The sequence below is a fragment of the Pseudomonas sp. B21-032 genome (genome assembly GCF_024748965.1).
GTDB lineage: Bacteria > Pseudomonadota > Gammaproteobacteria > Pseudomonadales > Pseudomonadaceae > Aquipseudomonas.
This window is the reverse complement of record NZ_CP087180.1, coordinates 3,242,276-3,299,946: the sequence shown is the minus strand read 5'-3', so window position 1 is coordinate 3,299,946 and position 57,671 is coordinate 3,242,276. Positions and strand designations below refer to the sequence as shown.

Sequence of the window (57,671 nt, the reverse complement as noted above, 5' to 3'; positions counted from 1 at the left end):
CCACGCTGCTCATAGGCCATATCCAAAGCCTTGATAACCAGGTCAGCGTCAGGCTTCGATGAAAACGCCCAGCCCACCACGCGACGGGCGAACAGATCGATCACAGCCGCCAAATAGTGCCAGCGACCTTGAGCCCAGACATACGTGATGTCACCGCACCAGACCTCATTCGGCGCCGACACGGTGAACTCTCGATCCAACACGTTCGGGATATCCGGCCGCTCCACCGTCGCCTTTTTATAGGCATGTGAGCCAGGTTGCTTGCTGATCAATTTCATTTCGTTCATCAGCTTGCGCACCTTGAATCGCCCAATCTCTATGCCGTCCGCGCGCATCATGAGCATGATGCTTCGGCTGCCCGCCGCGCTGCGGCTTTGAGTGAACAGCTCGTTCACTCGGCTGCGTAAAACCAATCGCTCAACGTCCGGAGATCGGCGCTTGCGGCAGTGCGCGTAATAGCAAGATCGGGTGACTTCAAATACCGAGCACAACAGATCAACAGGCTCTTCAGCGCGGAGTTGATCAATTAACGCGAACGCTCGTGTTCCTCGGCCATCAAGAGCGCGGTGGCCTTTTTTAAGATCGATTTTTCCCGTTCCAGCCGATTGATTCGAGCTTCCAGCTCTTGGATTTTTTGCTGTTCGGGCGTCAGCGCTTTACTGGTCGGAGTTACACCATTTCGCTCTTCCTGAAGCTGGTTAACCCATCGACGCAGGGCCGACTCCACCAGCCCAAGTGAACGGGCGGCATCGATATGGCTGTAGCCCTGGTCGAGCACCAGGCTGGCAGCTTCGCGCTTGAATTCTGGGGTAAAGGTACGACGTTGCTTGGTCATCAGACACCTCTCTATGGCGAGCATTTTCGCCTAAATGGGTGTCCGGAATCATTAGACCACTACACTATTGGTCGAAAGCAGACCCCCGCAGCCGTCAGCTCTTGACCCATAGCTGCCCTTCACGAAAGGCAAGAATCGGCCATAACGCAGTCGACAGCGAGCGGCGTACCGGGACGGAATGGTACACAAACGGACGCCATCACTATGGTTGTCACCTTGGGAACTGAAGCGTCGGGGCATCATGGGCAATGACTTCTCGATTGAGGACAACGCCGACAGACTGGCAACTGAGTAAATCACTGCTTGTCACTGCTTGATTTGATGTCAAAGCTTGAAGTTGCTGAGAGGTGCACCCCCAGCAACATCAAGCTTCTGATCTTATCGCTTTTTGGTTTGTGTGGCCTTGACAATCCGAGTGACCACGAAGGCTAGAGGGGTTATGAATGCTCCAAGAACCAGCTTCTTTCTCAGTTCGCTATTTTCAATCTTGGAAGCAATCGAAGGGCTGACCCTGTAGTAATAGGCTATGAATGCCTGGCCGAGCTTGTGCTTTTGAAGGATTTCATCCCTGAACAACCTCAGCACTAGAACCTTTGGATGGTCATAGCTGCCTGTGGCTGCTGTTGCAATGAAGCAACCTGATTTTGCAGGTGGTGCTGTGTTTACTTGAATGCCAGCCGCATTTGCTTTTGAGATTAGCGAGGTTCTCAGTTGCGACAGGTAAGATGTGGCTTCCGGCTCATCTTTTAAGTAGTCCATGTACTCTGATGAATGAGAGTAAAAGGAGTCTACAGCAGCTATGATGGACTTCAAGGAGGCTTCGTTCTCATTTAATGAAAGCGATTTCTCCAGAAGCTTGATTGCTGCGATGCGCTTGGGGATGAAGCCCTTCGCAGATAACCGTGCAAATCCTTTCTGAGCTAAACGGTGGAGCACTGCTGAGCCGCCTGCCGGCATTGGCACTTTGTGGTGATCAATGATTTTTTCTTTGTGACTAGCTTCCAGGCTTTTAATGATGTCTGCATAGCAGTTTTCTATAAGCGACTGAGTGTTTTCAATGCCAAAACTTGGCGTGTGATTCTTCAAGCCCCGATCTAGGCTGAAGAGGACTTCTTCAACTTTAATGGTGTCGTCATCAACCATCATTACTGCAGCAGATAGGCCTTTGATAAGCCAAGCCTCTGACTCAGTGGGATCGGCTTCGATTATTGAGGAGCTGTACTTATAAGAGTCTCTATAGCTACTTGCAAGAAATGAGGAGCTTGCCAAGTCTTTTAGAGTGTTGATATCCATTTCTCGATTCCATCATAAACGATAGGGTCGGATCTGCGAGCAGAGGCAGGGCATCCTGCATTGCAGAGATTTCATTATGATATCATCGCTGAAGGTCTTTCAAAGATAAAGGAATTTGGCACCGCCCTTCGAAATCTAAAGCCCGAGGTCGCTCGCAAACCCCAGTTCCCCAAGCCACTCCAGGTGCTGCTTGACGTGGTCAGTTCTGTAGGTCTCAAAAAGGCGTTTGACTGGGAAGTCGTGCAGTACGGGCCCCAAGCCTTGCTTGGCGTACCAGCGATGATCTGAGCTTGCTGTCACGATGAATTCAAGCTCATCGCCGCTGGTAATAAGCTGGAAGTGGTACCTGTTTCCTGAGGCTGAATAATCTCAGTTCGCTGAGCTGCGCTGTGGGCTGTTCGTAAGGGAATGGCAGGCTGAGTCGCCCCAGCTTCGGTAGACACTCGATGACTACTATTGGCCGCAAGCTGCCCCGACATGAAGGGCAGCTTTGGGTCGAAAACGGCCTTTCGCGAGAGTCAGCAAACAGCTGTGGCTTCAACCGCAGGTGCCTTCGAAACTTGCTTCGATTCTCCGACCGGCCTTGATTCCGCACACCGCCAAAGCCTTGCACGCCTTAGAGCGCTGCACGCTATTTACCCTGTTTGTTGCCAGATTGCGCAACCGGCACCGAGGATTGCCCCGCGATTCGCTTGACCAGCGCCGCATGACTGCTGGCTTGGTCGCTGCGGGAAATGACCTGGATGACCGCCATGCGCTCGCCGGAGCCTGCGATAAAGGTGCTGTTCAAGGTTTTGCCGCCGCCCAGGGTCGCCGTGCTGTCGATTTGTCGCACGCCAAGGCCGTTGCGGTTCAGGCGCGCTTCGCCGGTTTGTCGAAAGTCCGGCAGCCCGGCACTCTGGCGTTCGACGAAACCGCTGACGGCGCCGTCGAGGAAGGCGTCGTCGTTGTCACCTGGGCGCGACGCTTCGGGGAGCGGTTTTTCGACCACCATGACCACGCGCTTTTCCTGCGCATTGGCATACAGGGTGCCCACGGCGCCGGCGCCTTCGCTGCTCTGTTCGTCGGCGCTCAGGGGGCTGGCGATGAAGCCTGCCGGCAGGGTGAAGCTGAACTTGCCGCCGAGCACCGCGACCTTTACTTCAGGTTTCGGCTGGCTGCCGGCTTTGCTTGCGGCATGCAGATTCGGTAGCGCCAACAGGCCGACAACGGCCAGGGTCAGCGTCAGGGCGGTTTTGTGGAAAATCGTCATACAGCCTCTCGTGGGGCGCGGGGCAGGGCGGGGTGGCTATGCTCACATAAACCTGCGTGCTCGGTAAGCCCCGGGTTAGCCGTCGGCCAGACGGTCATGGCAGATCGCCTTGCGAGGGCTATCGTTGCTTGTCTAAACAGCAACTACCGACCGAGGGCGGTGCTATGAACACCAGTGATCTACTCGAACAGCTGCTTCGCGCCGGGCAGGGTTCGCAAGCGCAACAAGGAAGCAGCGGCAGGTCCGCGCAAGACGGCCTGGGCGGTCTGGGCGGCTTGCTGGGCGGGCTGCTTGGCGGCGGCAGTGCATCGGCGGGCGGTGCTGGCCTGGGTGGTCTACTGGGCGGGCTGTTGGGGGGCAACGCGGGTGGCTCTACCCAGGGGCGCTCCGCCGGAGGCACCAATTACGCCGCCCTGGCGTCGCTGGGCATGATGGCGTTCCAGGCCTATCAAAGCTGGCAGCGCAGCCAGGCGGCGGCCCCGCAACAGGCGCTGCGTACGGTCGATCAATTGTCCGGCGCCGAGGCCGAGGGCCACAGTCATGCAATCTTGCGCGCGCTGATTGCGGCAGCCAAGGCTGACGGTCGTATCGATGAGCAAGAACAAGCGTTGATTTACGCTGAAATCAAACGTCACACCAACGACCCGCAACTGCAGCAATGGCTGGATGAGGAAGTCAGCAAGCCACTGGATGCTGGCGAGGTGGCGCAGTCGGCCCAGGACCCAGGCATGGCAGCGGAAATGTACCTGGCCAGCGTAATGCTGGTGGATGACCAGCAGGACGCAGAGCGGGCCTACCTTGACGAACTGGCCGGCGCACTGCAAATCGATCCGGCCTTGCAGGTGCATCTGGAGCAGCAGGCCAAGGGAAACGCCTGACGCCGCTCAACTGATGAAGATGATCTTCGACACCAGCTCTGCGCTGTTCTTGGCCTGAAGCTTCTTCATCAGCCGGGCGCGGTGGACTTCCACGGTGCGGTGGGAGATACCCAGCTTGCGCGCCACCTCTTTGCAGGTCAGGCCGTTGACGATATGCAGCGAGATCTCGCGTTCGCGCGGGGTCAGCTGGATGGTCGGCGCCGGCTGGCGGTCCAGGCGCTCGAAATGCCAGACCATCAGTTTGAACGGGTCCTCGACCGTCAGCGAAAAGCCGTGGGCCCGGGCCCAGAACACCTCGCCATTACGATGCTGCATGAAGCGCTCGTCGGAGTAGAAGGCGCCGGGGCCGTTGCGCAGCCAGTGCTCGCTGCGTTCGCCGATGCTCTGGTAGTCGGCGTGGGAGGGGTACAGCAACAGGGTCAGGTTGCCTTGCAGATGCTCGCGCTCGTAGCCGAACAGGCGCTCAAAGGCCTGGTTGCAGTCGAGCATGCGCCGATGGCCGGTGATCATCTGCGGCGCGGGGGAAACCTGGAAGGCCAGGCGCTCAAGGTCCTGGAAGTGCGGGGCGTCTTCGGTCATCGGGCGTCCTGCCTCGGGTTTGTCGGAGCGCACCGGGTTGGCGGGCACTACTTACTGGCGTAAGTAGTTGCCCCAACTAGCGTGGGATTCGGGCGCTGAATCATTGTATGGAATACGCGCTTCAAGGACAGAAGAAAATCACCATGACACACGATTCCGTATCCATCGTCGCGGCTGCCCACAGCCCTTTTGGTCGCCTGGATGGCCTCAACCTCGAAGACCTGATCGTCAAGGTCACCCGCGAAGCCCTGGCAGACGCCGAGATCGACGCCGGTGAGATCGACGCGCTGTTTCTCGGGCACTTCAACTCAGGCCTGGTGGCCGATGGCTTTCCTGCCTCGCTGATGCTTCAGGCCGACCCGCAACTGCGCTTCAAACCCGCCACCCGCTGCGAGAACGCCTGCGCCTCGGGCTCGGCGGCGATCCAGGCCGGCATCAATGCCATCCGCAGCGGCGCCGCCGACCTGGTGCTGGTGGTCGGCGCCGAGAAAATGACCGGCAACAGCACCGTCGAAGTCACCCGCGCCCTGGCCGGTGCCGGCTACCAGAACGCCATGCAGGAGGCCGGCCTGAGCTTCGCCCAGCTGTTTGGCCAGGTGGCCCAGCAGTATGCCGAGCGCTACCACAGCCCGTTGGCCTCGATGGCCGCGATTGCGGTAAAGAACCACGCCAATGCCATGGCCAACCCGTTGGCGCAGATGCACCGGCTGATGGATTTCGAACACTGCAACAATGTTTCCTCGGGCAACCCGCTGATCGCACCGCCCCTGCGCCTGACCGACTGCTCGCTGATCAGTGACGGCGCGGCGGCGATCATCCTCGCCTCGCCGCAGCGTGCACGTTCGATGCGCCGCCAGGTGGCGATTCGTGCCATGGTCCAGGTCAACGACTTCCTGCCGCTGTCGCGCCGCGATGTGCTGGCCTTCGAGGGGCCGCAGCGGGCGATTCAGGGTGCCTTGCGCGAAGCCGGGGTGACCCTAGGCGACCTGAACTTTGCCGAGGTCCACGACTGCTTCACCATCGCCGAACTGCTGATCTACGAAGCCATGGGCCTGGTCCCCCGCGGTGAAGGCCATCGCGCCCTCGACGACGGTATCGTGCGCCAGGGCGGGCGCCTGCCGGTCAATCTGTCCGGCGGGCTCAAGGCCAAGGGCCATCCGGTCGGTGCCACCGGGGTTTCGATGCATGCCCTGGGCTTTGCCCAGCTGACCGGCGAACCCATCGGCCTGGGCGTGCCCGGTGCCGAGTTCGGCTTGCTGTTCAACATGGGCGGCATGGCTGTGGCCAACTACGCCAGTGTCCTGCAAGCGGTCAAGGCCTGAGGATGAACATCGCCCATTGGCTGCGCGATGCGGCCCAGCGCTGGCCGCAGCGCCCGGCGTTGTTCGAGGGGCAGCGCCAGGTTGCCGACTACCAGGCGTTCGCCGCCCAGGCCCGGGCTCGCGCCGTGCAACTGCGCGAGCAGTACGGCATTGCGCCGGGCGAGCGGGTGGCGCTGTTGATGAAGAACAGCTGCCGCTATCTCGAACTGCTGTACGCCATCTGGTGGAGCGGCGCGGTGGCGGTGCCGATCAACAGTAAGCTGCACGCCCTGGAAGCCGCCTGGATTGCCGGCAATGCCGGCGCCCGGCTGGTCTACACAGATGACGGCCAGGTGTTCGCCAGCGGCGCCTTGCCGAGCGGCTGCCAAGAACTGGCGGCGCACACGCCGAGCCCGCAAGGACCCTTGGCGGATGAGCAACTGCCCGAGCCGTACCCGCGCCAGGACAGCGACCTGGCCTGGCTGTTCTACACCTCCGGCACCACCGGGCGCTCCAAGGGCGTGATGCTGTCCCATGGCAATTTGATCGCCATGTCCCTGTGCTATCCACTGGACGTCGATGCGGTGGCCGCTGGTGACGCGGTGGTGTACGCCGCGCCGATGTCCCATGGCGCCGGCCTGTACAACTTCATTCATGTGCGCTGTGGCGCCCGCCATGTGGTGCCGGCCTCGCGCGGCTTCCAGGCGGCGGAGCTGTTTGAACTTGCGCAGCAACTGGGCCAGGTCAGCCTGTTTGCCGCGCCGACCATGGTCAAGCGCATGGTCGACCAGGCGCGCCTGCAGGGGTATGCCGGCGAAGGCATCAAGACCATCGTCTACGGTGGCGGGCCAATGTACCTGGCCGATCTTGCCCAGGCCCTGGACACCTTCGGCCCGCGCCTGGTGCAGATCTACGGCCAGGGCGAATGCCCGATGACCATCAGCGCGCTGTCGCGCCAGGCCATCGCCGATCGCGGACACGCCGACTGGGCGCAGATCGCCGCCTCGGTGGGGCGTGCCCACGCCTGCGTCGAGGTGCGCGTGGTGGATGCCCAAGGCCAGCCGGTGGCCGCGGGCGAGCCGGGGCAGATCGTGGTGCGCGGGCCAGTAGTGATGCTGGGCTACTGGGACAACCCGCAAGCCACCCAAGAGGCCCTGGTAAACGGCTGGCTGCTGACCGGCGACATTGGCTTTTTCAACCAGCAGGGCTACCTGACCCTCACCGATCGTTGCAAGGATGTGATCATCTCCGGCGGCAGCAACATCTACCCACGCGAAGTCGAGGAAGTGCTGATGCAGCACCCCGAAGTGTTCGAGGTCTGCGTGGTCGGCGAGGCCGATGCCGAATGGGGCGAATCGGTGGTAGCCTTCGTGGCCTTGCGTTCACCCGATAGCCTCGATGCGCAGGCCCTCAACCAGTGGTTTCTGGCGCGCATGGCCTCGTTCAAAAAACCGAAAAAGTTCGTCTTTTGCCCCGAGCTGCCGAAGAACAGCTATGGCAAGATTCTCAAGACCCGCTTGCGCCAGTGGTTACAGGAGCCTTCGCAGCCTCTGATCAACCTCTGACGCGCGGTATTTCATGGATAGCACTACGACAGGAGTCCCCACTATGGGTGTGCCAGCTTCCAACCCCCAGCGCCAGCGGCGCCGGGCCTTTATCGGCGCCACCTCCGGCCACTTGATCGAGTGGTACGACTATGGCGTCTACGGCTTTCTCGCCGTGTACATCGGCAAGGCGTTTTTTGTTTCTGACGACCCCACCAGCAGCCTGCTGGCAAGTTTTGCCGCCTTTGCCCTGAGCTTCTTCATCCGGCCCCTGGGCGGGCTGTTCTTCGGCCCCCTGGCCGACAAGATCGGCCGGCGCAAAACCCTGATCACCGTGCTGGTGATGATGGCCGGCTCGACCTTCCTGCTCGGCCTGTTGCCAACCTACGCCAGCATCGGCATCGCCGCGCCGATAATCCTCGTGTTGATCCGCTGCGTGCAGGGCTTCTCGGCCGGTGGCGAGATCGGCACTATCACCAGCTTCATTTCCGAATACGCCGGCCCCGGCCGCCGCGGCTTTGCCACCTGCTGGCTGATGGTCACCGCGGTGCTCGGCCTGCTGCTGGGCGGCGCCGTGGCCAATGGCATGACCTGGGCCCTGGGCGCCGAGCTGATGCAGGAGTGGGGCTGGCGTATTCCGTTCCTGGTGGCCGGCCCACTGGGCTTCATCTCGATGTACATCCGCCTCAAGCTTGAAGACAGCCCGGAGTTCCTCGCCCTGGTCGAGGCCGGGCAGACCTCCAAGGCGCCACTGCGCGAGGTCTGGCAGTGGAAGCGGGCGATCGCCCTGGTGTTCTTCATCATCACCCTGCACAGCTCGATCTTCTACCTGGTGCTGACCTTCGCCTCGACCTACATGTCCAACACCCTCAAGTTCGACAGCGGCACCACCTTGCTCTACGTCTTCGTCGCCAGCCTCTCGGCGGCGCTGGTGATGCCGCTGGGCGGCGCCTTCACCGACCGTTACGGGCGCAAGCCGTTCTTGCTGGTGATCGGCACCCTGGCAACCCTGGCCATGTACTGGTTCTTCAAGACCGCGCCGGGCGCCACGCCTGCGACCCTGTTCTGGCCGCTGATGGCCGTGGCGATTCTGTTCGGTTTGTACGCGTCCTCGACCTACGCCTTGATGAGCGAGTTGCTGCCCACCCGCATCCGCTCCACCGGCATCGCCGTGGCCTACAACATTCCGGTGGCGGTGTTCGGCGGCAGTGCGCCGCTGATTTCTACCTGGCTGATCAAGCTGACTGGCGACATCACTGCGCCCTGGTATTTCTATGTGGGCACCGGGGTGGCGTCGCTGCTGGCGTTGGTGGTGTTGCGCAAGGAAGATTTTGTCGCGGGTGGGCATGCGGTTGGCAAGGAGGAGGGGGTGCCTGTTTTAGTCTGAGCGGGTTATCGATCCGTTTACTGCTTAAAATCAGTTTCTCGCGAACCATGTGGGCAGCCACTAATTTGCAGGGTTCATGGCCAACTGCTATTAGTTGTTAAAGCCTGCTAGGAGCGAGTCATGGCCAGAGCACTCATGCTTCATCAGATTCCCCTATCGTTTTTCGTTAAAGGCGGGGGAATCGCCATAAGCATGGCATGTTGTGTTCTGGCGATCAGCCCAGCTTACGCTGCCGAGGGATCGCTGCAGACCCGTGTAGTCTGGCAGTCAACGTGCCCCAGTGATCCTCCCCCTCCCATCGTGAAAGACAGTGATCGGTCCGGAGTGATCGCACTGATTGCTGCAGCTATGGCCCCGAAGCTGATAGAGGGGGCAGTCGATATGGCTGCCGAGGCATTGAAGGCTGCTGGTCAAACAAAGACTACGGCATCGACAGCGAAATCCGCGGACTATTTTTATAAAGTCAGCCAAGAGGCTGACATACTCAGCCGAACAAACTGCCTAGTGGTTGTTCGTGGTGAATTTGAGCCGAAGTCGATAACCCAGCATGAATTTGCAGCCAAAGTCGAGGCTTTCCAGGGGTTAACGAAATTACATTTTTACTACGAAGCAAAACTTAATCGCCTCAGAGGACTGCAGTACTTTCAGCTGACGCCAAACTATCTGGAGGTAACCGAGTTTGACTATTGGCGATTATTTGGTACCAGGAAACGCGACTTCATCGTCGCCGTTACCTTGACCGTTCCTGGGGGCGCTGCGCCGTTTGGTTCCGCTGAGATGACGTTCAAGGACATTCGTCGGGGCGAGAAAATAAAGGCAGGCGATTGGCGCCTGAGCTCAGCGTCGACGCTTCCCATTGCATTCCCACCAGCGTCCGCAGATGCCACTAAGGCTAAGGAAAAACAGGAAGCCAGGGTGGCTCGCTATTTGTTGGCGCTCGATATTCTAAACCCCAAGGACCCAACACCTTCTCAGCCGGAAAGTGTCTACCTGGACAAACGTGTTGTCGCGGCGGTCGATACGTACTGTGCGGCCATGAGCGCCCAGAACCTCAAGCTGGGTAAAGACCATCAGTTGCATGATGATCGATGCAATTACTCATTGACGGCTGATCGTGAACGCCTGGACAACGCCATTGAGGCTGCCAACTCAAATAAACACCGCAAAAAGTGGGCTGGAACGGTGTGTGATTATAGACCCGCGCGCACAGCCGATAAAAAACCCGCTACGTGTGAAAGCATGGGCGAAGACGTTGATCTTGAAGACAAGGTCTTCACCTACTTTGTAACGCAGCTAACGTTAAGTGAGACCAGTGAGGGAAGCAAGTTCGCGTTGTATCTGGGCAATGCCCTATCCTCTTCAAAGGAAGAGGTAAGTACGGTGCTTAAAGGCTATTTACCTAAATCTGCAGACGCTAAAGATGCGGATAAAGCATCCCGGCGAGCGGCGCGCGAAGATGCTTTGCTTGCCGACCTCGAAGTGCAGAAGGCAGAGGAAGCCCTGGCTGATGCGTTGCTTCCCGAAACCCCTGTGGCGGTGGACGTTACGTCGGCTCGAATTGCGTTGCTGAAGGCCAAGATTGCTGCTAACGAAGCACATCGCAAAGCGGGAACCAGTGTTCCATTTCCGTTGATACCTGGCGTGTAGGTCTGCGCTAATGAACTGCGTTCGAGCGTGGGCCGTGATTGCCGTTGTCGCACTGGCGACGGTTGGCTATGGCAACACATCGGCAGGAGCGTTGAAACAGATCAGCGACGAATTAAAAGCCTGGATAGAAAAATACGCTGAGCCGACGATCTATAACGGTAAGCCGGTCAAAATTGAGTTTTCACCCTGGCAGGTTGCGCTGCTGCAGTTTGGTGCAGCCGATACCAGGTCTGCAGTCGTCTGTGGTGGGGTGTCGATTGATTCGGTTTGGGTATTAACAGCTGCACACTGCTTTTTCGATCCGACCACAAAAAGTAGAAAGCCGGATTCGAAGTTTTATGTGGGGTACAACGCTGACGACCTTACAAAAGCTGTTGCGAAGGTCAAGATAAAGAGAGTGGTGGTGAATGAGAAGTATGATCCCAGGGGGAAAGAATTTGATGTGGCATTAGTTCGCTTGGACACACCCATACCGGTGCGAGGATTTATGCGCTTGCCCAGTCAGGCAGAGGCGACGGCCCTGATCAAGCCGGGGACGCGCCTAACGACCACCGGCTGGGGCTTGACCGAGGCTGGCGTTAAATCAAATCTGCTGTTGGAAGTTGAGGTGCCGGTTGTAGGCTTTAGTGATTGCAGCAAGCATTACAACGCTACATTACCGGCAAATGCTATTTGTGCGGGAGAACAGGGTAAAGATGCGTGCTCGTGGGACAGTGGTGGGCCACTTTTCAAGCGGGCTGAAGATGGGCAGTCAGTCCAGATTGGAATTGTCAGCTACGGCAATGTGTGTGGACGCGAGTCGCCGGGGGTTTATACGCCTGTAGCTGCGCATCTCGCCTGGATTGCGAAAACACGTTCTGCAAAATGATTGACCACGCACTATGCGCTGTCTGCCTCGGGCGCACGCAACGCCTTGCTGTAGTAGCCGGATGAATCGAAACAGCACACCTGCTTCTTGCCGGATGCAAGCATATCGCAGGCATCGCTTATGCGTTTTGCCCGGGTCTTGAGTTGCTTGGCTGACGTGATCCAGTGGATCCAGTCGACGCGTGCGAGGGTTGTCGTACTGTTCCAGACTTCACGCGCCTCGCCAGCGCTGGCCAGGGCCTGCTGAAAGTCGGCCGGGATGTCGGGCTCGGGCTCCTTCTTCACCGGGGTCAGCTCCAGTGTAACGACATCCCCCACGGCCGCGCCTGCGGCTTCGAGCAAGGCGCTGTCTACCTGCAGCCAATGGCTCAGTTGGCCATCGGGCTCAAGCGTTGCCTGGAAAGGCTGCCCGTTGATGGTGCCGTCAACGCTGGTGCGGCCGCGCCGGGGAAGCTGTTCGCTTGCCTCTCTTGGCAGGACGACGAACGCCCACGAGGTATCGTCGCCAGGCTTTGCCGGGCGCAGAAGCTTTGCTTCGAAGCGGGATTTAGCAGCGATTGTTGTCATTGCAATGCCTTGCTGTCCACTCACTGTCGCGTTTGAACGCGACAGTGAGAATAGATTCAGTACAGAAGGTCTAGCTATTGGCCACGGGTCTGTCCAGCGGCTAGGCGGGTTGGGCTGCCAGGCGATTGCTGACGTTACGCCCCAGCACCAGCACCGTGACGAAACCGCAGCCCACCAGGGCCGTGGCCAGGCTCAGCAGCACCGAGCTGCCCAGCTGGTCGACGATCTGCCCGCCGAAGAACGAGCCCAATGCGATGATCACCTGGAACATGGCGACAAACAGGGGCATGCCGCGTTCGACATCCTTGGGTGCGACCACAAACATCCAGATGCTGGCACAGGCCGGGAAGGCGCCGAAGGCGAAGCCCCAGAGCGCGATCAGCAGCGCTGCGCCGGTCATGCCGGTGGCGAAGCAGGGGAACAGCGCGGTGCTGATGGCGATCATCAGGGCGACCAGCATCAGGGTGTGACGCACGCTGCGGTTGGCGGCGAAACCGGCAAAGATATTGCCCGCCACCCCGGCCACGCCATACAGCAGCAACAGTGAGCCAATGGTCGGCCCATCGAAGCCGGCACTCTGTTTGAAGAACGGTGCGACGTAGGTGTAGGCGGCAAAATGCGCCAGGCCAATCAGCAATACCGCAATCAAGCCAACCCGGGCTTGTGGATTGATAAACAGGGCCGGCAGGTCACTGATGCGAATGGCCTTGTCGGGATTGAGCCGCGGCAGCAGGAAGACCTGCGCCAGCAGCACCGGCACGCCCACCAGCGCAGTGACCAGGAAGGTCATGCGCCAGCCCATCAAGCCACTCAGCCAGGTGCCGACGGGCACGCCCAGCACGGTGGCCAGGGTCACACCGACCATGATGATCGAAGTCGCCTGGGCCACGCCCACGCCCTTGGGCGCCAGGCGGCCGCTGAGGGCAATGGCCGTCGCCCAGAAACCGCCGATACTCACGCCCAGCAGAACGCGGCCGAACAGCAGCAGACTGAAGTCGCTGGCGTAGGCCACCACAGCGTTGGCGATGATCATGATCAGCGTCAGGCCGATCAGCAGATAACGCCGGTCCAGCGCGCCAATGCCCACCGACAGCAAGGGTGCGGCGAGGGCGGCCATTATACCGGGCAGGGTAACCATCAGCCCGGCCTGGCCGGCACTGATGCCCAGGTCGCTGGCGACATCGTTGAGCACGCCCACCGGCAGAAACTCACTGGTTACCAGGGCGAAGGCACCCACGGCGACCGAGAGAATCGCCAGCCACTGCTGCTTGACGCTCTGTTGATTATGTTCGGGAAGGCCGTGACGGCCTTGGCTTGCGCTTGGCATGGTGCGGGGTTCCAAGGGGGGATATCGCCTGGGGCAGGCGAGGGGACCGGGGAAAATCTGCAGGCGATTATAGGGGGTGGTTGTGGCAAGCAGACAGGTGGGGTACTCGATAGTAATCATTAGTGTGATTGATGAGGGCGTTGTTCAGGCAAGGCTTGGCCTTGTACTCACTCGGGTTGCGAGTGCGTTGAACAGCTGGCGCAGGTTCTGAAGTGCTTTCAGAGGCTGTCCGGATCGCCAAAAAACATTTTGACTAGGCTCTAGGACGGTGTTTTCAGGAAGAAAAAAGTCAAATGTGCCCCCATTATTGCCCCCAACCGCACTGGCTATGTGAGCGATCGCGAATGGCGATTCCTGACAAATTCCAGCATGGCTCCGGGTGGCTTTCAGTGTACGCCCAAACTGGGGTAGGGAAGTGGAACGCCCAGACGTTCTCCCTCGTTGACCTGGAAACCAAAGCTGGTTATGCGCAGCCCAGTTCTTGTTCGGCCCCGCTAACGCAAAGTGGCCGGTGCGGTTTCGACATGTGTCGGGTAGTCAGGCGCAGCTAGCGGGCGGTCGAGTGCGAGCGCCCGCGTGCCTAGGTACCGCTTATGCCGATGTCGGCCTTGGCTCTGCGGTTACATCAGGGACGTCTAGTGCCTTAGTGTCGATGCGGCAGAATAGGAACTCGCCTTTGTTCTGATCGAATACAGAAATAGCAGCTAACGGAACAGCTGTGATCAGAACACCGGTAAGTACATCGGCGACCGCATGATTGAAAAGATTCATCCCTCACCCAGTCGCGCAACTTATGCTTTGGGCTCGTCCCAGTCGCTACGCGTCGCAGCAGTCAGCGCATCCCAGTCATCAGGAGGGTTGCCGCGGCCCAGCATCTTCTCGAATACGGCGTAGGGATCTGATTTGCTGCCTGCGGACCGTAGGGTATTTTCGTCGTTGACCCATGCATAGACGATGACCTTGGACCTTGAGTCGTAGCGAAAGAACAGCCGAAAGCGCCTGCCGATTTTTGCTCGGCGCCAATGTCTGTAGGCGGTGCCCAGCGTGTTGCCTTGGCGGAACTCATCACGGCCTGGGTCGGCAGGTACAGCCTCCATGATCAGATGGCTCAATGCCCGAAACAGCTTGACGTTGGCGTTGCTCTCAAAACCTTGCGGATCGTTCTGTTCAGCTCGGGCGGCGGCTTCGTGCAATTTGCGTAGCTGTAAAGTCACACCTTCATGGAACAACAGGGTCCAGCCATTTCGCAGCATCAGATCGCGACCTCACCATCGATATCTTCGTCCAGGTTTACGGAGTGCTTTGCGTTGGCGAGCATGGTTTGCGCCAAGTCTTCTGGCAGAGTGGTGAGGTTGCGGCCGCCTCGGATATCAGCCTCCAGCAAACCCAGGAACGCACCGATGGCAGGGTCTTCGTGGGTGGTTTCTACGCGGCTGACCACGATTTCACCCCCGCGTACGTCGAATGCAATTTTGCCACCAGTGTCAATGCCCAAAAGCTGGCGAACGGATTTGGGCAGTGTGACCTGTCCCTTCGAGGTTAGCGTTGCGATTTCGTGGATGGCAGGCATGGGCGTTCTCCCGGATGTATTGATTGAATAGTAAGGAAAAATCCTTACATGGTCAATCTTGGCTTTCTGCTGATCAAGCATAGGCGGGGAGGACGCTCAATAGCGCCGCAGGATGAGTTACACCACTTCCAGGGAAATGATACGTTTCTCGGGATTGCGTACAGCCCCTAAAGCGCTTCCTGTTCGACAATAAACCCTGCCTCGAACAATTCCTTACCCAGGCTTGCCCAGCCCGCTAATTCTGCGAAATGCTTCATCCGGGTCAGTGTCCGTTTCGAGGCTGGCTTTCTCATGCTCACAGGGACGTGGTCTGGGGTCATGGCATAAGGCATGAGCGCATGACCGGCGGCCGCTGATGTCTTGGCCAGAACAGAGGCGATGCGAAAGCCGCCTTCGTCGACATCCCCCCAGTGATGAACGGGCGTTCCTGGCGCAATGCCCGACAACAATCGTTGATACATAGCCCGCCACGCCGGGGATGGCATGCCAGCTGTGTAGATTAGTAAAGTGGGACGACTAGGATGACGCTTGGCCTCAGAATGGAACGTAGTTAGGTTTTCGATGGTAAGCACGCTTTCTACTGGCCCTGAGATCGACTGAATGGCAGTCGCAGGCAAACCTGTATACGGCTCGTCGAGCATGGCCGTCACCCGAGTCCTGACGATGGCCACGTTGCCGGCCAGCAGTACAGGTTGCTCCTCCTTGAACAGGCCAAGCTCCTGCCAGACCTCTGCGGGTGTTCTCGCCGCCGCTTCAATCGACCCTTGCAGCAGAACATCCAGTTGGACTGTCAGTTGCTCGATCCTTTTGCTGTTGCGAAGCAGGCGGGCGCTCATTTCGCGCACGGGCGATAGTGTAACGTCCTGCATCTGCAAGCACTGGTCGATTACGGTGATGGCCTCGATCCAGTTGCTTGCGTCTGTCGGTCCGTAACTACGCACATTGGCCATGCGCGACCACCGCTCGATGACTTCCTCCAGCACGTCATACCGCGCCAGATGAGGTGCAAGCAGCTCTCTGGCATCGGCCATGATCTCTTGATGCGTTGTCTGCTTCAAAAAACGGGCGAGTACGGAGGTATCGATCAGCTCAATCCGCTCGATGAGCCCGTCCTCAGGATTGAGTTTGTCGCGCAAGAAGTTGATAGCGCCGGCATCACGTGCGGCGAGGAAGATTTCCTCGCACTCACGTTTCTGATGCCAGTTTCTCAGCGACCCATAAGGCTTGAGTTTGGCAGCAGTCAGCGCGGGGGCATGCTGACGCACTCCCGCCTCTGATTTGTTACCCATTTTTAGCAGTTTCAGAAGAAGCTCCTGGGCGATCTGTTCTGTCATAGCGCCGCCCCGTCAGGAGAGATCTGAGGGCCGTTTGACTTCGCCTTCATCGACAGCATCTCTTCTTCGATCAGCTCTGGATGAAACTCCCAGAGATCCTCACGGAATTGATCCCGCATCGCCTGGGTAACATCCACTCGATCAACCTGTACCGCGTGGCGCACGGCGTCCTTCTGAATCTCGAAGTAGTTGTCGAGAAATGCGTTGAGGATCCCGAGATTTTCTCCAGGGCTTGCAAGCAGGACCTGCAGGCCAAGCTCCTGCAGATACTTCATCGTGGCCACAATGTTGGAGGTGTCCATTTTGTCGAATGCTTCATCCAGCATAATCAGGCGTAAGCCGTCATTGGCACCATGGTCCATGCGGTACGCGGACCACAGGCCAGCACCGGCGATGACGTACAGCGGAGCACGATGCTCGCCTCCTGAGCCCGAGCCAATCCGCTTGCTCAGATGGCCAATGGTCTTTTCGGTGCCGTCCGGTGCGACCTGCTCGATGCGAATATCGAATTCGTAGAATTCACGATAGTCATCCAGTGGGCTTTTCTCGCCTGCATTGCCAGCAGTGGCCTTTTCCTTGAGTAACTCTTCAAACTCAGGCGGAATGGTGCCAGCCTCACCAAACAGCCCGCCGTCTACGCCGTAGTCAGCGACTTTTTTGATGAAATCGAGCAGAGTTTTGTACTGTGGCCGGGTCTTGTACATGAACTGGTAGCGCTCCCCATTGGTAAACAGTGGAGTACTGCTCAAGGCTGCGTTGAGCCGTTCGAAGGTCTGTCGAAGAAACACAACGTTGGTGTTGAGCGCGATGGCCACGTCCCGCCGAAACGTTTCCTGAGAGGCTTGATACGCATCTTGGGCCTGCGCTTTGTATTCGGGAAGCTCGGTGACTTCGAGCTTTTGTACATAGCTGTCGATCCAGGCCTTGGCGATCCGCCAGTCCTCTAGATCCTGTTGAGTCAGGGACTCTCGGTGTTCCTGAAGGTAGGCCCACAATTGGGTTTGCGCGCTGGTTGCCAGTTTGGTTCCGGCCTGCTCGTCTTGCTGGGACTCTCGGTTGCAATGGGCAACCATCGCCTGTGGCGATTCGAAACGCTCGATCAGTCGGCTCCATTCGGTAGACACGAAACCGGCGTCATAGTCGACCTGCTCACGGCATTGCTGCTTGAGCAGAACGCATTGCTCATAATGAAGCTTGCTGCTGGTATGAGCGGCTACCAGCCCGGGAATAAGTGATTCGCTTCTCGCGGCGGCTGTAGAGGCTGCTCGCTCCTTCAGCTTGAGCTGATTCACGTCACGCTGAAGTGTCGCTATACGTTCGCAGATCTCGAGGTATTCCGCGTCTGCGATGTTGGCCACCCGCTGGTCAGCAAGCTCACTCTGGCGAACGGCTTGTTCGTACGCCGTCATCCGGCTAACGAGCAGGCGGCTGGCAAGCTCGCTGCCGAAACCGTTGGTAAGGTCCAGCGTGTCTTTGACAGCGCTCAGTTGCTCCCGTGTCTGCTTGAGCTTGAGCGTAGCAGATGCCAAGTCGGCCTTGATTCGTTCGGTCTGGCTTCGCGTCCCCGCGCCGATCCGCAGTCTGTCATCATCGAGTTTGAGCCGTTCAAAGTCCCGCGGGCTGACATACATGCCGTCCACGGTCAGAGTTCTTTCACCCTTGAGCGCATCGCCGGTTTTCTCGGCGCGCTTCAGGTTGCCGAGCTGACCGCGCAGATAAGCGACGGCGATGGGATTGGTGCCCTCGATCAATTCTGCGGCCAGACCGTTCAGATTCATAGGGGCCACTTTGACTTGGTTGCTGCGAACGATCTTGACACCGAAGGCCGTTCGGCGCCCCTTCAAGCCGCGGTAGATCGCAAACGCCTGCTCTTCCTGATCTTCAGGCAGCAACAAGGCTTCGGTGTTCTTGCCCAGGTAGGCTTCGATTGCCGGTTGCCAACGTACATCGGTGATCTTCACCAGATCGCACACCGGGGTCGGATGGAGCCCATCATCCCGCAGCTCTTCCAACAGAATCTGGGCATAGTTGCTCAGCGGTGCCCGTCCTTCTTCGGCCCGTTTGAGTGAGCCTTCCAGAATGCGCACCTGATCTGCGAAATCGGACGCCTGATCCGAAAGGTCCTGATGGACGGTCTCCAGCTGTGCCCTGATCTCTTGCCCTAATACTGCCATGGCGTCCAGCGGCGCTCGTAGGGTCTCTACGCTGGCCAAGCCCGGAGTGGCGACCAACAAGCGCAGGCGCGCCGCAAGTGATCGAGCCTGCTCTTGCAGCGCTGTCAGATAAGGCGACTGGGCAACACCCTCCAGTGCGCTGCTGACCTTTTGAAAGTCTCCATTAAATACTTCTGTCTCTCTGGCCAGCTGCTGTTGAGCATTTTGCTGATCCAGCTGGGCGTCTGCATTTTCCTTGTGCGCGGCATGCAGTTGCTGACGCGTGCTCAGGTGACTGAGTTCGCCCTCCGAGGCAGCCAGCGAATCGCTCATGTGCTGGCTGGCAGTATTGAGCTGTTGAGTCGTTCTTCTGGCCTGTTCAAGAACTTCCTCGGCGGTTTCGCAAGCGAGTTGAGCCTCCTCCTCCTGAGCAATGGCTGCCAGGCCACGCCATGAGACTGCACGGCGTAGCTTGGTCTGTGCCTCGAGGTAGCGGCCGGCGACCTTCTTGCCCTGAGCGATTTTCTTTTCAACGTTTTCGATGAGCAGATTGAGGTGTTTGAAGGTGTCGACAATGGCCTTGAACTTCTTGATGTTCGTCGGCTTTCTCTCCAGCACATCGTTGCGGACGATGTGATCGACAGACTTGTCGAACTTCATCCTCAGCGCGAAGCGGAACGCCCGGATGAAGGCATCGTAGGAGGGTTGCCCATTCCTGCCCCTCAACGCGAACAGGACCTGCTTGGTAAAGCTAGACGGGTCATCGTAGAACGGGTTTTCCCCGAGAATCTTCGCGCGCTCCATCAAGCGGGTGCGAAAACTCTTCCAGGGCAGGGGGGTCAGGTCACCTTCAATGGATTGCAGGTGGTCGGCCATGGCCAGTTCAATGCCGTTGACCACATAGCGACCCACCACCGTCGCGTCCTCACTGTCGAGTGAGGCTTCAATGCAGATGCCGGTCGTGGTCGGCTCGTTCGTTTCGGTGTTTCTCCAGGTTAGAGTGATGTAGGTCGTGGCGTTAGGGCGTGCGCACTGGGTGATTTCGTCGCCGTACTGCCCCAGGCAATAGGAGCGAAGCGACCGCGACATCTTGACCCCCGATGAGTCGGCTTGGGCGTTGAAGGCCATGTGATTCTTGTTCGCCCCGAACATCGCAATCTGGACCGCATCCAACGCCGAACTTTTACCGCTGCCGTTGGGACCGAAGATGCCGCTGGTTTCTCCTACAGGGAATTCTTCGCTTTCGTACAATAGAAACTGGACCAGCTTGATGCTTTCAAGGCGCTTCATGGGATGTCGTCCGGGCTAGGCTGTTGGGCATCGCTGTCTTCTGCAGGCGGCAGTTCGACGTCGCGGTCCTTGGCTCCCCACAGGGCAAGCTGCTGCAGAGCGGCTTCGCCGAGGATGACCCGTATGGCGGGGCGGATCGCGATGCCACCATCGTCGGATTCGATGTTCAGTCCTGACAGATGGGTGTCGCCGGCCTCCAGCCGACGAACGATGCCCCACCGTCTGGCCGTGCGGATCAGGGTTTCAAGCTCACCTTTGGGCGGCAGCTCCCGGTTGGTCATCAGGCGGTATTTTTCCTGCAGCTCGATGAAGTCGCAGATGATTTCCCCACTGTCGTCCGACACCTGGCCCGCGCGCATGCCATCCTCATAGAGCCCGCGTAATACCAGGGCGAACATCGTCTGCGGGATCGTTGCTGTCGTGAGGCTGGGGTGTTGGGGAAGGGCATAGGCGTACAGCAACTGACGATCCACACCGATGGTCACTCCCAGCGGTGCCAGAGCCTTGGCGATATGGCGTTCGTACTGGTCGATGATGGAGTAGATCTTTCGCCCTTTTAGGTCTGAGTGATAGATCACTTGATCCGTGACCAAACGATAGGTGGCCGCAGCAAAATCGTCTTCTTCGTAGTATCCATTCGAATTGCTCGCCAGATCTTGCCAGTGGCTGTTCATGGCTATTCCCTTTTGTGGTCGGATTTTGTTTTGCGCAGACGGATTTGAAATGACTGCGCGATGAGGAAGGGGTGCTCGCTCGTACCGTCTTCGTCGCACACCACATCGAAGCCCGGGATCTGCTTTCGGGCCTGTATTCCGGAGGTGGCGATTTTTGATTTGAGAGCCGTCGCCAGACTGTTGAAGCTTTGGTAGGCGCGCAGGTTTTCAATGCTGTCGACGGGCAAGTCCTGGCTTTTGACCTTGTCGTGTTCACCTAACGCTGCCTTGGCATAGTCGCGTAGTTTTGCCGGAGTAATGCGCCTGCGCTCCTGAGCGCGTCGGACTAGATTGCCCACGGCCCGGGTGTGTTCCGACAACACAGCCTTTCGTAGGGGCGCCGGAGGTAGGCGCTGAATTTCCTTGCGCGGTTGTGCAAGCCTGGCAGCGCTCATCAGCGCATCTGGTGCGAACACCTGCGGCAAGGCGTCCATGGCACCTTCAAACCCGCCTTCCAGTCCGCTGCCCAGCAGCCCGTCGATGGCTTGGCGCAGCAGATCGTCAATGGGACGGATCGTTTGAAGTCGATACTGCAAAACGATCAGTGCGCATTTGTTTGCGCTGCGGACCTCATCGTCTAGGCGCTCAAGATACTCCTCGACGCGATTCAGTTCCTCCAGGCGTCGCAGGTCGCGGCCAAAAGCCGCAGCGGCTCTTGCCTCGTCTCCGTCGGCCAGTCGAGTGATGTACCAATTCATCAGCTTGGCCCGGTGTTCGGGGATCGTGGCGAGCTTCTCGACCGCCTGCAAAATATGCGGGCGTTTGGCCAAGGGGTGTTCTTGGGTGCGCAGCTCCTTGTAGTCGCCGATGAACATGTTGACGACGTAGTCCTGAAAGAAGCGGCGAGCGTAGTCTGCGGTGGTCTCCTGAGTGGAAATCGAGGCCATCAGGTCGCGTACATTGGTCCCGGTGGTCCTGATGTAGATGAGCAGATTCCGGCATTGCTCTGCTGCCTCGCGAAACAGGTCCCCGCCCCCTTCGCCCTGTATTACTTTGGTGATCAGCGCATCGATGGAGTGGATTTTTCCGGAGACGAAGACCGGGTCCTTGTCCGCGTAATCGATGAGCAACGTGAGCATCTGGTTCACGGGCGGCGCCATCGAAATGGTTTGAGCGAGCCCATGCTTCTCGGTGCGGAACCAGCCGGCCTGTACTAAGCGGCGGAAGTAGTTCGACGCCCGCTGGTCCACGCTAAGCCCTGGATCATCGCCGTCCTCCAGATGCCAATCGGGCGCGTACCGGATATGGTCTTCGACATCCTGTAAAAGGTCCCGCGGGGCAAAGCCGCGGCTCGGTGGTAACGGTGCATCTGGGCCAAAACGGCGTCGGTACAGGTAACACAGGAGCGACCAGTACTGAAGCCGGTTGGTAGAGGCGAGCGGGCTGAACAATCGATCAGGTATGCGCTCGAACAGCTTCGCGCCAGCGCCTCCTACACTGTGAACATCCATTGTCGTAGATCCTCCATGTTCTCGACAGCCAACTGAAACTCCGGAGGGAGCTGTTTCGACGTATCCGTTGCTGCGCGCAGGTCCTGTATGAAGTACGAGACCATCGCTGCACGACAGCGCTCTACCCGCGCCGCCGTACCTGAAAAGTATTCGAACCGGATCATCTCCTGCTGCGCCTGACTCAATCTAGGATGGGCGATCAGCCGAACCTGAAGTTGTGTGTTCCAGGGGTGGTCATCGTCCGCTGACCGTGCGGCAGGGGTGGCCAGCAGCTTTGGGGAGTCAATGCGTCCCAGCGCGAAATCGCGAAACTCCTGGCGGGTCGAACAAAACGCACGCACGTGCCACCGACGGCCGGCTCGCACGATGCTGTGAGGCGAGATCTCGCGCCGATGGGGTCTAGGGTTGCTCATCGAGCGGTAGTTGATTTGGATGCACCGGGAGAGCTCGATGGCTTCGCTGATCTGGGCAAACACACGCGGCACAGGTGTGGAAATGTCGGGAAACGCATTCCATATCGTTTGCTGGCTGGACGACTCGTTCTGGGTATGGGAAATCCCTACCAATGACAGATAACGATCCAGCGATGAAGAGGTGTCGATCTTTGTGCGGTAAGCCGCTGGAGTGGCCCGATAGCTTCGGGCGACGGAGTCCCACTCCATCCAGTTGGGGTGTTCGCTATGAAATTCACTCATGATCTGACTGACGCGAGTGACCTTCATTCCTAACAGTTCACGCAGGCGTGCGTTGCCGAGTCGACCGCCCCACAACAGCAGGGTCTTGAGGAGTTCGGAACGCTGGATTGGCTCGTTGATCATGAGGATTCACTGGCTCGGAGTAATGGTCGCCAACCATGGCGTACATCGAATATAGCTTACGAAAAATGTAGCTTACAAAAAATGTAAAATTATTTTTTACAGGACATTGCATTGTGAATGCTTGGCTGTAATGGCTCAGGCGGCAGGACGGGGGCTTCAGTGCAGACGAAAACGTCGGCACTAGGCACTGTACGAAAAGAGATGTCATAAGCACCGCCGGCGGCAGGCCAATGTGATCATGGCCTCATAACTTGTTGTGAGCTTGCAGTAACGCGTGGCCAGCCGGCGGTGCTCTTTCAGCCAGCCAAATAGACGCTCGATGACATCCCGCTCCCGGTACTTGGGCTTGTCGAATACCCGCGGTAGGCCTGGCTTCGGCTTGCGTTTCATGACTCGGTAATCTCTGGCCGTTGGTCAGCGCCGATAATCCTCCGCGCCAGTCTGCTGGGGCAGCCTGGTTTTCAAAGGTGGTGAGCTTAAGCGGCGGTCTTACTCTCGGGAGCACTCTGGAAAGCGAAAAATCACCGCGAAGACAGTTTTGTCACCCAAGATGAACAGCGTGGTCGGCAGATTACCGAAAGCGCTGAGCATTTTCGGTTGGGGCATCCTTTTCAAACCATCCAAAGCATGCCCTCAAATATGCCCCAAATTTAGCAATTAGCTGGAAGTAAATGGCTATTCGAGGCTAGAAAAACGCAGAAATGATCAGCTAACAAGCATCCGCGAAGCCCCTAAAGACTGTCAGGGTCGCCGAAGAACATCTGAATCCGCGACCGCAACCACCGCTCCCCCGGATCATTGTCCTGCGACCCGCGCCAGGCCATGTGCAGCTCGAAGGTCTGCACCTCGAGCGGCGGGTCTTCGGCGCGCAGGCCGCCGGCGGCGGTCAGCACTTCGGCGGTGTAGTCGGGGACGGTGGCGATGATGTCGGTGCCGGTCAGCAGGCTGCCCAGGCCGTTGAATTGCGGTACGGCAAGGACTACGTGGCGCTTGCGCCCGACCTTTTCCAGGGTTTCGTCCATGAACCCGCCCAGATCGCCGGCAAACGACACCAGGGCGTGGGGGCGGGCGCAGAAGTCGTCCAGGCTCAGGCTGCCGGGCATGCTGTCGGCACGCAGGACCTTGGGCTTGCTGCGCCGCAGCACCTTGCGCTTGGCGTTGGCCGGCAGGTCGTTGGTCCAGCTCACGCCGACCGAGATTTCCCCCGAGGCCAGTAGCGCCGGCATCAGCAGGTAGTTGACCCGGCGCACCACCAGGACGATACCCGGGGCTTCGGCGCGTACGCGCTTGAGCAGTTGCGGCAGCAGGGCGAATTCGGCATCGTCCGACAGGCCGATGCGAAACACCGCGGTGCTGGTCGCCGGGTCAAAATCCGCTGCGCGGCTGACTGCGGTGGAGATCGAGTCCAGCGCCGGCGACAGCAGGGCGAAGATCTCCACCGCCCGCGCCGAGGGTTCCATGCTGCGCCCGGTGCGCACGAACAACGGGTCGTCGAACAGGTTGCGCAGGCGCGACAGGGCGGCGCTGATGGCCGGCTGGCCGAGGAAGAGTTTTTCCGCCGCGCGGGTCACGCTACGCTCGTGCATCAGGGTCTCGAAGACGATCAGCAGGTTCAGGTCGACGCGGCGCAAGTCGTTACGGTTCATCGGCTCGGCTTCACAAGGCGGATGGGGCAGGGGTGAATCTTACGGGTAAAGGCTGCTACCCTGCACCGCATAATTTGATGGACGCTGCATTACCATCAATCAATGACAAGCATGTTGACTATTAATGGCCACTGATGGTCTAACCGTCAAAGCCCGGATAGAGTTCAGGGCATTAGAGGTTCAATTGGCGAGGTTTGCGATGTCCCGCATGATCCGTTTCCACAAGTTCGGCCCGGCCGAGGTGCTCAAGATCGAAGAGCAGGCCCCGGCGCAACCGGCGGCTGGCGAGGTGCAGATTCGCGTTGAAGCGATCGGCATCAGCTGGTACGACGTGCTCTGGCGGCAGAACCTGGCGCCGTCCCAGGCGCGCCTGCCTGCCGGTATCGGACACGAGATGGCGGGTGTGGTTACAGCCGTGGGCGAAGGTGTCGATGACCTGGCCATTGGCGACAAGGTTGCCAGCTTTCCGGCCAGCAGTGCCAACGAGCACCCGGTGTACGGCGAAGTCATCGTCATGCCGCGCAATGCCCTGACCCGTTACCCCGAGATTCTCTCGCCGGTCGAGGCCAGCGTGCACTACACGCCGCTGCTGATCGCCTACTTTGCCTTCGTCGACCTGGCGCGGGCCAAGGCCGGGCAAACCGCGCTGATTACCGACGCCAGCCACTGCGCCGGCCCGGCCTTCGTGCAACTGGGCAAGGCCCTGGGCCTTAAGGTGTTTGCCGCGACCAAAGAGGCCGAGCAGCGCGACTACCTGATCAAGCTCGGTGCCGACAAGGTGATCGTCACCGAAGAGCAGGACCTGCTCATGCAGATCAACAAGTACACCGACAACCGCGGTGTCGACATGGTCCTCGACGGCCTTGGCGGGCCGCAGATGGCCTTGCTCGGTGATGCCCTGGCACCGCGTGGCAGCCTGGTGCTGTATGGCCTGCAAGGCGGCAACCAGACGCCGTTCCCGGCCTGTGCGGCGTTCCAGAAGAACATCCAGTTCTTCGTGCATTGCATCGGCAACTTCACCGGCAAGCCGGAGCTGGGCATCAGCCAGGACCAGGTGGCGCTGCAGCGCGCCCTGCGCGATATCAACCAGTTCACCGCCGACAAGCTGCTGACGCCGCTGATCATCAAGACCTACCCGTTCGAGAAGGTGGTCGAGGCGCACCGCTACATGGACGAATGCCCTTGCGGTGGCCGGCTGGTGCTGGACTTGTCGCAGGCGGAGTAAACGCAGCACGACTGTCCATCACGGCAAAAGCCCGAGCATTGACTCGGGCTTTTTTGTGGGTATTTCCCAGGGTTGTTTAGGATGTTTCCGAGGTAACTTTGCCTGCTGACGCTTGCCTGCTTGCGCTATGTTTGTGCAATAGGAAAAAGCACAGGCAGCCTGTCTGATTATCGGTATTGTCGAAGATGATTCTGAATGGTTTTTTTACCGTGATCTGTATCTTTTATTCGCGGGGCAACGCCCGATAATAGTTCTTCAATAGTCGTCTCACGGAGCGAGGCATGATGGGTCGTAAGCCAGGGGTTAAAGGCGCTGTGCTGCCGGGCTGGGGGAGGGAAGAACGATGGTGAGCAAGAGCTTCTGAAGTTATTTCCGTAGGAAGTTGTAGGAGGTTTCTGAGGATAAGCTTATTTATCCTTCTTTGCTGATTGAAAGTTCTTCAATGGAATCTTTTTCTTTCAGGTGGCCGTTTATTGAAATCGGGTAGGCGTTATGAGCAGCATTCACGATCAAGCCATGCAGTATATCTACCAGCAAGTATTGGCGCGCTTGCTGGAGCATTTGTCCCAGGCCCAGCGGGCCTCTTTGCAGTTATTGATTCAACGCTTGATTGTCGCGGCGGGCGGGGCCGAGCGCATCAACGGCTTCAGGCTGATGTTCGCCCATGATGGCAGCCAGAATGCCAGCCATGCCCTGGCCTGCCTGCGCGCGGCGCAACTGAGCATCGCCGCGCGCTCGCCGGGCACCTTCGAGCTGCGTATCGCCGTGGTGCGCCAGGCCGGCATGAGTACTACGGCCTTGAACAATATCGAGCAGGGCTTCTCGGCGCTGTTTTTGCACGATGATCCGCGCGTCGAGCTGCTGATGCTCGATGACCAGCAGTTGCTGCCATTCGACCGCCGCCACGCTATTTCCCAGAGCCAGCAACTGGCCGAGCGTCACGAATTGCTGTTGTTCGGGCATTTGCTCGCTGGCGGGCCACGGGCCGGTTTCGGTAGCCATGGCACCCTGCGCCTTGCCGAGCTGTGCCGCCAGGCCATCGGCTGGCGCGGCGGTGTCGATGCCATCATCACCGCCCAGCCGCTGCTCGAGCGCAGGCGCCTGCTGGCCTGGAGCCGCCGCGCCCTGCGCGAGGAAGACCTGCTGTGCATCCGGCCGATACACAGTTGTGCCACGTCGCTGTGCGAGGGCATGAGCGAGTTGCGCCAGCGTTACCTGCAGCAGCTGTACGGCCAGGCCAGGCCCATGGCCACCGGGCCCAACGGCGATTACTGTGCGCCGGCGATGCGCTTTATCATCATCGATGACCTGGTGCATGACCCCGACTTGCCGTATGACGAGCGCCTGAACCGCTTTCTGGGCTGTCGCTTCGACGAGCAGTACTTTGCCTGCGCGCAGGCGGGCACCGCCAACCCGCTGTTGCTGGCGCACCTGAGCGGGCTGCACGGGCAGTTCATCGAAGACAGCGACTACCGCGAAGGCGTCGATGCCTACCTGCGCCAGGCGCGCCAGCGCATGCAGCGCAAGGGCCTGCCGCGCACGTTGCAGGTGCGCCTGCTGGGCCGCTGGCAGCACGCCGAGCAGTTACAGCAACGCCGTAGCCAGGCCAGCGACTTCGCCTTGCAGGCCTACGGCTTGAGCGAAGCGCAGCTGGTCTGCCAGTTGTTTGCGCCGTTTGTTTCCCGGGGCCTGCGCCTTGAGGTGTTTTTGCGCCGCTGTCACCCCGGCATGCTGGTGGCCTTGCCTTACCTGCACAAGGCCCTGCAACGATTGCCGGCGCCGGAGCCGGTGGTGCAGTGGATGGTCGACATCAGTGGCCTGGACCTGCCACTGCTGCAGATGCTCTATCTGCGTGAACCGGAAAGCTGGGCCCGGCCGCGTTCGTTGCTGGCGCGAATCCAGGGCCGCGGCGCCGACCTGCGCCACCTGCGCGTGCAGCCGCCGTCCTGGGCCTGGCTCAAGGCAGAGCAGCCAGGCCGGTACTGATGAAAGCCCCGCACAGTAGCGAGTTCGCCTACCGGGCGGTGTATCGCTACCTGGTTGAGCTGATCGAGCAGATGGCGCCGGGCAGCTACAGCCGGATGCCGTCGTTGCGCGACCTGGCCCAGCGCCTGAACGTGTCGATTTCGACGGTCCAGTACGCCTATTCGCTGCTTGAGCACGAAGGGCGGGTGCAGCCGGTGCCCAAGTCGGGCTACTACGCCAGGGGGCCGGCCCTTGAGCCGGCACGGCCCAGCGCTGGCGATCTGCTCCAGGATTTGCAGCAGCACGCCAACTCGGCGCGCATGCTGGTGCTCAGCGGCGGCCAGGAGCAGGCGCCGCAGTCACTGGAGGCAACCTTGCTGGGCATCGAGCGCCAGTTGCTGCGCCAGTACCCGCGCCTGGGCGGCGCCCCCCAGCCCTGTGGCGAGCTGGAACTGCGCACCGCCCTGGCGGCGCGCTATACCCGCTCGGCGCAGTTGTACTGGAGCGCCGAGGATGTCTACCTGGCGCTGGACCTGCGCTCGTTGCTGGAGACCACCCTGGCCGCCCTTGAGCTGCACAACAGCGCCGTGGTGGTGACCACGCCCTGTTCCTGGCGTTTGCTGCGGGTGTTTCAGGCGGCGCGGATACGGGTGCTCGAAGTGCCCTTGCAGGCCGACGGCGGCCTTGACCTCGAGCGCTTTGCCCGGCTGCTGCGCGACGAGCCGGTGCGCCTGGCGATGCTGGCCTCGCGCCTGAGCCTGCCCCATGGCAGCATCATGCCCGAGGCCGCGCGCCAGGCCGTGGCCAGGTTGCTCAACCAGCACGGCGTGTGGCTGCTGGAAAACGACCTGGACAGCGAACTGTGCCTCAGCCCAGGCTCTGGCGCTGACCTGCGCGAACTGGTCGACCCGCAGCGCCTGCTGGTGTTCTCGTCGCTGGAGCGCAGCGTTGGCGCCGAAGCGCCTTACGCCTTCCTGCTGTCGCGCCAGTGGCACGGGCCCTTGCTGCGCCAGTTCCTGCTGCGCGGGTTTCGCCTGCCGCCGTTGCGCCAGCAAGCCGTGGCCAGGCTGTACAGCAAGGGCCGTGTCGATGTGCACCTGGAGCAACTGCGGGCGCGTCTGCACGAGCGCCTGGGCCTCCTGTACCGGCAGATGCAGCTGTACCTGGGCTCGCAGCTGGAGTTCCAGATGCCCGCCGGCGGTGGCTGCATCTGGGCCCGGGTATGCGCCCCGGTAGAGACCCGGCCGTTGTTCCATCGCCTGCTGCAGCAGGGCCTGGTGATTGCCCCGGGCGAGCTGTTCAGCCTGCAGGGCGATTTTCGCCAGCACCTGCGCCTGGGCTGGCCCGCCGGGCCGCAAGGGGACTTGCCCTACGGCTTGAGTGTGCTCAGTGATGAGTTGCGGCGCAGCAACGGTTTAAATTAGTATTGAAAATCGTTATCAATTACAAAAAACCGCCACCCCATGAGCGATGCGCTGCCTTCTGCCGACTCCCACCTGCGTACTGTCGAGGCGCTGTACAGTGGCCATCACGGCTGGCTGTACGCCAGGCTGCGCAAGCGCCTGGGCAATGCGCTGGATGCGGCAGACCTGGCGCAGGATACCTTCACCCGCATCCTCGCTTCGAAGGTGGCGGTGTTCGACAACCCGCGGGCGTACCTGAACTGCGTCGCCGGCGGCATTCTTGCCAACTGGTGCCAGCGCAAATCGCTGGAGCGCGCCTACCTGACGGCGCTGGCGCAACTGCCGGTGCCCGAGGCGCCGTCCCCTGAGCAGCGCCTGCTGGTGCTCGAGACCCTGCACGAAATCGATGCCATGCTCGATGCCCTGCCGGCGGTGGTCCGGCGCACCTTTTTGCTGTCGCAACTGAACGGCATGAAGTACGCCGAGATTGCCGAACAGCTCGGCGTTTCGCTGATCAGCGTCAAACGCTACATGAAACAGGCCTTCTTGCAGTGCCTGACGCTGGTGGAGTGATGACGTCAACCGCGATTGACCCGCAAGCGCTCGATGAAGCGGCGCAATGGCTGATGTGCCTGAGCGAAGGCGAGGCCTCTGAGGCTGAGCAGGCGGCGTGGGCGGCCTGGCGCACCAGCAGCGTCGAACGTGAGCGCGCCTGGCAGCGCGCCGAATTGTTGCTGGGCAAACTCGGCGGCTTGCCGCCGGCGCTGGCCATGTCGGCGCTCGATCGCCCGGCAGACCCGCGCCGGCGCGCCGCCATCGCCCGCCTGGCGTTGATGCTCGCGGCAGTGCCAGCCGCCTGGGCCGGCTGGAAGGTCAGCGACGAGCAAGCGTGGATGGCCGACTACCGCTCTGCGCTGGGCGAGTGCCGCGAGTTGACCCTGGCCGACGGCACCCGGGTGTTCCTCAACACCGACTCGGCCATCGATGTGCGCTATGACGCGCAGCAGCGCTTCATCCAGTTGCTGCGTGGCGAAATCCTCGTGCACACCGCCACCGACCGCCAGCAGCCGCCACGGCCGTTGCGGGTTGGCACCCGCGAAGGCCGCATGCAAGCGCTGGGCACGCGGTTTTGCGTGCGCGAGCAGGGCGGGCGGACTTACCTGGCGGTGCTCGAAGGGGCCGTCCGCATCGAACCGGCCAATGCACGCCCTGGCGCGGTGCAGGTTGTCCGCGCCGGAGAAAAGACCGACTTCGATGCCCACAGCAGCCGTGCACCACAGGCGGTCGACGCCAGCATCAGCGCCTGGACCCAGGGCATGCTGCTTGCCGACCGCATGCGCCTGGAAGATTTTGCCGCCGAGCTTGGCCGTTATCGGCGCGGTTTCATCCGCTGCGACCCGCAGATCGCCGACCTGCGCGTATCGGGCGCGTTCCCGCTCAACGACAGCCAGCGCACCTTGAACATGCTGGCAGCGACCTACCCGCTGGCGGTCAAGGCGCACCTGAACGGCTATTGGCTGTTGCTCACGCCGGCCTAAGTCAGGCGCAGGAAAATAAACCTGGCTGGCGCTGATACTTTTTTGCGTTTCGACTGGCAAGGGGAGTGCACACCTCATTTATCCAGTCCAAAGGATCCCTCTGTCATGTCTGTTGCAAGTCGCCCTCGCGCTCAACGTCCACTGGCCCTGGCCGTGCGTAGCGCCATGCTCGGTCTTACCCTGGTCGCAGGCAGTGGCGCCTCGTGGCTTGCCGCCGCCCAGCCACTGGATGCCGTCGCCGCCCAGGCCTACGACATTGCGCCAGGGCCGCTGGGGCGCGTGCTGTCGAGCTTTGCCATAGCCTCTGGTATGGCCTTGTCGTTCGAACCGGCACTGACCGAAGGGCAGCACAGCCAGGGCCTGCGCGGCAGCTACACAGCGCACGACGGCGCGGCGCGGCTGTTGGCCGGCAGCGGCCTGCAATTGCTTGAGCGCGCCGACGGCAGTTTCATCCTCGCCAGGCTGCCTGCCGGCGCCGACGGCCTGACTCTGGACGCCACCACCATCGAGGCCACCAGTACCCGCGCAGGCGGCCTGCCCGAGGCCTATGCCGGTGGCCAGGTGGCCCGTGGCGGGCGCGTGGGCATGCTCGGCAACAAGGACGTGATGGACACGCCGTTCAGCGTCACCAGCTACACCGCCAAGACCCTGGCCGACCTGCAGACGGTCACCGTCGCCGATGCCCTGGAACGCGACCCGTCGGTGCGCTCGACCGGGCAGACCGGCGGGATCGTCGACTCGTTCTTCATTCGCGGCTTTGCTGTGGGCGAAGGCAACCTGGGTGAGCTGGCCTTCGACGGCGTGTATGGCGTGGCGCCCAACTACCGGGTGTTCACCGAATACGCCGAACGGGTCGAGGTACTCAAGGGGCCCGGGGCGCTGATGTATGGCATTTCCCCCAACAGCGGTGTCGGCGGGGTGATCAACATCGTGCCCAAGCGGCCGCTGGCCGAAGACCTGACCCGTTTTACCGCCAGCTACAGTTCCGACACCCAGGTAGGCGGGCACCTGGACATCAGCCGCCGCTTCGGTAGCGAGAAAGCGTGGGGCGTGCGTTTCAACGGCAGTGTCGCCCAGGGCGATACCGCCATTGACGATCAGCAACGCGCCCTGGATATCGGCGCCATTGCCCTGGATTACCAGGGCGAGCGCTTGCGCCTGAACCTTGACTTCATCAGCCAGAAAGAAAAATGGGACGCCTCCTCGCGGCCCTTTACCGTGGCTCCGGGCATCGACGTACCGTCGGCGCCGAACGGGCGCAGCAACCTGCCGCAGGACTGGGGCTGGTCCAATACCCGCGAGCAATCGGCACTGCTCGGCGGCGAGTATGACCTGAACGACTCCGTCACGGTGTTTGCCCACGCAGGCGGCGGCAAGGCGGACGTCAAGCGGATGTCCGACCAGGTACCGCGAATCCTCAACGAGGCGGGCGACACCAGCAACATTCCCGGCTACTACAAGTTCAACGTCGACCGTTCGACGGCGGACGTGGGCATGCGCGCGCTGTTCGACACCGGCCCGGTCAACCATACGGCCACGCTGATGGCGACCCGTTATCAGGACGAGTTGTCCCGGGGCATCAACAACGGCAGCGAAATCCTCTCCAACATCTACCACCCGATCGATGTGCCCAAGCAGTACATCAGTGCGCCGAAGGTGCTGCGCATCTCCGAGTCGGAACTCTCCGGTGTGGCGTTGACCGACACCTTGTCGGTGCTCGAAGACCGCCTGCAACTGACCCTGGGTGTGCGTCGCCAGGAAATCGAGTCGCGCAACTACAGCGCCACCGGAATAGTGAGCTCACGCTACAAGGACAGCGCCACCACGCCGGTGGTCGGCCTCGTAGTCAAGCCCTGGGACGACGTCTCGTTCTACTACAACTACGTCGAAGGCCTGAGCAAGGGCGATATCGCCCCGGCCACGGCGGCCAACGCCGGTGAGGCCTTTGCGCCCTACGAGTCAAAGCAGCATGAACTGGGGGTCAAGTACGAGCACGGCACTTTCATGACCACCCTGGCGCTGTTCCAGATCGAGAAACCCAGTGGTGAACTGGCAAGCGGCAATGTCTTCGCGGTGCAGGCAGAGCAGCGCAACCGCGGGATCGAGCTGAGCATGTTCGGTGAAGTTGCGCCTGGCACCCGCTTGCTCGGCGGGGTGACGCTGCTCGACGGCGAGCTGACCGACTCGGCCACCGCTGCCAACCGGGGCAATGAGCCGGTGGGGGTGCCGGATGTCCAGGCCAACCTCTGGGCCGAGTGGGACACCCCCTGGGCCGAGGGCTTCACCCTTACCGGCGGAGCGATCTACACCGCCAGCCAGTACATCAACCAGGCCAATACCCAGGAGCTGGACGCCTGGACCCGCATTGATGCCGGTGCCCGCTACAGCACCCGCATCGACGGCCGCCCGACCACCTTCCGGGCCACGGTGCAGAACGTCTTCGACCGTGAGTACTGGTCGGGGGTAGCCTCTTATGGCGCCATCTCGCCGGGCTATCCGCGAACCTTGCAGCTGTCGGCGACGGTGGACTTCTGATGCGCTAGGCAGCGCGTTGGTCGCCCGCGGGTTGCCAGAGGGCGGCGTCTGTATGTATAACCAGTACTCCAGCCGCCAGCCCGTACCGCGCCGTGATCGCCCATTCCGTCGACGACCCGTTCTACTACCTGCACAACTTCCAGCAAGTGCTCGACTGGATCGAGCTGCGCTATGCCGACCTGCTCGACGACCAGGAGCAAGCCTTCATCAGCCAGTTCCGCCAGCAGCCACAGGCGGCCCGGGCCTTGCTGGTGCGCATGGTGATGCGCAAGGGCCAGCTGTTTCGCCCGAGCAAGCTCGACTACGCCGAAATCGGCTCGACCCGGGCTGCCCTGGCGCCATTGCTGGCCCTGGGCTGGGTGGTCGATGACGGCGTGCTGAGCCTTGAGCAGCTGTTCCAGCTGCTGCGCAAGGACGAGTTGGCCCAGGGCTTTGCCGAGCGGCTCGAACGGCCACGGGCGGCCAAGGGCGAACTGCTGGCCCAGTTGCAGGCCCTTGAGCTGCCGCCGCAGCCGTTGCAGCAATGGCTGCCGGGCTTTGCCGAGCCGATCATCGAGCTACGCCTGCAGGCCTTGTGCGACCGTCTGCGCCTGCTGTTCTTCGGCAACCTGTACCAGGACTGGTCGGAGTTCGTGCTGGCCGACCTGGGCCTGCTGCGCTACGAGCAGGTGGCCTTCAGCGCCGACTCGCGGGCCTTGCGCCAGCGCAGCGACATCGATGTGGCGCTGGCCTTGCACCAGTGCGCCGAGCTGCTGGAGCAGGGCGTGGCGCTTGAGCAGGTGGTCGGGCACATCGAGTGCCTGGACAGCGATAACCCCTGGCTGCTGCGCCGTCGCTCGCGCTTGCTGTATCAACTCGGCCAGCACAGTGAGCGCCTCGGTGACTGGCCGCTGGCCCTGCGCATCTACCCGCGCAGCCAGCATCCGCAGGCGCGCATCCGTCATGTGCGGGTACTGGAGCGTAGCGAGCAGTGGGCGCAGGCGTTCGAACTGGCCGCGCAGATCGCCCGGCAACCGGCCAACAGCCTTGAGGTCCAGGCCCTGGCGCGGATGCTGCCGCGTTTGCAGCGCAAGTTGGGCGGGCCGCCGCAGCCACGGCGGGCCAAGCCCCAGGTCAGCCTGGTCGAGCTGCAACTGCCGGCCGAACTGGCGGCGCTGGGCGTCGAGCAGGCCGTGCAGTTGCACCTGGGGCAGGGCGGCGGGCAGGTGCATTACGTCGAGAACAGCCTGTTCAATAGCCTGTTCGGCCTGTTGTGCTGGGAAGCGATCTTCGCGCCGTTGCCGGGGGCGTTCTTCCACCCGTTCCAGAGCGCCCCGCAGGACTTGCACGACGCCGAGTTCCATGGCCGGCGCAGCGAGCTGTTCGCCCGTTGCCTGGGGCAACTGGACGACGGCAGTTACCGGCAGACCATTCGCCGTCATTTTGTCAGCAAGCAGGGGCTGCAATCGCCTTTTGTCTATTGGCAGGTGCTCAGCGAAGAACTGCTTGAGCAAGCCCTGGCCTGCCTGCCCCCGGCACACCTGAAAAGCTGTTTCGAGCGCCTGCTCGAAGACATCCAGGCCAACCGTTCGGGCATGCCTGATTTGATCCAGTTCTGGCCCGAGCAGCAACGCTACCGCATGTTCGAGGTCAAGGGCCCGGGTGACCGCCTGCAGGACAGCCAGCTGCGCTGGATCGAATTCTGCGCCGGGCACGGCCTGCCGGTGGAAGTCTGTCACGTGCACTGGGCGCCATGAGCTACAGCGTGGCGGTGCGGGCGTTGTGCGAGTTTACCGCCAAGGTCGGCGACCTCGACCTGCGCTTCACCCCGTCGCCCACGGCCCAGGAGGGCATCAGCGGCCACCGGCGGGTGGTGGCCGGGCGCGGCGAGGGCTACGAGGCCGAAGTCAGCCTCGAAGGCCAGTATGCGACCTTGCAGGTGCGCGGCCGCGCCGACGGCTACGACTCGCGGCTCAACCGCCTCGAAGAAATCAAGACCTATCGCGGCGACCTGGCGCGCCAGCCCGACAACCATCGCCAGTTGCACTGGGCTCAGGCCCGGGTCTACGGCTGGTTGTTGTGCCAGCAGCGCCAGTTGCCGGCATTGCGCCTGGCGCTGGTGTACCTGAATGTCGACAACGATGAACAGACCCTGGTCGAAGAGCAGCGCAGTGCCCAGGAGCTGGAGCAGTTCTTCAACGCCCAGTGTGCGATCTTCCTGCACTGGGCCGAACAGCAGCTGCAGCGCCAGGCCTTGCGCAATCAGGGCCTGCAGGCCCTTGCATTCCCCCACGGGCAGTTTCGCCATGGCCAGCGCGAACTGGCCGAAACTGTCTACAAGGCGGTCAGCACCGGCCGCTGCCTGATGGCCCAGGCCACCACCGGCATCGGCAAGACCTTGGGCACGCTGTTTCCGCTGCTCAAGGCCATGGTCCCGCAGCAACTGGACAAAATCCTCTTCCTCAGCGCCAAGACCCCCGGCCGCGCCCTGGGGCTGGAGGCGCTGCGCCAAGTGATGGCCAGCGGCACCCAGCCGGCCCTGCGCAGCCTGGAGCTGGTGGCCCGCGACAAGTCCTGCGAATACCCCGGCACGGCTTGCCATGGTGATGCCTGCCCGTTGGCCAAGGGCTTCTATGATCGCCTGCCAGCGGCGCGCCAGGCCGCCCAGGCCGTGGCGGTGCTGGACAAGGCAGCCCTGCGTGAGGTGGCCCTGGCCCATCAGGTCTGCCCCTATTATTTGGGCCAGGAAATGGCCCGCTGGGTCGATGTGCTGGTGGCCGACTACAACTATTACTTTGACCAGAGCGCCTTGCTGTTCGGCCTGGCCCAGGCCAACCAGTGGCGCCTGGCGCTGCTGGTGGACGAGGCGCACAACCTGGTTGAGCGGGCCCGGCAGATGTACAGCGCAAGCCTCGACCAGGGCCAGTTGCTGGCCCTGCGCAAGCTTAAGCCGGCCGGGCTGGGCAGCGCCCTGGAGCGCCTCAATCGCCAGTGGAATGCCCTGCACAAGGCGCAGCTGGCGCCTTACCGGGTGGTCGACGGCCTGCCCGACGCCCTGCTCAAGGCCTTGCAACAGTGCATCGGGCTGATCCAGGAGCAACTCAACCAGACGCCGACCGGTATTGACCCTGCGGTGTTGCAGTTCTTCTTTCAGGCGCTGCAGTTCAGCCGCGTCAGCGAGTTGTTCGACGAGCACTTTCTGTTCGATATCAGCAAGCGCCCGGGCCCGGGCAAGCGCGCCTTGTCGACCCTGTGCCTGCGCAACGTGGTGCCGGCGACGCTGATTGGCCCGCGGCTGACAGCAGCGCGCAGTGCCACGCTGTTTTCCGCCACCTTGAGCCCGCGCCATTACTACGCCGACCTGCTCGGCATGCCGGCCGATTGCGCCTGGCTCGAGGTCGCCTCACCGTTTGCCGCCGAGCAACTGCAGGTGCGGGTGATCAGCAGCGTCTCGACCCGTTACCAGCACCGCGAGGCGTCGCTGGCGCCAATCGTCGAACTGATCGCCGAGCAGTATGCCCAGGCGCCGGGCAACTACCTGGCGTTCTTCAGCAGTTTCGACTACCTGCAGCAGGTCTCGAGCCTGTTGGCCGCGCGCTACCCGGCCATCAGCCAATGGAGCCAGGCGCCGGGCATGGACGAGCAGCAGCGCCAGGGTTTTCTTGAGCGTTTTGTTCCCCAGGGCCAGGGCGTCGGCTTTGCCGTGCTCGGCGGCGCCTTTGCCGAAGGCGTCGACCTGCCGGGCACGCGCCTGATCGGCGCCTTTGTCGCCACCCTCGGGCTGCCCCAGGTCAACCCGGTCAACGAACAGATCAAGCAGCGCATGGCCCGGCTGTTCAGCGCAGGCTTCGACTACACCTACCTGTACCCCGGGGTGCAGAAGGTCATCCAGGCGGCGGGCCGGGTGATTCGCGGCAGCGACGACCGTGGCACGCTGTTGCTGATCGATGACCGCTTCGCCGAAGCCCGCGTACAGTGCATGTTTCCGGCCTGGTGGGCGCCTGAGCAGAAATAATCACCGGCGCGGGGATAGTCACGGTCGCTTGCTGGTCAAACTGCCAGTAAACTGCGTGTTTTCATCACCCTGAACATCCTTTCTTGAGGTTTTGCATGAAGCTCAGTCCTTTGGCGGGCAAACCGGCCCCGGCCTCCGTGCTGGTGGATATCCCGCAACTGTTGACCGCCTACTACACCGGCCAGCCCGATGCCCGCATCGCTACCCAGCGCGTGGCCTTCGGCACCTCCGGGCACCGTGGCAGCTCCCTGGACCTGAGCTTCAACGAAAACCACGTGCTGGCCATCAGTCAGGCCATCTGCCTGTACCGTCAGGCCAAGGGCATCGACGGTCCGCTGTTCATCGGCGCCGACACCCATGCGCTGTCGACCCCGGCAGCAGCCAGCGCCCTGCAGGTACTGGCGGCCAACGGCGTTGAGGTGATGTTGTCCAAGGACGACGAGTACACCCCGACCCCGGCGGTGTCCCACGCCATCATCTGCTACAACCGCGGGCGCAGTAGCGGCCTTGCCGACGGCATTGTCATCACCCCGTCGCACAACCCGCCGCAAAGCGGTGGCTTCAAGTACAACCCGCCCAACGGCGGCCCGGCCGACAGCGATGTCACCAAGTGGATCGAGGCCAAGGCCAACGACTTGCTGGCAGCGGGCCTCGACGGCGTCAAGCGCATGGCCCATGAGCAGGCGCTGGCGGCCAGCACCACCCACCGTCATGACTATGTCGCCAGCTACGTCGCCGACCTGGAAAACGTCATCGACTTCGACGTGATCCGCGGCGCCAACCTGCGCCTGGGCGTCGACCCGCTGGGCGGGGCAGGGGTGCGCTACTGGTCGGCGATTGCCGAGCACTACAAGCTCAACCTGGAAGTGGTCAACACCGAGGTCGACCCGACTTTCCGCTTCATGTCGGTCGACTGGGACGGGCAGATCCGCATGGACCCATCCTCGCCGTACGCCATGCAAGGCCTGATCGGCCTGCGCGAGCGCTTCGACGTGGCCTTTGCCTGCGACCCGGACCACGACCGCCACGGGATCGTTACCAAAAATGGCCTGCTCGCCCCGAACAACTACCTGGCGGTGGCCATCGACTACCTGTTCCAGCACCGTCCGCAGTGGCGCAGCGACGCCGCCGTGGGCAAGACCGTGGTCAGCAGCGGCCTGATTGACCGCGTCACCGCGCGCCTGGGCCGCCGCCTGTTCGAGGTGCCGGTGGGCTTCAAGTTCTTTGCCGACGGCTTGTTCGATGGCTCCCTGGGCTTTGGCGGCGAGGAGAGCGCTGGCGCCTCGTTCCTGCGCAAGGACGGCAGCGTCTGGACCACCGACAAGGACGGCCTGATCCCGGCCTTGCTGGCGGCGGAAATCACCGCGCGCACCGGCCGCGACCCGAGCCAGGCCTATGTCGAGCTTACCGCTGCGCTGGGCGAGCCGTTTGCCACCCGCGTCGAGGCCAAGGCCAACCCGCAGCAAAAGGCCCTGCTGAGCAAGCTGGCACCCGAACAGGTCAAGTCGACCATGCTCGCCGGTGAGCCGATCGAGCAGATCCTCAGCCATGCGCCGGGCAACAACCAGGCCATTGGCGGCCTCAAGGTGATGACTGCCAACGGCTGGTTCGCCGCGCGGCCGTCGGGTACCGAGGACATCTACAAGATCTACGCCGAAAGCTTCATCGATCAAGCGCACCTGCAGCGCCTGGTGGCCGAAGCCCAGGAACTGGTGGACGCGGCGATTGCCTGACCGCTAACAGCATCGCGGGTCAAGCCCGCTCCTACAGATGGGTGTAGGAGCGGCGGTGCGGCGATCCGACTTGACCCGCGATGGCCCTCACGCGATATCAACCAGCACTATCTCGCTGTCCTGCACCGCCATCACCCTGAGCACCTGCTCATCCTCGATCGCCAGCCCGTCACGGGCTTCGACGCTCACGCCGTTGACTTCAACCAGGCCCTTGGCCGGCACCAGGTAGCCTCGACGCCCGGCTTCGAAGCGGTATTCGGCGCTTTCCCCGGCGCGCAAGGTCGCCGCCACTAGGCGTGCATCGGCACGAATCTGCAGCGCCTGCTCATCGCCTTCACGGCCGCTGGCCAGGGTCACGAAGCCTTCGCCGCGCTCGCCTTTGGGGAACGGCCGGGTGCCCCAGGACGGCGCCTGGCCAACGCGCTGCGGGATGATCCAGATCTGGAAGATGCGCGCATCGACCTGCTCCAGGTTGTACTCGCTGTGGGTGATGCCGGTGCCGGCACTCATCACCTGCACGTCACCGGCTTCGGTACGGCCCTTGTTGCCCAGGTTGTCCTGGTGGCTGATGGCGCCTTCACGTACATAAGTGATGATTTCCATGTCGCGGTGCGGGTGCGGCGGGAAGCCGCTGCCGGCGGCGATCAGGTCGTCGTTCCAGACCCGCAGGGTACCCCAGTGCATGCGCGCCGGGTCGTGGTACTCGGCGAACGAGAAGTGGTGATGGGCGTCGAGCCAACCATGGTTGGCATGGCCAAGGCTCTTGAACGGGCGCAGTTGCAGCATGATGGTTGTCCTCGAAAGTGAGTGGATGGGACATATGATCCATCAAGAAATGATCGAAAATAAGCGTAAATTTCGGCTGATGATAATCATGTTTGTCGATATATAGATCTGCGGTAATTTGTACGCTTTATCGCCTAATTCACTGATCTACAAGTAATCGGCTGGTGATTTTTGCCCGATGGAGCGAACATGGCCGCTGGTTTTCATTCTGTTGGAGTCGGTGTGTCTGAAGAGCGTCCCAAGCTACCCCTGGAGTTGATTGCGCCGGCGCAGTTGCCTTGGCTGCGGCGCCTCGCGGCGCGCCTGCTGGGTCGAGGCCTGAGCCGTTTGCAGGCGCAGCACCGCGACTCCTGGTTCCAGGGCCATGCCAATGGTCAGCGCACCGGTCACGCCGATGGCTTGCGCGAAGGCTACGAAGAAGGGCGGATTGATGGTTACGAGGCCGGGCGCCAGGTTTTGGTGATCCGTGACACCCGCCCCGACGGCCATGGCGTGCCCGGGCTCGACGACGCCCTGTTCGACGACTGGCGCCTGGCGCTGACTGCCGAGCTCAAGAAGCGCTTCAAGGCCGACGTCGCCCAGCGCCTGCCAGCCCACGCCCAGCCGAGCGCGGCGCAGTGGAAGATGATCTTCAGCGACACGCCGTCGACCTGCGTGATCGCCGGTGCCGGCGCCGGCAAGTCGACTTCGCTGGTACTGCGCATCCTGCTGTTGCGCCATTACCTGGGCTACGAGCTGGACGCCATGACCGTGGTGACCTTCACCCGCGAATCGCGTAAGGACTTCATCAACCGCCTGGTCCAGGTCTTTGCCCTGTGGCAACTGGAACTCAGCCAGGTGCAGGCGCGCGAGCTGGTGCGCACCTTCCATTCGCGTATCCTGCCGCTGGTGCGCAGCCTGCCGGGTTTCAGCCAGGTGCGCGCGTTCGAGACCCTGGGCAGCGAAATGCCCGGCGGCAGCGAAGCTAACGCCGACAGCAACCCGTTTGACCTGCGAATCAACGATGCCCAACGCCAGCAACTCAACCTCTGTTACCGCGACCTGCTGGGCAGCAGCCCGCGCTTTGCCGAGCTGATCGCCGGCCTGCGCCGCGAGGCCCTGCAGCTCAAGGCGCTGGACCGCGACCACCCCGATGTGCAAAAGCGTGTGGCGGTGACCCAGCTGTCGGCCAGCCGCGATGAAGAGCTGTGCGACACCCTCGAAGACCTGTGGTTTGCTGCCGGTGCCTGGCCGATCAAGGGCATCGAGCCGAGCCGCGAAACCGTCGAAATCAACGGTAGCCGCTTTCATTTCCATGGCCATATCGCCGAGCTGGACGCTTACGTAGTGCTCGGTTTCGACCCCAAGGAAAACCAGCAGTACAAGCGCCCCGGGGCCAAGCTGCCGGTGTGGGCGGAGTGGGTGATAAAGCGCACCCTGTTTCAAGCTTTCTGCGATAAGCCTGTGATTTGGCTGGAAAACTACGCTGCGGCCAAGCGCCTGACATCGTCCCTGGCCGGTGATGCCGTGGCCGGGCCGGGCTTTGATTACAAGGTCAAGGGCGAGCTGGGCGCAGCGCCGCTGCTGGATGCCTTTGTTGGCGCTGCCGGCTTTATCGAAAACCTCGGGCTTGAGGTCAATAAGGCGGTCGGTGCCATGAGCTTCCCGGCCGGCGACACCGACGCCCTGTTCTTTGAAGCCCTGGGCCTGTACTGGAAAGCCCTGGAGGCGCACCTGCTGGGCCAGTCGCCGCCGATCATGAGCTACAACCGCATGTTCGCCCTGTTCGGCGAGAACAACCCGCAGAACCTGCAGCTGTTGCCCGACCCGTTGTTGCGGCCGTTGGCACACCTGATGATCGACGAGTTCCAGGACGTCTCGCCGCAGATCGTGTCCTGGCTGCGCGCCTGCCTGCGCGAGATCCGCCGCCGTGGCCCGGCCATGCAGGTCGGGCGGGTGGCGCAGCATTCGTCGCTCTTGTGCGTGGGTGATGACTGGCAGTCGATCTACGGCTGGCGTGGCAGTTCGCCCAAGTACTTCATGGAGTTTGCCAAAGAGTTCCCGGCGCCGAGCAGCACGCGGGTGATGCTCGCCGACAACTACCGCAGCCACCAGCACATCATCGATGCGGCCGAGCATATCGTCAAATCGGCGCCGGCCATCAGCGGCAAGAAGGCCAGGGCTTGCGGCCCGGCGGCCGAGACGCCGCTGCCGGTCAAGGTGCTCGAGCGTGACGAGGCGAGCCTGGCCGAAACCCTGCTGGAGCACTACCGCAACGGCGAATCGGTCATGCTGCTGTACCGCAAGAGCAGCGACAAGGCGGCGATTGCCGAGCACCTGCAGGCACTGGTCAACCACGAAGCCGGTTTGCCGGCGGCGCAACGGCGCCTGCGCCAGTTGACCTATCACAGCGCCAAGGGCCTGCAGGCCGACGCGGTGTTCATGCTCGGCGACTGCCAGCACCTGACCCATTCGCCGTACAAGAACCAGGTCTATCGTCAGGCGGGCCTGGGCCGCAGCGGCGATGCCCAGGCGTTCGACAACGCGCAAAAGGACGAAGTCCTGCGCCTGGCCTACGTGGCCATTACCCGCGCGGCGAAACACTGCTACTGGTATGTCGAGAAGCCCACGGCAGAGGCGGCCAACCTGCCTCGCGCCTCCAGCCAGGTGGATGGGCGCAAGGCCTTTTTTGCCGACGAGCGCGTGCCTGGCTAGGGCCGCTTGACCCGGCACCAGGCGGCGTACAGCGCCGGCAGGAACAACAGGGTGAGGGCGGTGGCGACGATCAGGCCGCCCATGATGGCCACCGCCATGGGCCCGAAGAAGATGCTGCGCGACAGCGGAATCATCGCCAGCACCGCCGCCAGGGCGGTCAGCACGATGGGCCGAAAGCGCCGTACCGTGGCCTCGATGATCGCCTGCCAGCGGTCCATGCCGGCCTTGATGTCCTGTTCGATCTGATCGACCAGGATCACCGAGTTGCGCATGATCATGCCCGACAGGGCGATGGTACCCAGCAGCGCGACAAAGCCGAACGGCTGCTGGAACATCAGCAGAAACAGGGTGACGCCGATCAGCCCCAGCGGGGCGGTGAGGAACACCATGATCGAGCGCGAGAAACTGCGCAACTGGACCATCAACAGGGTCAGTACCACCACGACGAACAGCGGCAGGCCAGCCTTCACCGACTGCTGGCCGCGCGCCGAGTTCTCTACCGTGCCGCCGACTTCCAGCAGGTAGCCGTCAGGCAGGCTGGCGCGGATCGGCTCCAGGGTCGGCTGGATCTGCTTGACCAGGCTCACCGGTTGCTGGTCGCCCTGGATATCGGCGCGAATGGTCACTGTCGGCAGGCGGTTGCGGTGCCAGATCACCCCCTCTTCAAAGCCGTATTCAAGAATCGCGATCTGCGCCAGGCTGACGCTATGGCCCTGGGCGGTCGGCATCGACAGGCTGGACAGTTGCGACAGTTGCTGGCGCTCCTGCTCGCTGCCGCGCACAAGAATCTCGATCAGTTCGTTGTCTTCGCGGTACTGGCTGACCGCAGCGCCGGTCAGCGAGCCCTGGAGGAACCGCGACAGGTCGGCGGTGCTGGCCCCCAGCGCCCGGGCGCGGTCCTGGTCGATGTTCAAGCGCACCACCTTGCTTGGCTCTTCCCAGTCGAGGTGGACGTTGAGCACATGGGGGTTCTCGCGAATTTTGTCGGCCACCTGGCGGGCCAGGGCGCGAACCTCCTGAATGTGTTCACCCGATACCCGAAACTGCACCGGGTAGCCCACCGGCGGCCCGTTCTCCAGGCGTGAGACCCGTGTGCGCAGGGCCGGGAATTGTTCATTGAGGGTCGCGACCAGCCACTGGCGCAGCGCTTCGCGGTCTTCGATGGTTTTCGCCAGCACCACGAACTGGGCAAAGCTTGCCGCCGCCAGTTGCTGGTCCAGGGGCAGATAGAAGCGCGGCGAGCCGGTGCCGACATAGGCCACGTAGTTGTCGATGCCGTCATGCTCGGCCAGCAGGCGCTCCAGGCGATGGACCTGTTGTTCGGTCGCGGTCAGCGATGCACCCTCGGCCAGCTTGATATCGACCATCAGCTCCAGGCGCCCCGAGGCCGGGAAGAACTGCTGCGGGACGAAGCGAAACAGCAGGATCGAGGCGACGAACAACCCCAGGGTCAGGGCGATCACGGTTTTGCGATGGTCCACGCACCAGGCCACCAGTGCCCGCACCCGGCGGTAGAAGGGCGTGTCGTAAGTGGCCTGGGCGCCGTGCGCCTGGGCTTGCACGCCGGTGTGGCTGCGCTGTGGTAGCAGCCGTGCGCCCAGGTAGGGGACGAACACCACCGCGGCGATCCACGACATCAACAGTGCCAGGGTCACCACCTGGAAGATCGAGCGGGTGTATTCGCCGGTGTCCGACTGCGCGGTGGCAATCGGCAGGAAACCTGCGGCGGTGATCAGGGTGCCGGTGAGCATCGGAAAGGCCGTGCTGGTCCAGGCGTAACTGGCCGCGGCCAATCGGTCGAGGCCTTGCTCCATCTTGATCGCCATCATTTCCACGGCAATGATTGCGTCGTCGACCATCAATCCCAGCGCCAGCACCAGTGCCCCCAGGGAGATCTTGTGCAGGCCGATGCCCAGGTAGTACATGGCGGTAAAGGTCATGGCCAGCACCAGCGGGATCGACAGGGCCACGACCAGGCCGGTGCGCAGCCCCAGCGACAGGAAGCTGACCACCAGTACGATCACCAGGGCTTCGCTCAGCACCCGGACAAACTCGCCGACGCCGGTCTTTACCGCCGCCGGCTGGTCAGAGACCTTGTGCAATTGCATGCCCGCCGGCAAGTGCTGCTGCAGGCGGGCAAACTCGCCTTGCAGAGCCTGGCCGAGGACCAGGATGTCGCCGCCGGCCTTCATCGACACGGCAAGACCGATCGCCGGCTCGCCCATGAAGCGCATGCGCGGCGCCGGCGGGTCGTTGAAGCCGCGCTTGACCTCGGCAACGTCACCCAGGCGAAAGGTATTGCCGGCCACCTGCAGGGGGAAGTTACGGATCTGCTCGACGGTCTCGAAGCGCCCGCTGACCCGCAATTGCACGCGGTCGGTCGGGGTCTCGACGAAGCCGCTGGCGGCCACCGCGTTCTGTTCCTCAAGGGCCTGGCGCACCGCACCGAGGCTCAAACCGAGGTTGACCAGCTTGGTGTTCAACAGCTCGATCCAGATCTTTTCATCCTGCAGGCCCAGTAGCTCGACCTTGCCGACGTCCTTGACCCGTTGCAGCTGCAACTGGATGCGGTCGGCGTAGTCTTTGAGCACGGCATAGTCGTAGCCCTGGCCGGTCAAGGCATAGATGTTGCCGAAGGTGGTACCGAACTCATCGTTGAAGAACGGCCCGAGCGTGCCCTGGGGCAGGGTGTGGCGGATATCGCTGACCTTCTTGCGGACCTGGTACCACAGCTCGGGCAGTTTCGCCGAGTTCAGGGTCTGGCTGGCGGTGAAGATCACCTGCGATTCCCCCGGGCGCGAGAACGAGGTGATGCGTTCATACTCGCCGGTTTCCATCAGCTTCTTTTCGATCCGTTCGGTGACCTGGCGCGCCACCTCTTCGGCGCTCGCTCCTGGCCACAGGGTACGGATGACCATGGCCTTGAAGGTGAAGGGCGGGTCTTCGCTCTGGCCCAGCTTGGTGTAGGCCAGGGCGCCGGTCACGGCCATCAGCAACATCACATAGAGGACGATCTGGCGATTGCGCAGCGCCCAGGCAGACAGGTTGAAATTCATCCGGGCTACTCCTTGCCGGCCAAGGCAACCTGACGGTTCTGGTTATCGACCGGCTGGACCTTCTGCCCCTCGCGCAGCACCTGAACCCCGGCGCTGACCACCCAGTCGTCCGGCGCCAGCCCCTGCAGCACCGCGACCTGCTGTTCGCCAAAGCTGCCGATGCTGACGAAGGCACGGCGCAGGGTCGATTGCTGCGGGTCGACCACCCACACAAACGGCCGGTTGGCTTCAGCGCTGAGCGCCGACAGCGGCACTGCCAGGGTCGCGCTGGCTTCATGGGCGATGAACACTCGCGCGCTTTGCCCCAGCTCCACCGGTACGGCGTTGTCGGTGAAGGTCACCCGGGCGGCAAAGGTCCGTGAGCGCGGGTCGGCCGACGGTGACATCTCGCGAATCTGGCCGTTGAAGCGCCGTTGCGGTTGCGACCACAGCTCTATCGATACCGGCTGGCCAATGCGAAAACGCTCGAAGGCTTGCTCCGGCAAGTTGATCAGCACTTCACGCTCGCCGTCGGCGGCCAGGCTGAACACCGTGCGCCCGGCGCTGACCACCTGCCCGACTTCGAGCATGCGCCGGGCAATCACCCCGCTTTGAGTGGCGCGCAGCACGGCATAGTCGGCCTGGTTGCGGGCACTGTTGAATTGCGCGGTGGCCTGCCTGAGCTGGGCTTCGCCTGCACGGTAGGCGTTGTCGACATTCTCGAATTGCGAATGGCTGACCATATTGCGCTGCAACAGCCGCTGGTAGCGATCACGCTCGGCCTGCACCAAGCGCAGGTTGGCCTGGGCGGCGGCCACCTGGGCGCGGCGGGCGTCGAGCTGAAAATGCAGGTCTTGCGGGTCGAGTTGCGCCAGTGGCTGGCCCTCGCGAACCTTCTGGCCAACCTCGACCAGGCGCTTGCTGACCTTGCCATCGATGCGAAAGGCCAGCTCCGGCTCGAAGCGTGCGCGCACTTCCCCCGGGTAGGCATCGGCCAGGTCGGTTGCCGCCTGCGGATGGACAATCAGCACCGCAAGGGGAGGGGGCGAAGGCGGGGCAGGGGCGTCGCAGGCCGCGAGCAGGGCAATGAGGCTGACAGGCAATACCATAGACAACACGGGGCTGTGCATGCGGATAAACCTTCCCTGGGCGTTGTAATTATTATGGGCAGCGAAAAGATCCTAGGTCTGCTACCCCCAAGCGTCCAGTAATGAAATGTAAATCCGGGCAACGCTGAAACTGCAATTTCAGCGGGAAAATAGCGTGACCGTTTGGTCACTGTAAGACCGATAGTTATTTATTAAAAAATATCAACTCATTTGAATAGCCGTTATCGCCAATCCCTCTTTATGGCGTGATGCCCGGTCTAGACTTGTTACTCGACGCCGGTGTGACAACTTCTTTACAGGTAAACAGTGCAAGTGCCCGGCGAAGGGATCCAAAAGCGATGAGCGGTGTTTTTTTTCGCTTGACGCTCGAAAAGAACCGTGCAACTTTTGGAAACAGTTAAGCGAGGAGCGCGAATATGTCGAACGGAGTCGACCACGTCATTCGGGTTGCAGTTAAACCCATCACCACACGGCTTTTGTCGTCTCGGTCCTGCTCAGATTGCTGGCGTAACCGCTGCTGCTACATGCAGTAGACACGGTCTCGGGCAATCGCTGTCAATGCTGCCGAAGTAGCCTGAATAGTCACAACTGTTTGGGATGTTTCTTACGCTGTATTACGCCACCGTAAAGTAGTCGGTCTGTTATCGTCGATTTGGCCTTGAACCCAGGGCCAACTGTTCAGCCTGCGCGCCGGTGTAGTGGCGGGCGAGCGGCTGGGCATCGGAAAGTTGTAGAAAACCAACAATAAGAAGGTGTGTGCAATGAATCAAGGTCTGATGTTTTATCCGGCGCTGGCAATGATCCTGCTGACCGTCGTGGTGCTGTATCTGATGTTTCGTGGACGGCAAAGTGCCGTGAAGTCCGGAGCGCTGAGTGCCGCTTACTTCAAGACCTATGACACTGGCGAGAAGCTGCCGCGGGCAGTACGCCAGACCGAGCGCTGCTTTCATAACCTGTTGGAGTCAACGCCACCGTTCTACTTCCTGTGTGTCGCCCTGATCAGCCTGGCCAAGGTTGACTGGGTGTTCATCGGCCTGGCCTGGGCCTACGTCGCCTGCCGGGTGCTGCAGAGCCTGGTGCACGTCACCAACAACAAGGTCGGGCCACGCTCCAAGCTGTTCATGCTGAGCTGGCTGGTGCTCCTGGCGATGTGCGTGCGCCTGGGCTTTCTGATCCTCTGACAGTACGTTTGTTTGTTTCTAATGATAGACCGCGGCTACTACTGGCAATCACCGGAGACCGTTCGAGATGAGCACAACAATAACAACAACAGCGCGTGGCAGTAAAAGCAGGCGAATGTTTATAACCGGGGTGTTGTCGGCCATCCTCTACGGCGGCTGGGCCTATTATGTAAACGCCGGGCTGGAAACCGCCATGGCCTCGGCCATGGTACAGGCGCTGGGCAGTTTTATTGGCGGCTACCTGGTTGCCGGCCTGGTAGAGTTTGCCTTTAGCGTCACGCCCAGACCCTGGCGCTTTCCAATTGCTGCATTTGTCCCCTATGGCTTGACCCTGCTGACCTATGCCGCTGCGCATCGATTGGTCGGTACGCCGGAAATTCTCAAAACCATCATGCTCAATATTATTGTCGGGACACCCTACTTTGTTCTTTATTGCGTAAAACTTGAACGCAATGAAGCGCAGCGTTTGATAGTGAGCAGTTGAGTCTCTTACGTCACAGCTAATAACACTGTTTCAATAACACGTCGGTCGCGCGCGAGTGCGCGCGAGTCAGGGCTGTGCGCTGTATAAAAATAATAACGAACCAGAGCCGTTAATCATGAATATGAACGTTGAGCGGAGCACCTCGCTGGTGAAACCGTCGGCCGCTGCATCGGTAGTTGCAACGCTGGTGGATCTCGCCCGTCATCATGCCCGGGTACAACCCGATAAACAGTACTTGTTGTGGCTCGACAAGGGCCGCGAAGAGGGCAAGACCTATACCTTCGCCGAGTTGGATTACGCCGCCAGGGCACTGGCGGTCGAACTTCAACAGCAACTGGCCCTGAAGGCCGGCGCCGAGCGGCAACCACCGGCGGCGATCATCGCCACGCAACCCGGGCCGCAGTTTGTGTTGGCGTTTTTCGCCTGCCTGTATGCCGGCATTGCCGCAGTGCCGGTTTACCCGCAGAAAAAAAATGAAAGCAGTGAACGCTTGTGCCGGGTCATCAGCGATGCCGGGGCGCAGTTGCTGATCACTGACCGGCTGTCGCTGGCGGCGCTGCTCGCGCATGAGGCCATCACCGGTCTGGTGCAGGTGGTCGACGTCGACCAGGCCGACCCCGCGCTTGCCGGGCAATGGCAGGCGCCGGCCATCGATGCTGGCTCAGTTGCCTTCATCCAGTACACCTCGGGCTCCACCGGCATTCCCAAGGGCGTGGTGGTCACCCACGCCAACCTGATGAGCAACGAGCAGATGATTGCCGAGTCGCTCAATCACGACCACAACACCGTGTATGTCAGCTGGCTACCGGTGTTCCACGACCTGGGCCTGATCGGCCTGCTGCAGGCGTTCTACCTGGGTGTGCGCTGCATCCTTATGTCGCCGCTGGCTTTTGTCGCCAACCCGCTGCGTTGGCTGGAGGCGATTTCCCGCTACCGCGCAACCACCAGTGGCGCACCGAACTTCGCCTACGACCTGTGCCTGCAGCGCACTACGCCAGAGCAACGCCAGCAGTTGGACCTGAGCAGCTGGACGGTCGCTTACAGCGGTGCTGAACCGGTGCGCAAGGGCACCCTCGAGCGCTTTGCCGAAGCCTTTGCCGACAGTGGCTTCCGGGCGCAGGCGTATTGCCCCTGCTATGGCATGGCCGAAAGCACGCTGTTCGTCACCGGCGTGCCGCAAGGCGTCACGCCGCTGACCCTGACCCTGGACAAAGCGCAGCTCAACCTCGACCGTGCGGTGCTGGTCGACGCACAGCACGCCGGGCCACAGAGCATTCACTTCGTCAGCTCCGGGGTACCGGCGCAAAGCTGCCAGGTACGCGTGGTCGACCCGCAGCGCTGCGTGGCACTGGCGGACGATCTGGTCGGTGAAATCTGGGTCAGCAGCCCGAGCGTCAGTGGCGGCTATCGCAACCGCCCGCAACTGTCCCAGGAGGTGCTGCAGGCAACCCTTGAAGGCGAGCCGCAGCAGCGCTTCCTGCGCACCGGCGACCTGGGCTTCATGCACCAGGGCGAGCTGTTCGTCACCGGCCGGCGCAAGGATCTGATCATCATCGATGGCAAAAATCACTATCCCCACGACCTTGAACAGACCATCGAAAGCACCCTCGCCGAGCTGAGCATCAGCATCGCCAATGCCTTTTCCATCGCGGCGTTTTCCGTCGATCGCGACGAGCGCGAGCAACTGGTGGTGGTGATCTCGCTGCACAAGAGCCAGGCGCAGATCTTCTCGGTCGAGCAGACCAGCCGGGCGATCAGCGCGGCAGTGTCGCGTGCCCATGGTGTGGCCCTGGATGAGCTGTTGTTCGTCAGCAGCCGCTTGCCCTTGACCTCCAGTGGCAAGTTGCAGCGCGCGCAGTGCCGCAGCCTGTACCTGGACGGGCAGTTGCAGGCGGTGGTCTCGCCGTTCGAGCTCAACCACCAGGGCACCAGGGAGGTGACGTCATGAGCCAGCAACAGATCGCCCAATGGCTGCGCGAACACCTGGCAAGCCTGCTCAAGCTTGACCTGGCCCAGGTCGACAGCGCCCTGGCGTTCGATGAGTACGGCGTCGCCTCGCGCGATGCCGTGGGCATGATCGGTGAGCTCGGTGAATGGCTTGAGCGCGAGCTCGATCCTGCCCTGGTCTACGACTACCCGTCGATCGACGAACTCAGCAACCACCTTTCCACGCTCACGAGGGCTGAACCATGAACCCAGTACCGCAGCACGGCGCGCACGTCGATTGCGAGGACGAGTTTCGCCGCCTGATGACCCGCCCGCGCTTCGCCTGGCCGACCATCATCCTGTTCGTGGTGATCATGCTGGCCTTCATCCTGTCCACGGCGCTGGCGGTCAGCGACCGCCTGGCCATGGGCTGGGCATTCGTCATCAACACCTTGTGTTCGTACCTGGCCTACACCGTGTTGCACGAAGCGTCCCACGGGCTGATCTGCGCCAACCGCTTTGCCAATGACGTCATTGGCCGCCTGGGGTTCCTGCTGGTGACCCTGACGCCGTTCTTGCGCACCTACCGCTTCCTGCACATGGCCCACCACCATCACACCAATGATCCGCGCCTGGACCCGGATTATTCCTGCGGTGGCGGCCGCGCCTGGACCCTGCCGCTGCGCTGGCTGATGATGGACAGTGCCTACATCACCACCTACTTTCGCAACGGCTCTTATCAGTCCCGGCCGACCGCCGAGAAGGTCGAGTTCTGGCTGGCCTGGCTATTTGCCGTGGCGGTGGTGGTGACCGTCTGCCTGATGGGCTGGATCGTACCGTTCCTGGTGCTGTACCTGCTGCCGACCCGGGTCGCGCAGTTCTTCCTGGCAATCACCTTCGACTACTTGCCGCACTTTCCCCACGCCACCAAGGCGCACGACAACAAGTACCAGGCGACCAACAACCGGGTCGGTATGGACTGGCTGTTCTTCCCGTTGTTCGTCGGCCAGAACTATCACCTGTCGCACCACCTGTACCCCGGCGCGCCGTTCTATCGCTACAAGAAAGTCTGGCTGTCGAGAAAGACCCGCCATGAAGCCCAGGCGCCGGCACTGGTGCCCGGGCACCGCCTGGCACCGATCAAGCAACCCCTTTCTCTGGCTGAGTAACTGAAGGCAGGTGATGGACATGAACCATTCGATTTCCAGTGTTGCCGACCCGGCCCAGGTGCGCCCTGTGTCCTTGAGTGATCAGCCACAGGCGCCAGCCTCGGCGCTGCAGGCGATTTTCGAGCAACAGACGGCAGCCTTTCTCGAACAGCCGATGCCCAGCCTTGAGGAGCGCCTGCGCGCGCTGGACGACCTCGAGCAACTGGTGCGCAGCCACATCCCGCAGATCCAGGCGGCGCTGGACAAGGACTTCGGCCACCGCTGCGAAGAAGAAACGCTGATGGCCGAGATCGTCGGCAGCCTCAAGGCCTGCACCTACGCCAAGCGTCATCTGAAGCGCTGGATGAAACGCCGGCGCTGCGCGGTGGACATCAACTTCAAGCCCGCCCGCGCCTGGGTGATGCCGCAGCCGCTGGGGGTAGTGGGAGTCATGTCGCCGTGGAACTACCCGTTTGGCCTGGTGATCAAGCCGCTGATCGCCGCATTGGCCGCCGGCAACCGGGTAATGATCAAACCCAGCGAAATGGCCCCGGCAGTCGGCCGCCTGCTGCAGGTGATGCTGGCCAAGGCCTTCAAGCCGTCGCACGTGTGCGTGGTCGAAGGCGACCAGCAACTGGCCCGGCAGTTTACTGAACTTGCCTTCAACCACCTGCTGTTTACCGGCAGCACTTCGGTCGGCAAGCAGGTGATGGCGGCCGCGGCGGCCAACCTCACGCCGCTGACCCTGGAGCTGGGCGGCAAGTCGCCGGTGATCATCGACGAGCACTTCGACATGCGGCGCGCAGTCAAGTCGATCGTGACCGGCAAGCTGCTCAATGCCGGGCAAACCTGTACCGCACCGGACTACGTGATGGTGCCCAAGGCGCGCCAGGCCGAGTTCGTCGAGGCGTTCAGCGCGCAGGTCCGGCACATGTACCCCGACCCGCTGCACAGCCCGGATTACACCAGCATCATCAACAGCCGCCACTTCGAGCGCCTGCAGGGTTACTGCGACGATGCCATTGGCCGTGGGGCGCAGCAGCACCCGGTGTACCCGCAGCAGCTGTCTTGCGCGCAGAGCCGCAGGTTGTTGCCGACGCTGTTGATCGACCCGCCCGAGGATGCGCGGATCATGCAGGACGAGATCTTCGGCCCGCTGCTGATTGTCGTGCCTTACGAGCAGCTTTCCAGCGCCGTTGGCTACATCAACCAGCGCCCGCGGCCACTGGCCCTGTATGTGTTCACCGACGACCATAACGTCGAGGACTACGTGCTCAAAAGCACAGTGGCCGGTGGCGTGACCATCAATGACACGCTGCTGCACTACACCCAGGAATCGCTGCCGTTCGGCGGCGTCGGCAACAGCGGTTTCGGTGCCTATCACGGCGAACGCGGGTTCCAGGCCTTCAGCCATTTCAAGCCGGTGTTCCGCCAGTCGCGCATCAACTTCCTCGATGCGGTGCGCGCGCCCTATACCAGCAGTTCACGCTGGTTCCTGAAGAAAATGATCGGGATGGCCTGACCATGAACGCACCCCTGCACACCTCTAACCCGGCGCGCCTGCCTGACTGGTACGTCGAGCACATGCGCCCGGCTTGCGAGTTCGTCGCCAGCCTCGACCCGTTCCCGTTCTGCCAGCCGAGCGACCTGAGCGGCTACATCGCCTTGCACCAGAACGACTACCTGCGCCTGGGCAATCACCCGGCCGTGAGTGCCGCCCGCGCCGGGGCCAATGCCCAGTTGCGCGACGAGTCGTTCATGTCGAGCATCTTTGGCGGCAGCGCCGATGAGTGCGAAGCGTTCCGCGCGCAGATGGCCCGCTGCATGCGCGCCGACGACGCGATTCTGACCACCTCCGGCTGGGCCGCCAACGTCGGCCTGCTCGAGGCGATCACGCCGCTGTTCAAGCCGGTGTACATCGACAGGCATGCCCATGCGTCGCTGTATGACGGCATCAAGTTGTCGCTGGGCAAGAAGATCGTCATCGAACACAACGACACCGACGACCTGCTGCGCCGGCTGGAGAAGAACGGCCCGGGCATCGTCGTCATCGATGCGGTATACAGCACCGACGGCTCGATCGGCGACATCCGCCGCTACCTGGAAATCTGCGAAGCCCACGAGTGCCTGCTGGTGCTCGACGAGGCGCATTCCTTCGGCATGTTCGGCAACGGCGGCGGGCTGGCGGTGGAACTGGGCCTGGCCGAACGCGTGCACTTTCGCACGGTGAGCCTGAACAAGGCGCTGGGCGGGCACGGCGGGCTGATTGCCGGCAATGCCCAAGCCATGCAGCTGGTGCGCGCCGGCTGTCGCTCGGTGATTTTCAGCTCGGCCACCTCCAGCGTCTCGGCGGCGGGGCACCTGGCTGCGCTGAACATCATCATGCACCAACCCGAGCGCGCCCGGCGCTGCCTGGACAACGCCAGCGAGTTTCGCCGCCAGCTGCAAGAGGCCGGGGTGGCGGTGGGCGACAGCCAGTGCCAGATCTTCTCGCTGTTTTTCGACGACGAACAGCAAGCCTGCGTGTTCTACGGCAAGTTGCAGCAGCGCGGGGTGTTGACCTCGGTGTTCCTGCAGCCGGCAATCCCGGCGGGCATGGGTGTGGTGCGCTATTCGATCCACTCCCAGCTCAGCGCCGCGGAGCTGGACAAGGCGGTCGCCGCCACCCTGCAAACCCTGATGGAAATGGACCTGCTCGATGCACCGCAGGCCAGCGCGCAACAGCGCGAAGGCTGAGCGTGTCTGCGCATAACTATAAAAACAAGGGAGTCATCATGAGCGATAAGAAACAAGGCAAGCTGTCGGTGCATCCGTACATCGGCGGCAGTGCCAGCAACCTGATCCGCAATGTCATCAAGCATGGCGGCGTCAGCCGCGACAAGCTGGCGACCTTCACCCTGACACTGTGCGGCACGGCGCTGACCTTGCCGCTGCGCCTGGTGGAAACCCTGCGGTTCAACAAGGCCATCGAGCGCAGCCGCCTGCAGGAAGACCCGATCTTCATCCTCGGCCACTGGCGCAGCGGCACCACCCATTTGCACAACGTCATCAGCCAGGACAAGCGCCTGGGCTACCTGACCACCCTGCAGGCAATTTTCCCTACCTGCGCGGTGATCCTCAGCCGCCACAAGCTGCTCAAACGCATGGTTGCCAGCCTGCTGCCGGCGCAGCGGATGATGGACAACATGAAGATCGGCGTCGACCTGCCCCAGGAAGAAGAATTCAGCCTGTCGTGCCTGATGACCACCTCGCACCACTGCAACCACTTTCCGCGCACCATCCGCGAAAGCTTCGACAAGTACGTGCTGTTCCAGACCAGCCCCGACGAGGTGGCGAACTGGGAAAAGGTCTACCAGCAGGTGATCAAGAAGGCCTCGTTCCTGGCCAACGGCAAGCGCCTGGTGCTGAAGAACCCCTACAACACCGCACGGATTCCGATGCTGCTCAAGCTCTATCCCAACGCCAAGTTCATCCACATCTCGCGCAACCCCTACAACATTTATGTGTCGGCGCTGCATGACTTCGTCAAGGAAGCCGAGGAAATGGCCCTGCAGGAGTTCACCAACGAGGACTTTTCCGAGCTCTGCTACAGCCTGTACGGGAAGATCATGAATGCCTATTGGGATGCGCGCGACCTGGTGCCGCCGGGCAACCTGGTCGAGGTGAGTTACGAGGACTTTGACGAAGACCCGCTCAACGAAGTCAAGCGCATCTACCAGACCCTCGACCTGCCGCTCGAGCCTGCCGTGCTCAAGGACATCGAGGCCTACCTGGCATCGATCGCCGGCTACAAAAAGAACAAATACACCTACAGCGAGCAACAGGCCCGGGCCATCGAGGCCAACTGGGGCTTTGCCCTGGAAAAAATGAAATACAGCCTGCCGCCCGACATCGTCGTCGATAACAGCCGCGACTGGTCCTGCGACATGAACTACTGAGTGCCCTGGTTCACCCGTCAATGTCCGCGTGGGCCACAGGCTCACCCCTCTATAGCGCAGGAAGTGTGTTCATGAGCATGGCTGAAGATATCCACCAAACGGTTGCCCAGGGTCAGCAGGACTGGGCGTTCAGTGTCGGTGTGCAACTGGTGGTCTGGGGGCTGCCGATCGTCGAGTGCTGGAAGTATCGCCTGGGCAAGGTGGTCGGCCACGGCGCGCAAGCGCAGGGGCAGGCGATCAACGCCTTCCAGCATATGCGCAGCCTGTCGACCCGGGCGTCGAGCAAGTTCGTCAACTCGGCCACCGATTTTCTCTATTCCACCGCAGTACTGGATTTGCACCAGGGCCCGCTGGTACTCACGGCGCCAGATTTCCAGGAGCGCTGGTATGGCCTGCAGGTGCTCGATCCGTACATGGAGACCCTGGCCAACCTCGGCACCCGCACCTATAGCCGGCAACTGCCCAGCGTGGTGATTGCCAACCGTCGCGATCAGCATCGGGTGCCGGCGCAGGCCACGGTGATCTACAGCGACAGCGACTTTCTGTATGTGGTCGGGCGCATTGCCGCGGGCGATCATGAAGACCTGAGCGCGGTTAACGCCCTGCAGGACGGCCTGCGCCTGACACCGCTGCACGGCGCCGACCACCCGGGCTTTGACCTGACGCAGGTTACCCCGGGGTCTTGTGCGCCGCTGCGCGCGGGCGATTCCAGTTGCCCGGCGGAGCTGGCGTTCTTCGAAGAGCTGGGCGCGGTGCTCAAGTTTGTCCCGCCCAGCGCCAGCGAAGGCATGTTGCTCGGGCTGATGGCCGACGTCGGTATCAGCGTTGAAAACGGCTTCGCCCACCAGAGCCTGCGACCTGCAGTGCGCGAAGGCCTGGCGCGCGCGGTGGTGCAAGCCACGGCGATCCTGCAAGGCAAGGTGTTCGAGCGCGGCGAGCTGAACAACGGCTGGAAGTTGCCGGGGGCGATCGGCAACTACGGCCATGACTACATCCTGCGTGCGCTGGTGTCGTTGCACGGCATCTGGGCCAACGTACCGGAAGAAAGCCTGTACTTCATGGCCTGGACGGATTGCGAAGGCAACCTGCTGCATGGCGACAACCAGTATGAAATCCGCTTTGAAGCCGGGCAGTTGCCGCCGGTTGAAGCCTTCTGGTCGATCAGCTACTACGACGACCAGGGCCGCCTGACCGACAACCCGCAGGACAAGTACACGGTCAATTCGCTGTATCACCAGTTGCAGGCCAATGCCGATGGCTCGACCTCGGTGTTCATTGGCAAGGCGCCGGTTGCGCCGCCGTTCGCCGGGAACTGGCTGCCTTCGCACAGCGGCTACTTCAACCTCAACCTGCGCTGCTACAACCCGGGGCCCGCCTTGCTCTCGGGCCAGTACCGAGTGGCGCCGATCGTCCGCATCCAGGGGCAGTGAAGCCGATGAACAAGATCGCATTGATTACCGGCGGCTCATCCGGCCTGGGCCTGGAGCTGGCCGGGCAACTGGCCAGAAAAGGCTATGACGTGCTGCTGCTGGCCCGCGACGAGGGCCGGCTGCAGGCGGCCAAGGCCAGCCTTGAGGCGCTGAACAGCCGGATCAACGTGCACACCTTCGTCTGTGATGTTGCCGACGAGCAGGCCATGTGCAGCACCTTTGCCACGATCAGCCGGCGCTTTGAGGCCATCGACTTTCTGATCGTCAACGCGGCGATTGCCACCATCGACCTGCTGGGCGATTACAAGAGCCTGCAGGAGGTCAACCGCAACCTGAAGATCAACCTGCTCGGCGCGGTGTCGTCCACCTACCTGGGCATCCCCTTGCTGCGCCGCGGCGCCCATGTGCTGTTCATCTCATCGGGCTTTGGCCTGGTGGGCGCGGCCGGTTATTCGTTGTACGCCGCCTCCAAGGGCGGCCTGAACAACTTTGCCGATGCCATCCGCCGCGAGCTGTTGCCGCGCCAGGTGCACGTGCACCTGGCCTGCCTGGGCGACCTGGACACGCCGATGTACGCCGGTGAGCTTGAGCATATGCCGGCCTGGATCAAGGCCAAGATGGGCCGTGGCAAGCCGATGCCCGCAGGCCAGGCGGCCGCGGCGATTCTCAAGGGCTGCTTCAGGCGCCAGTTTCGCATCAACCTGTCCAGTGACGTCAAGCTGCTGATCCTGGTGCAGAAGTTGTTACCGCAAAAACTGTCTACCTATGTCATCGACCGGGTGCTGCCGTTCCCGCCGGTTTGAACCGCCGGGCAGCCGATGACACAGCGTGAAGTGGAACTTCAACCGTTATTGCATGAGGTCGATGGACATGGGAAAAGTCGGAACCAATATCGTCTGGCATCCACAAGCGGTCGAGAAGCAGGCACGGGCCAGGCTCAAGCGGCAAAAGCCGTGCATCATCTGGCTCACTGGGTTGAGCGGGGCAGGCAAGTCGACCATCGCCAATGCACTGGATCAGTTTTTGATCGACCAGGGCTTTCATACCTACCTGCTCGATGGCGACAACGTCCGCCACGGGCTGAACAAGGACCTG

General features: G+C 61.8%; 44 protein-coding genes and 1 pseudogene (2 of these 45 running past the window's edge). 27 read left to right on the top strand and 18 right to left on the bottom strand.

The features are described 5' to 3' along the window. From LOY54_RS15190 to LOY54_RS15180, 3 genes are all read right to left on the bottom strand, one after another. Positions 1-835 (bottom strand): IS3 family transposase gene (locus LOY54_RS15190; RefSeq protein ID WP_258606965.1). Its coding sequence is split into 2 segments (ribosomal slippage): positions 1-583 and positions 583-835, totalling 1,164 coding nucleotides; it reaches 328 nt to the left of the window's first position; the frame shifts between segments, so codons are not numbered across the junction. A 378-nt stretch (positions 836-1,213) separates the two neighbouring features. Then, a complete protein-coding gene (locus tag LOY54_RS15185) occupies positions 1,214-2,128 on the bottom strand; it encodes a CFI-box-CTERM domain-containing protein (RefSeq protein WP_258606963.1) in 915 nt (304 codons plus the stop codon). 631 nt (positions 2,129-2,759) lie between these two features. Then, positions 2,760-3,380, bottom strand: coding sequence for a hypothetical protein (locus tag LOY54_RS15180; protein WP_258606961.1), 621 nt, complete (start codon positions 3,378-3,380; stop codon positions 2,760-2,762). A gap of 164 nt (positions 3,381-3,544) precedes the next feature. On the opposite strand from LOY54_RS15180, the gene LOY54_RS15175 reads away from it, so the two are divergent. Then, positions 3,545-4,258, top strand: coding sequence for a tellurite resistance TerB family protein (locus LOY54_RS15175; protein ID WP_093382032.1), 714 nt, complete (start codon positions 3,545-3,547; stop codon positions 4,256-4,258). Between the two features lie 6 nt (positions 4,259-4,264). On the opposite strand, the gene LOY54_RS15170 is transcribed toward LOY54_RS15175, so the two are convergent. Further along, positions 4,265-4,837, bottom strand: coding sequence for a LuxR C-terminal-related transcriptional regulator (locus LOY54_RS15170; RefSeq protein ID WP_045198154.1), 573 nt, complete (start codon positions 4,835-4,837; stop codon positions 4,265-4,267). A gap of 143 nt (positions 4,838-4,980) precedes the next feature. Here LOY54_RS15170 and LOY54_RS15165 point away from each other — a divergent pair, with 143 nt between their 5' ends. The 5 genes from LOY54_RS15165 (at position 4,981) to LOY54_RS15145 (ending at position 11,584) form a co-directional block, all read left to right on the top strand. Further along, on the top strand, positions 4,981-6,159 hold the full coding sequence (locus tag LOY54_RS15165; RefSeq protein ID WP_045198156.1) for an acetyl-CoA acetyltransferase: 1,179 nt from the start codon (positions 4,981-4,983) through the stop codon (positions 6,157-6,159). Positions 6,160-6,161: 2 nt separating this feature from the next. Further along, entirely contained in the window at positions 6,162-7,703 is a 1,542-nt protein-coding gene (locus LOY54_RS15160) for a class I adenylate-forming enzyme family protein (RefSeq protein ID WP_258606958.1), read from the top strand. A gap of 43 nt (positions 7,704-7,746) precedes the next feature. After that, positions 7,747-9,069 (top strand): MFS transporter, encoded by a 1,323-nt coding sequence (locus LOY54_RS15155; RefSeq protein WP_213604282.1) that lies wholly within the window; start codon positions 7,747-7,749, stop codon positions 9,067-9,069. Positions 9,070-9,189: 120 nt separating this feature from the next. Continuing rightward, positions 9,190-10,716, top strand: a complete 1,527-nt coding sequence (locus LOY54_RS15150) for a hypothetical protein (protein WP_258606956.1) — start codon at positions 9,190-9,192, stop codon at positions 10,714-10,716. A 34-nt stretch (positions 10,717-10,750) separates the two neighbouring features. Then, entirely contained in the window at positions 10,751-11,584 is an 834-nt protein-coding gene (locus LOY54_RS15145) for a trypsin-like serine protease (protein ID WP_258606954.1), read from the top strand. An 11-nt stretch (positions 11,585-11,595) separates the two neighbouring features. Here LOY54_RS15145 and LOY54_RS15140 read toward each other — a convergent pair whose 3' ends face one another. The 11 genes and pseudogenes from LOY54_RS15140 to LOY54_RS15090 form a co-directional block, all read right to left on the bottom strand. Then, entirely contained in the window at positions 11,596-12,150 is a 555-nt protein-coding gene (locus tag LOY54_RS15140) for a YdeI/OmpD-associated family protein (RefSeq protein WP_258606952.1), read from the bottom strand. Between the two features lie 100 nt (positions 12,151-12,250). Then, positions 12,251-13,477 (bottom strand): MFS transporter, encoded by a 1,227-nt coding sequence (locus LOY54_RS15135; protein WP_258606950.1) that lies wholly within the window; start codon positions 13,475-13,477, stop codon positions 12,251-12,253. Between the two features lie 791 nt (positions 13,478-14,268). After that, on the bottom strand, positions 14,269-14,730 hold the full coding sequence (locus LOY54_RS15130) for a type II toxin-antitoxin system YhaV family toxin (RefSeq protein WP_092250107.1): 462 nt from the start codon (positions 14,728-14,730) through the stop codon (positions 14,269-14,271). After that, positions 14,730-15,047, bottom strand: a complete 318-nt coding sequence (locus LOY54_RS15125; protein WP_092250104.1) for a type II toxin-antitoxin system PrlF family antitoxin — start codon at positions 15,045-15,047, stop codon at positions 14,730-14,732. The genes LOY54_RS15130 and LOY54_RS15125 overlap by 1 nt, the downstream gene beginning before the upstream one ends. Positions 15,048-15,214: 167 nt before the next feature. Continuing rightward, positions 15,215-16,381 carry a Wadjet anti-phage system protein JetD domain-containing protein gene (locus LOY54_RS15120; protein ID WP_092250101.1) on the bottom strand — a complete coding sequence of 389 codons (1,167 nt, stop codon included), beginning with the start codon at positions 16,379-16,381 and terminating at the stop codon, positions 15,215-15,217. Next, a complete protein-coding gene (locus LOY54_RS15115) occupies positions 16,378-19,824 on the bottom strand; it encodes an SbcC/MukB-like Walker B domain-containing protein (RefSeq protein ID WP_258606947.1) in 3,447 nt (1,148 codons plus the stop codon). The genes LOY54_RS15120 and LOY54_RS15115 overlap by 4 nt, the downstream gene beginning before the upstream one ends. Then, a complete protein-coding gene (locus tag LOY54_RS15110; protein ID WP_092250095.1) occupies positions 19,821-20,498 on the bottom strand; it encodes a DUF4194 domain-containing protein in 678 nt (225 codons plus the stop codon). The genes LOY54_RS15115 and LOY54_RS15110 overlap by 4 nt, the downstream gene beginning before the upstream one ends. Before the next feature lie 2 nt (positions 20,499-20,500). Further along, the gene (locus LOY54_RS15105) at positions 20,501-21,988 is read right to left on the bottom strand and encodes a Wadjet anti-phage system protein JetA family protein (protein WP_258606944.1); all 1,488 of its coding nucleotides are present in this window, start codon (positions 21,986-21,988) and stop codon (positions 20,501-20,503) included. Next, the gene (locus LOY54_RS15100; protein WP_201215488.1) at positions 21,970-22,806 is read right to left on the bottom strand and encodes a YafY family protein; all 837 of its coding nucleotides are present in this window, start codon (positions 22,804-22,806) and stop codon (positions 21,970-21,972) included. The genes LOY54_RS15105 and LOY54_RS15100 overlap by 19 nt, the downstream gene beginning before the upstream one ends. Before the next feature lie 204 nt (positions 22,807-23,010). Then, positions 23,011-23,202, bottom strand: a pseudogene (locus LOY54_RS15095) (transposase); the annotation flags it as partial. A gap of 335 nt (positions 23,203-23,537) precedes the next feature. Beyond that, positions 23,538-24,452 (bottom strand): LysR family transcriptional regulator, encoded by a 915-nt coding sequence (locus LOY54_RS15090; RefSeq protein ID WP_093382064.1) that lies wholly within the window; start codon positions 24,450-24,452, stop codon positions 23,538-23,540. Between the two features lie 199 nt (positions 24,453-24,651). Between LOY54_RS15090 and LOY54_RS15085 the strand changes: the two genes are divergently transcribed. The 9 genes from LOY54_RS15085 (at position 24,652) to pgm (ending at position 38,845) form a co-directional block, all read left to right on the top strand. Then, entirely contained in the window at positions 24,652-25,677 is a 1,026-nt protein-coding gene (locus tag LOY54_RS15085; RefSeq protein WP_045198168.1) for a zinc-dependent alcohol dehydrogenase family protein, read from the top strand. Between the two features lie 516 nt (positions 25,678-26,193). Continuing rightward, positions 26,194-27,663: a hypothetical protein gene (locus tag LOY54_RS15080; protein WP_258606942.1), complete on the top strand. Its 1,470-nt coding sequence runs from the start codon at positions 26,194-26,196 to the stop codon at positions 27,661-27,663. Next, positions 27,663-29,066 carry a PLP-dependent aminotransferase family protein gene (locus tag LOY54_RS15075; RefSeq protein WP_045198170.1) on the top strand — a complete coding sequence of 468 codons (1,404 nt, stop codon included), beginning with the start codon at positions 27,663-27,665 and terminating at the stop codon, positions 29,064-29,066. The genes LOY54_RS15080 and LOY54_RS15075 overlap by 1 nt, the downstream gene beginning before the upstream one ends. Before the next feature lie 39 nt (positions 29,067-29,105). Beyond that, positions 29,106-29,618, top strand: a complete 513-nt coding sequence (locus LOY54_RS15070) for a sigma-70 family RNA polymerase sigma factor (RefSeq protein ID WP_123566563.1) — start codon at positions 29,106-29,108, stop codon at positions 29,616-29,618. Then, on the top strand, positions 29,618-30,583 hold the full coding sequence (locus tag LOY54_RS15065) for a FecR domain-containing protein (RefSeq protein ID WP_258606941.1): 966 nt from the start codon (positions 29,618-29,620) through the stop codon (positions 30,581-30,583). Before LOY54_RS15070 ends, LOY54_RS15065 begins: the two co-directional genes overlap by 1 nt. Positions 30,584-30,688: 105 nt before the next feature. Next, the gene (locus LOY54_RS15060) at positions 30,689-33,118 is read left to right on the top strand and encodes a TonB-dependent receptor (protein WP_258606940.1); all 2,430 of its coding nucleotides are present in this window, start codon (positions 30,689-30,691) and stop codon (positions 33,116-33,118) included. Positions 33,119-33,210: 92 nt separating this feature from the next. Continuing rightward, positions 33,211-34,854, top strand: coding sequence for a VRR-NUC domain-containing protein (locus tag LOY54_RS15055; protein ID WP_258606939.1), 1,644 nt, complete (start codon positions 33,211-33,213; stop codon positions 34,852-34,854). After that, on the top strand, positions 34,851-37,112 hold the full coding sequence (locus LOY54_RS15050) for an ATP-dependent DNA helicase (protein WP_258606938.1): 2,262 nt from the start codon (positions 34,851-34,853) through the stop codon (positions 37,110-37,112). Before LOY54_RS15055 ends, LOY54_RS15050 begins: the two co-directional genes overlap by 4 nt. A gap of 95 nt (positions 37,113-37,207) precedes the next feature. Beyond that, positions 37,208-38,845 (top strand): phosphoglucomutase (alpha-D-glucose-1,6-bisphosphate-dependent), encoded by a 1,638-nt coding sequence (gene pgm, locus LOY54_RS15045; protein WP_258606937.1) that lies wholly within the window; start codon positions 37,208-37,210, stop codon positions 38,843-38,845. Positions 38,846-38,932: 87 nt separating this feature from the next. Here pgm and LOY54_RS15040 read toward each other — a convergent pair whose 3' ends face one another. Further along, on the bottom strand, positions 38,933-39,631 hold the full coding sequence (locus LOY54_RS15040; RefSeq protein ID WP_093382094.1) for a pirin family protein: 699 nt from the start codon (positions 39,629-39,631) through the stop codon (positions 38,933-38,935). A 189-nt stretch (positions 39,632-39,820) separates the two neighbouring features. On the opposite strand from LOY54_RS15040, the gene LOY54_RS15035 reads away from it, so the two are divergent. Further along, complete coding sequence (locus LOY54_RS15035) at positions 39,821-42,325, top strand: UvrD-helicase domain-containing protein (protein WP_093382099.1); 2,505 nt, start codon at positions 39,821-39,823, stop codon at positions 42,323-42,325. Here LOY54_RS15035 and LOY54_RS15030 read toward each other — a convergent pair. After that, complete coding sequence (locus LOY54_RS15030) at positions 42,322-45,381, bottom strand: efflux RND transporter permease subunit (protein WP_258606936.1); 3,060 nt, start codon at positions 45,379-45,381, stop codon at positions 42,322-42,324. The two genes, LOY54_RS15035 and LOY54_RS15030, sit on opposite strands and share 4 nt — an antisense overlap. A gap of 5 nt (positions 45,382-45,386) precedes the next feature. Next, positions 45,387-46,490 (bottom strand): efflux RND transporter periplasmic adaptor subunit, encoded by a 1,104-nt coding sequence (locus LOY54_RS15025; RefSeq protein ID WP_283817204.1) that lies wholly within the window; start codon positions 46,488-46,490, stop codon positions 45,387-45,389. Between the two features lie 740 nt (positions 46,491-47,230). On the opposite strand from LOY54_RS15025, the gene LOY54_RS15020 reads away from it, so the two are divergent. The 11 genes from LOY54_RS15020 to cysC form a co-directional block, all read left to right on the top strand. After that, positions 47,231-47,650: an MAPEG family protein gene (locus tag LOY54_RS15020; protein ID WP_045198192.1), complete on the top strand. Its 420-nt coding sequence runs from the start codon at positions 47,231-47,233 to the stop codon at positions 47,648-47,650. Between the two features lie 67 nt (positions 47,651-47,717). Continuing rightward, on the top strand, positions 47,718-48,134 hold the full coding sequence (locus LOY54_RS15015) for a hypothetical protein (RefSeq protein WP_258606934.1): 417 nt from the start codon (positions 47,718-47,720) through the stop codon (positions 48,132-48,134). Between the two features lie 115 nt (positions 48,135-48,249). Then, complete coding sequence (locus LOY54_RS15010; protein WP_258606932.1) at positions 48,250-50,082, top strand: fatty acyl-AMP ligase; 1,833 nt, start codon at positions 48,250-48,252, stop codon at positions 50,080-50,082. Beyond that, positions 50,079-50,327 (top strand): acyl carrier protein, encoded by a 249-nt coding sequence (locus LOY54_RS15005; RefSeq protein ID WP_045198198.1) that lies wholly within the window; start codon positions 50,079-50,081, stop codon positions 50,325-50,327. The genes LOY54_RS15010 and LOY54_RS15005 overlap by 4 nt, the downstream gene beginning before the upstream one ends. Then, complete coding sequence (locus LOY54_RS15000; protein ID WP_258606930.1) at positions 50,324-51,229, top strand: fatty acid desaturase; 906 nt, start codon at positions 50,324-50,326, stop codon at positions 51,227-51,229. The genes LOY54_RS15005 and LOY54_RS15000 overlap by 4 nt, the downstream gene beginning before the upstream one ends. 19 nt (positions 51,230-51,248) lie before the next feature. Beyond that, positions 51,249-52,730: a coniferyl aldehyde dehydrogenase gene (locus LOY54_RS14995; RefSeq protein ID WP_082075446.1), complete on the top strand. Its 1,482-nt coding sequence runs from the start codon at positions 51,249-51,251 to the stop codon at positions 52,728-52,730. Between the two features lie 2 nt (positions 52,731-52,732). Beyond that, on the top strand, positions 52,733-53,944 hold the full coding sequence (locus LOY54_RS14990) for an aminotransferase class I/II-fold pyridoxal phosphate-dependent enzyme (RefSeq protein WP_258606927.1): 1,212 nt from the start codon (positions 52,733-52,735) through the stop codon (positions 53,942-53,944). A 38-nt stretch (positions 53,945-53,982) separates the two neighbouring features. Then, the gene (locus LOY54_RS14985) at positions 53,983-55,146 is read left to right on the top strand and encodes a sulfotransferase (RefSeq protein WP_052676523.1); all 1,164 of its coding nucleotides are present in this window, start codon (positions 53,983-53,985) and stop codon (positions 55,144-55,146) included. A gap of 71 nt (positions 55,147-55,217) precedes the next feature. Beyond that, positions 55,218-56,576, top strand: coding sequence for a DUF1254 domain-containing protein (locus LOY54_RS14980; RefSeq protein ID WP_258606925.1), 1,359 nt, complete (start codon positions 55,218-55,220; stop codon positions 56,574-56,576). A gap of 5 nt (positions 56,577-56,581) precedes the next feature. Continuing rightward, positions 56,582-57,379: an SDR family oxidoreductase gene (locus LOY54_RS14975; RefSeq protein WP_045198203.1), complete on the top strand. Its 798-nt coding sequence runs from the start codon at positions 56,582-56,584 to the stop codon at positions 57,377-57,379. A 67-nt stretch (positions 57,380-57,446) separates the two neighbouring features. Continuing rightward, on the top strand, positions 57,447-57,671 hold the 5' end (the start) of the coding sequence (gene cysC, locus LOY54_RS14970) for an adenylyl-sulfate kinase (RefSeq protein ID WP_045198205.1). Its footprint extends 387 nt past the window's final position; the window shows 225 of its 612 coding nt (coding positions 1-225); its start codon is at positions 57,447-57,449; the stop codon falls past the right edge of the window.

Coding starts and splice junctions, on each gene's coding strand:
- LOY54_RS15185 (WP_258606963.1), bottom strand. CDS start 2,128: ATGGATATCAACACTCTAAAAGACTTGGCAAGCTCCTCATTTCTTGCA.
- LOY54_RS15180 (WP_258606961.1), bottom strand. CDS start 3,380: ATGACGATTTTCCACAAAACCGCCCTGACGCTGACCCTGGCCGTTGTC.
- LOY54_RS15175 (WP_093382032.1), top strand. CDS start 3,545: ATGAACACCAGTGATCTACTCGAACAGCTGCTTCGCGCCGGGCAGGGT.
- LOY54_RS15170 (WP_045198154.1), bottom strand. CDS start 4,837: ATGACCGAAGACGCCCCGCACTTCCAGGACCTTGAGCGCCTGGCCTTC.
- LOY54_RS15165 (WP_045198156.1), top strand. CDS start 4,981: ATGACACACGATTCCGTATCCATCGTCGCGGCTGCCCACAGCCCTTTT.
- LOY54_RS15160 (WP_258606958.1), top strand. CDS start 6,162: ATGAACATCGCCCATTGGCTGCGCGATGCGGCCCAGCGCTGGCCGCAG.
- LOY54_RS15155 (WP_213604282.1), top strand. CDS start 7,747: ATGGGTGTGCCAGCTTCCAACCCCCAGCGCCAGCGGCGCCGGGCCTTT.
- LOY54_RS15150 (WP_258606956.1), top strand. CDS start 9,190: ATGGCCAGAGCACTCATGCTTCATCAGATTCCCCTATCGTTTTTCGTT.
- LOY54_RS15140 (WP_258606952.1), bottom strand. CDS start 12,150: ATGACAACAATCGCTGCTAAATCCCGCTTCGAAGCAAAGCTTCTGCGC.
- LOY54_RS15135 (WP_258606950.1), bottom strand. CDS start 13,477: ATGCCAAGCGCAAGCCAAGGCCGTCACGGCCTTCCCGAACATAATCAA.
- LOY54_RS15130 (WP_092250107.1), bottom strand. CDS start 14,730: ATGCTGCGAAATGGCTGGACCCTGTTGTTCCATGAAGGTGTGACTTTA.
- LOY54_RS15125 (WP_092250104.1), bottom strand. CDS start 15,047: ATGCCTGCCATCCACGAAATCGCAACGCTAACCTCGAAGGGACAGGTC.
- LOY54_RS15120 (WP_092250101.1), bottom strand. CDS start 16,381: ATGACAGAACAGATCGCCCAGGAGCTTCTTCTGAAACTGCTAAAAATG.
- LOY54_RS15115 (WP_258606947.1), bottom strand. CDS start 19,824: ATGAAGCGCCTTGAAAGCATCAAGCTGGTCCAGTTTCTATTGTACGAA.
- LOY54_RS15110 (WP_092250095.1), bottom strand. CDS start 20,498: ATGAACAGCCACTGGCAAGATCTGGCGAGCAATTCGAATGGATACTAC.
- LOY54_RS15105 (WP_258606944.1), bottom strand. CDS start 21,988: ATGGATGTTCACAGTGTAGGAGGCGCTGGCGCGAAGCTGTTCGAGCGC.
- LOY54_RS15100 (WP_201215488.1), bottom strand. CDS start 22,806: ATGATCAACGAGCCAATCCAGCGTTCCGAACTCCTCAAGACCCTGCTG.
- LOY54_RS15090 (WP_093382064.1), bottom strand. CDS start 24,452: ATGAACCGTAACGACTTGCGCCGCGTCGACCTGAACCTGCTGATCGTC.
- LOY54_RS15085 (WP_045198168.1), top strand. CDS start 24,652: ATGTCCCGCATGATCCGTTTCCACAAGTTCGGCCCGGCCGAGGTGCTC.
- LOY54_RS15080 (WP_258606942.1), top strand. CDS start 26,194: ATGCAGTATATCTACCAGCAAGTATTGGCGCGCTTGCTGGAGCATTTG.
- LOY54_RS15075 (WP_045198170.1), top strand. CDS start 27,663: ATGAAAGCCCCGCACAGTAGCGAGTTCGCCTACCGGGCGGTGTATCGC.
- LOY54_RS15070 (WP_123566563.1), top strand. CDS start 29,106: ATGAGCGATGCGCTGCCTTCTGCCGACTCCCACCTGCGTACTGTCGAG.
- LOY54_RS15065 (WP_258606941.1), top strand. CDS start 29,618: ATGACGTCAACCGCGATTGACCCGCAAGCGCTCGATGAAGCGGCGCAA.
- LOY54_RS15060 (WP_258606940.1), top strand. CDS start 30,689: ATGTCTGTTGCAAGTCGCCCTCGCGCTCAACGTCCACTGGCCCTGGCC.
- LOY54_RS15050 (WP_258606938.1), top strand. CDS start 34,851: ATGAGCTACAGCGTGGCGGTGCGGGCGTTGTGCGAGTTTACCGCCAAG.
- pgm (WP_258606937.1), top strand. CDS start 37,208: ATGAAGCTCAGTCCTTTGGCGGGCAAACCGGCCCCGGCCTCCGTGCTG.
- LOY54_RS15040 (WP_093382094.1), bottom strand. CDS start 39,631: ATGCTGCAACTGCGCCCGTTCAAGAGCCTTGGCCATGCCAACCATGGT.
- LOY54_RS15035 (WP_093382099.1), top strand. CDS start 39,821: ATGGCCGCTGGTTTTCATTCTGTTGGAGTCGGTGTGTCTGAAGAGCGT.
- LOY54_RS15030 (WP_258606936.1), bottom strand. CDS start 45,381: ATGAATTTCAACCTGTCTGCCTGGGCGCTGCGCAATCGCCAGATCGTC.
- LOY54_RS15025 (WP_283817204.1), bottom strand. CDS start 46,490: ATGCACAGCCCCGTGTTGTCTATGGTATTGCCTGTCAGCCTCATTGCC.
- LOY54_RS15020 (WP_045198192.1), top strand. CDS start 47,231: ATGAATCAAGGTCTGATGTTTTATCCGGCGCTGGCAATGATCCTGCTG.
- LOY54_RS15015 (WP_258606934.1), top strand. CDS start 47,718: ATGAGCACAACAATAACAACAACAGCGCGTGGCAGTAAAAGCAGGCGA.
- LOY54_RS15010 (WP_258606932.1), top strand. CDS start 48,250: ATGAATATGAACGTTGAGCGGAGCACCTCGCTGGTGAAACCGTCGGCC.
- LOY54_RS15005 (WP_045198198.1), top strand. CDS start 50,079: ATGAGCCAGCAACAGATCGCCCAATGGCTGCGCGAACACCTGGCAAGC.
- LOY54_RS15000 (WP_258606930.1), top strand. CDS start 50,324: ATGAACCCAGTACCGCAGCACGGCGCGCACGTCGATTGCGAGGACGAG.
- LOY54_RS14995 (WP_082075446.1), top strand. CDS start 51,249: ATGAACCATTCGATTTCCAGTGTTGCCGACCCGGCCCAGGTGCGCCCT.
- LOY54_RS14990 (WP_258606927.1), top strand. CDS start 52,733: ATGAACGCACCCCTGCACACCTCTAACCCGGCGCGCCTGCCTGACTGG.
- LOY54_RS14985 (WP_052676523.1), top strand. CDS start 53,983: ATGAGCGATAAGAAACAAGGCAAGCTGTCGGTGCATCCGTACATCGGC.
- LOY54_RS14980 (WP_258606925.1), top strand. CDS start 55,218: ATGAGCATGGCTGAAGATATCCACCAAACGGTTGCCCAGGGTCAGCAG.
- LOY54_RS14975 (WP_045198203.1), top strand. CDS start 56,582: ATGAACAAGATCGCATTGATTACCGGCGGCTCATCCGGCCTGGGCCTG.